Genomic DNA, 57671 nt, shown 5'->3' on the forward strand with positions numbered 1-57671 from the left:
ACCCCCAACCCAAACACTACACAAAAAACTAAAACACACAAAACAAACACTAAACTAACAACAACTTCGAAAGAAAAATAAACAATAAACATAACTTATTTTTCATTTTACCCTATTATATATATAATTTCAATATATATATAATATAATATATAATAACCCTTAAAACAGTTAGTTTTATTGTTTGTTATCAATATAAACTTGGTAATAAAAATAGTTTTTATAAGTTCAGCAGATATTTATAGTATTGTATGAAATATATAAGGTATTATGGATATTTGCTTTTATAGTTATCTTAATATTATTTATAGGTTTAAATTATGCTGATTAAATTTAAGATATGATAATACATAGATTAAAGTTTTTAATCTTCAATATATCTCTAGAACACTCTACCTTTAACTTATTTATGATTCTGTCCAAATTTAATAATCCAAATCAATAAATAAAAGAGAAGACTATATAATCTCCTCTTTTATTTAGATATAAATTCTAAATATACTACTTTATACTTCCAAAATTCTTAATAGGATATACCCTTATTTGAACTTTTCCTTTTATATCATTTTCATCAATATATGGCTCTTTCCACTCTCTTGAATCTCCAGAATTTGCCCTATTATCCCCTAAGAAAAAGTATTTACCTTCTGGAACTTTAAATTTTCCAAAGTATTTGTCTGGATATTTTACATAGTCTTCTTTAATCTCATCTCCATTAATATATAATTTTTCACCTTGAATATCTATCTCATCTCCTGGAACTCCTATAAGTCTTTTTACCATAACTTGATTCTTCTCATTATTTTTAAAGACTATAATATCTCCTCTTTTTAGATTTTCAAAATTATATATCTTAGTTACTAAGAATTTATCTCCTATATTTATAGTAGGTTCCATAGAACCTGTAGGAACATCTACTTTAAATATTAAGAATTTGTTTATCATTATAGCCAGTAAAACAGCCACAATTATAGGAGGTAACCACTCTCTTATAAATTTATTATCCATACTTCCCCTCTTTATACCCTTTAGTTAATTTTTTATATTACTTCATTCTTTATTATATCCTCATAGCTCTCTCTTTTACATATAACTCTTGCTTCTCCATCTTTAACCATAACAACTGCTGGTTTTGGTATTTTATTATAGTTGTTAGACATTGAATATCCATAAGCTCCTGTTGACATCATTGCTAATAAGTCACCACTTAAAACTGATGGTATCTTTATAGCATTTAATAATATATCTCCTGATTCACAACATTTCCCTGATATTGTTACCTTTTCTTTTGAATCATATATAACTCTATTTGCAACAATACATTCATATCTTGCTTTATAAAGCGCTGGTCTAATATTATCTGTCATACCTCCATCCACTGATACATACTTTCTTATTGATGGAATATTCTTTATTGATCCTATTGTATATAATGTAGTTCCTGCATTCCCTGCAATTGAACGTCCTGGTTCAATTACAAGTGTTGGAGCCTCTAAATTAATTTCCTTACATACTGCATCAACTTTATCTAATATAGCACCGCAATATTCATTTGTTTCTCTAGGCTTATCTTCCTTGCTATAGTAAATTCCAAATCCACCACCTAAATCTAACTCTCCAATTAAATATCCTGTTTCATCTTGTATTCTCTTAATTAAATTAAGCATTATTTCAGCAGCATCTTCATAGGGCGTTAGCTCAAATATCTGAGATCCTATATGACAATGTAACCCACATAGATTTACATTTTCTAGCTTTATTGCTCTCTTTATCGCACTTATTATATTATCTCCAACTGGCGCAAATCCAAACTTTGAATCTATTTGACCAGTTTTAATATACTCATGAGTATGTGCTTCTATCCCCGGAGTTATTCTAAGATAAATATTTTGTGATCTTCCATAATTCTTTGCCATCTGATTTAGTTGTTCTATTTCAAATAGATTATCAACTACGAATGTTCCCACTCCTAATTGTACACCCATTTCAATTTCTTCTAATGTTTTATTATTTCCATGAAATAATACTCTATCTAACGGAAAATTTGCTTTGTATGCAGTATAAAGTTCTCCCCCTGATACTACATCCAAACAAAGTCCTTCTTCTTCAATTAATTTACACATTGCAAGAGTTAAGAAAGCCTTACCTGCATATGCTACTTTATTTCCTCTTTCTTTACATTTAAAAGAAGTAATATACTTCTTACAATTATCTCTTAACAATTGTTCATCCATAACATATAGAGGTGTTCCAAACTCCTCTACTAATTTTGTTGTTTTTACGCCTCCAATTACCAATGTATTCTCTTCTGTTTTCATATTACCAAATAGTTTCATAATGATTCCTCCACTCTATTTAAGTAAAACAAAACGCCACAGATTAAACTGTGACGGGTAATAGCGTGTGGTTATAAGGTCTATTATTACGTATAAGAATATTACTTACTGCTAAGATGCAATAGGTGAAATAATCATTGTAACTTTTTAATCCTTGTAGCTCTCCACGACATGTGACAGTGATGCATATATTATATACATCCCCAGCATAATTATCTTTGCTAATAATTACACTTCGGCCAATCTTCCTTTCATCTTTTATCATAGTCTGCAAAACTCCTAAAGATTACTCTTAATCTTGGCACCTCTACCCTAGGTTTGTCTTCAATTTTATATTATATTTTATACAACTTGTACTAATTATGATACCATATTTTTATTAATTTACAATACTTTTTTTAAAACTTTTTCTAATTTTTTCTATAATTTTCTTTCTCTGTAAACGTCCATTAAATCCCCCATTATTTCTGCTGATGATGGTGGTGTATAACTTATTGCATTTGCTCCCGCTTCTATTGTCTCTTGAATACTTTCTTGTGTTGGTCCACCTGTTGCTATTATAGGTATTAATGGATATTCTTCTCTTATCTTTCTTATTATTTTCGGTGTATCTTTTCCACCTGATACATTTAATATAGTTGCACCCGCATTTAATCTTTCTTCTATATCTGTATCTTCTGAAACAACAGTTACAACTACCGGTATATCTATTGTCTTTCTTATTCTCTTCACTATGCTATTTGAAGTTGGAGCATTTACAACTATTCCTATTGCTCCTTTAAATTCTGCATCTAATGCTAAGTTTACAACCCTTCTACCTTGAGTTATTCCCCCACCAACTCCACAAAATACAGGAACATCCGCAGCTGTTATTATGGCTTCAGTGATTTTAGGCTGGGGGGTAAAAGGATATACTGCCATTATTGCGTCTGCATTTGTATTCTTTATCATTGCAACATCTGTGGAAAACATTATAGACTTAACTCTCTTCCCAAATATTTTTATTCCACTACACTTCCTTATAATTGCTGGTGCTTCAATTATATGATTTCTCAAAGTCCCTAAAATCTCAGGTACATACCTTTCATTATCCTTATTCATTATTATCCCTCCAAAATTATGTATTAACTTTACACTATATTATATATCCAACTTTCCTTTGTGGAAATATTATATAGTAATATTTTAATTATTTTTCTAGCTAATATGACTAGTTTTGTAATATAATATTTACAAATAATAGAATAAAACGAGGTGAAAAGACTGTGATTGGAAAGAAAAAACTCTTCTTACCATATAAAATTTTATTGGTTATTTATTTATTTTTTATAGTTACAGCCTTTATTATTAATTCACCCCATGAGATCTTTAATGGTTTGAAGAAAATTCTCTTAACCCCAGACATATTAATTACTGATTATGTAGAAATTGGTGGAATAGGCGCTACCTTAGTTAATGCAGCACTAACTAGTATAATAAGCATCTTTATATTAGTTCTTGTAGGTATAAAACCAAATGGTTCAACAATAATGGCTTTATGGCTTATGACTGGCTTTTCTTTCTTTGGAAAAAATATTTTAAACATATGGCCTGTTATGTTTGGTGTTTATCTTTTTGCAAGATATCAAAAACAACCACTACTTAATTACACATTAGTTATGCTATTATCCACAACCCTTGCACCAACAGTTAGTCAGCTTAGCTTTACTTCAGATAACCCAATCTTAGGATTATTTTTTGGTTCAATTATTGGTATTTTTATAGGATTTGTTTTAACTCCTATAGCAACACACTGTATATCTTCCCATGCTGGATATAATTTATACAATATAGGTTTTGCATGTGGACTACTGGCAACTCTATTAATGTCTTTATTTAGATCAATAGGCATTGACTTTAAGACTCAATTAATTTGGAATAAAGGTAATAATGAATTCTTTCTTGTATTTATGATAATAATATGCCTTTATTTAATTGGTATTGGCCTTTATTATGGAAGAAATACAAAAAATAATTTAAAAAGGATAAGTAAACAATCTGGTAAACTTGTGTCAGACTTTTACCTACTTTTTGGAGAGACCGCTTATATTAATATGGGAATAGTAGGTCTATTTGCTACATTCTATTTACTACTTATAGGTGGAGATCTAAATGGTCCAACCCTTGGAGGAATATTTACCATAATAGGTTTTGGATGCTTTGGTAAACATATAAGAAACATAATACCTGTTATGATTGGTGCAACTCTTGGAGGATTTATAAGTATCTATTCCATATCTGACCCTGGAATATTACTTGCAATACTTTTTAGTACCTGTTTAGCTCCTATAGGCGGTAAATTTGGCTGGAAGATTGGTATAATTTCAGGAATACTTCATGTAGCATTGGTTACAAATGTGGGGTACTTGCATGGTGGTCTAAATCTTTATAATAATGGTTTAGCCGGTGGATTTGTAGCTATGATTTTAATACCTATTATTACTACATTTAAAAGAGAGGTTCGTAAGGATGAAATTTAAAATTGAAAAAAATCTTAGGATAATAAATGAATTAATGTCCTTTTGCTATCACTTTTTAGCAGAAGACATAACTGTTAATGTAAAAAATATAGATAATACATCTAATATAACTATAGATGCTATTATTGATAATTTCCCTAAAGATGATTATGATAACTTAGTTCAAACATTGAACATCCCTCGTCAGCATGAAGTTGAACAGTATTACTGGCACCTTGGTGGCGAAAGTGAATTTGATTGTGAACTTTCTCTTGTAGGTATGATGGTTGATAGCGCAAATATTAATTATGAAAGTAATGTACTTCATATAGAACTTCAAAGAATAGAATCACATTAATATATTTCTATAACACTTATTTCAAAAAGAATAAAACACTATTGTAATATTACAATAGTGTTTTTTATCTATATATTTTATACACATATATCTTCCTATCTATTTAGGTTTTGTCATTTTAAGTGAAGCTCTTTCTCTGCTTGAATGTACAAGCTAATACAATAATAGAAAATATAGTATTTCCTATAAATGGTTGGCTATTATAATTGATAATACCATTTAAGCTTGCAAATAAAAATAATATTGAGTATATAACCATCATCCAGTATCCCCATATCTTCATCTTTAAATATCCATAAGCCATTATAACCGTAACTAATATAAGGGCTACTTTAAATATACTCTCTGGTATATATTGCATTCCAAACCTAATATTGAAATTGATTTCCTGTTTAACTCCAAATGTTAAAACCAAAATTATTGCTCCAAAGATATAAAAATATCCTATTAACTTTATAACTATTGATTTATTATCCTCCACCATTCTATCACGCCCCTTTTACCTAATTATACCATATAAGACATTTATAACATATTTCAATACACTCTTTACAAAAAAATAAGTAATACTATACTTATCTAAATTTATGAAACATAAATTTATAAATTAATATATAATACTACTTATCTTTTATCTCTAATAATTATTATTTTTCTCTAATGTCAATAATCTTCTTAACAACTTTTGTTCCTATTTTATCTTCTTGCATTTGTGCTAAAGCATCATCTATTTTAACCCAGCCAATCCCTTCAACTTCATCAGATTTTTTTATTTCACCTGATTTATATTCAGCCATAAAGGTTATCATTAAAAGTTCTTTACCTTCTACAAAATCAGATCCTAAATATTTTATATTTTTACTCTCTATTCCAGTCTCTTCAAGTACCTCTCTATAAACTGTATCCTCTGCATATTCATCCTGATCCACATATCCAGATATTAATACCTTAGAATTCTTATATATATAACTTTGTTTTAATAAAAGAATTTCATCACCTTTAACTACTCCAACAACAATACATGGTCTTGGAGTATCAAAATACAATGTATTATCAACTGGGCAATACGGAACTTCACCCTCATCCCAACAATTAAACATTTCTAATTCTCTTCCACACTTTGGACAAAATTTATATTTCATACACTTTCTCCCTCTTATAAAACATCAATTACCTCTATTATAAAGTACCCTCTTATCTTTTAGAAGTATGTTTTCTAAAAATTAACTTTAACCTCTTTATTTAAAGTTATACCTTCCTTATCTACAATGCACTCATATACAAATATATCAACACCATTATCACGTGCTTCTCTAAGTGCCTCACCAAACTTTTCATCTCTCTCATCATTAGGAACAAAATCCTTCATATTTTCCATTTGCAATAAAAATAATACTCCAGCACCTCTTCCACTCTTTTTTACATCAATAAGTTCTAATAAATGTTTTCTTCCTCTATCAGTGGGCGCATCTGGAAAGGCAGCGTGACCTTTATCCTCTAATGTTACACCTTTAACTTCTAAATAATATTCTTCACCTTCATCACTTGATAACTTAAAATCAAATCTACTGTTACCAAAGGTCTTTTCCTTAAGTATATTATTGTACTTAACTAGCTTTTTTATTTTCTTATTTTGAAGAGCTTCAAAAACCACTTTATTAGGTATTTGAGAATCTATACTTATAAGCATCTCTCCCTTGTAAACTGCAACTAAATCATAGGCTGTCTTTCTAGTTGGATTATCTTCTTTCCTTAAAAGCACAGTTGCATCATCTGTTAATATCTCTCTACATCTTCCAGTATTAGGAACATGAACCGTTATATCTTCTCCATTTAAATTTACCTTAGCGTTAAATCTATTTGGTCTACTTATAAATTTAGCTTCTAATATTTCTTTATTATATTTCATTATTAATCTCCTTTTATTTTGTGAATTTCCCAACTTGTCCACATTATCCACAGTTTTTATCCACAGCTTTGTTAGTAATGTTGAGTAATTTTAACACTATTCATTATCATTCTACAATAAATTGTAATTGATAATTGTTATTTCTACAATATACGTTATATTGTTACTTATATTTTATTTTATACATATATATTGTACAAACCTTATTTTTTTTAAATTTTAACATCAAAGAGAACTTATCCACAAAGTTATTAGACTTATCCACATTATTAACACAATCCCCCTTAAACCTCCTATCTTCAACGTTTTCTGACTGTGTATTAAACTTACATATTTTGGATTTGATTTTCCCATGTAATTATTTTCATAATTTTAAAATAGTAAATTTAGAACAGTTTATAGCATAAAAATCTATTTAATTAAGATACTAATCTTATAAGGTAAGGAGTGATAATTTTGAGTGATAAAAAAATAATGACCTTTAGAGATGAAAACAATAACAAAATTGATTATGAGATTTTAGAGCAAGTTTTAATATCTGGATCAGAATACGTTGCACTAGCTCCAGTTACGTCTCATGAAAAAATAGAATTATTTAAAATAAAATTTGATAAAGATTGGAATGAATCTCTAGAGGAAGTATCCTCTGAAAAAGAGATTAATATGTTTAAGCAAGTTTCAAAGCTAAAAATGTAATAATGCTACTCTATATAAATATCATCATATTCTATAAAAATTTACTTTTAGAATATGATGATATTTTATTTATATTATTATCTATTTTTACTAGAGCTATAATAAAATTTCATTAAAAATCTAATTCTTAAGAAATCTTATTATTTTCTTAAAATATAAATAAATTCTATTTCACTATATTGCATTGTATAGTACTGAATTGTATACTATAGACATGAAATATTTTACAGAAAGGTTCTGATGCCATGAATACTCAATTAAAAAAAGGTGTTTTAGAGTTATGTGTTCTTTCAGTATTATCTATTAAGGATTGTTATGGTTATGAGTTAATTAACGAAATTTCAAAACATATCTCAATTTCAGATGGCACGGTTTACCCCATTCTTCGGAGATTAACTAAGGAGGGATATTTCACCACATATCTTCAAGAATCTATGGAAGGCCCACCAAGAAAGTATTATAGACTTACAGCACTTGGCTATGATTATAAAGAAAATCTTGAACGTGAATGGTTAGCGTTCCAAAACGCAGTTAACAAAATTATTATGGGAGGTTATAAGTGTGAGTAAAAATGAATTTTTATCTATACTAGCTAACGGATTAAAAGATTTCCCTGAAAAAGAGCTTGCAGATATTATATTTGATTATCAAGAGCATTTTACAGTTGGATTATCAAATGGTAAAACAGAAGAAGAAATTATAGATGAACTAGGAAATCCTTATGAATTAGTTTATCAATATAGAAGTGCATACCTAGAAAAGGTTCAAACAACTGAAGATACTACTTCATCATATACTGAAAATGATACAAAGTTTTATGGTGATGTAAAATATGAAGCTATATCTGATGAAGAAGCTACTAAAGAGGTTGAAGAAGATTCTAAGGAAAAGACTTTTGAAGACACTGAAGATTATAAATATAATTTTTCTAAAGAAGAAACCGAAAATAAAAAAGATTCAAGGCCCTTTAAAAACTTTTCATTTAGTGCTAAAGGCTTAATTAAATTTATTTTAATAATAATAGCATTTATTTTTTTAGCACCACTAGCATTAGGTGCAGGAGCCTGTGCCATTGGATTATTTATTGCTTTTGTTGCTCTTCTTGGTGCATTAATCATTGGTGGACTAGCAATAAGTGTAAGCGGAATATTTGTGATGCTTAGCAAAATAGGGATAGTTGTTATTGGTGCTTCGAGTACCCCAGGGTTTATTATAGAATTTCCAAATAGCGTAATTATATTATTTATAATAGGATCACTTGCATTAACAGCTCTTTTAGCTATGCTTTCCTACTATCTTATAAAATGGGTATTATTTTCAATAATAAATTTATTCAAGAAATCAAATAAAGGAGGAGTTGAAAATGAAAAAACCACTAATTAAAAAGAAATTTAAAATAACATTATTAGTTCTCCTTCTTGTATGCATTTTTTCATATATAGGTGCATGTACTATACTATATAGTAGCAATTATAGATTATCTAATTATAAAGATGAAGTTACTAAATATTTTGGTGTTGATGATTCAATATTTGATTTTTCAACTTGGAATGAGCCACATACTTCAATAACTCAATCATATAACCAGAAATTAAATAAAAATATTAAAGATATTAGTATAAATTATAATAATGCAGCTATAGAAATTGAAAGTACAGATTCTAATGATATTGAAGTAAACTATTCATTAAGTGGACGTCAAAGCAAAGTAGAAGAATTTAAAGATTCTACTATAAAATTTAAAGAAACAGGTGACTCCTTAGAATTATCTTTACCTAATGAATCTAGCAATATCTATAATATAAGCATTACACTTTTACTTCCTAAAAGTTATACTGGAAATTTAAATATAAAATCTAATAATGGATATGTTAATCTTAGAGATTTGACTCTTTCTAGATTAAATTTAGATCTTAATTATGGAGATATTAATTTACAAACCATAAAAGCTAATGATGTTAATTTAAAAGCTTCAAATGGAAATGTACAATTAAATGATTCTAATATAAATAATTCTGATATATTCGCTAATTATGGTCATATTTATGTACAAGGTTTTATTGGAAACTCTAATATTAAATCTAATAATGGTAACATTGAAACCAATCTTTCTAAATTAGGTAAAAATACAAATATATCTACTAAATATGGAGAGATAACTTTTAATAACATTAAAAATCTTAATGATTATCAAATCTTAGCAAAAAGTAATATCAATGGTATTTATCATGAAGATAAATCTATTAATGATAAATCCTTCTCTTTAGGTAACGGAAAGAATATTGTAAATTTAAACAATAATAATGGCGATATTATTCTAAAATAAAAATTAAGAAACTAATTATATAAATTCTCCCCTTTATAGTAGAATATTAATATAATATTTTACCTTTAAAGGGGGATTATTTTTTATGAAAGAAAAATTTATAATACTATCTTTCGATGCAGTAGATACAAATGATTTTAAATATATAAAAACATTACCTAATTTTAAAAAGCTTATGGAACAATCTTCATATTCAGATATAGTAAAATCAGTATACCCTTCCCTTACTTATCCAGCACATGTATCAATTTCAACAGGTAAATATCCTATTAATCATGGAATTGTAAATAATATTAAGATTGAACCATTTAGAAAAAATCCTGACTGGTTTTGGGAACAAAAATATATAAACGGCCCAACAATTTATGATGTAGCTAAAGAGTCTGGACTTAGAACCTGTGCTCTACTTTGGCCAGTTACAGCCAAATCAAAGACTATTGATTTGAATTTACCTGAAGTTTTTGCAAATAGGCCTTGGCAAAATCAAATTTTAGTTTCAGCTCTAAATGGCACACTATCATTTCAGCTTAAGTTAAATAATTTATTTGGAAAATTAAGAGATGGACTTAATCAACCTAATTTAGACAACTTTACCTTCGAAAGCCTTATGTATGTACTTAAAAATGATCTTGCTGATTTTATATTAGTTCATCTTACAGATGTAGATACTCATAAGCATAACTTTGGTATTAAATCACCTAAAATTAAAGAAGCCTTAAATCGTCATGATGATAGACTTGGAAAAATAATTAAATTCTTAGAAGATAATAATATTTATGAAAATAGCACATTAATAGCACTTGGTGATCATAGTTTTAAGGATGCTGATTATGTAATTAAGCTAAATAAATTCTTCTTAGATAAAGGCTATATCAAAGTTAATAATAAAAATAAAATAACATCATGGGATATATATTGTAACTATTGTGATGGCTCAGCTTATATCTATATAAATAAGAATTCAAATATTTCTAGAGAAACTGTTTATGCACTTATTGATAATTTCTCTAAAAATAATAATAAGTGCATAAAAAATATATATTCAAATAAAGAGGCTGTATCCTTCGGCGCTGATAGAAACTGTGACTTTATGTTAGAAGCAAATGATGGCTACTACTTCATTAATTCTATTGATGGATATATAATTGAAGAAACCTCTGGAAACCACGATGTTGCAACTCATGGCTATTTCCCTGAAAGCCTAGATTATAGAACATTCTTTATGATAAAAGGGAAAAATATAAAAAAGAATAATTATATAGGTGATATGAGTTTAATAGATGAAGGAACTACTATTTTAAATATGTTAAATTCCTCAATTAAAGAATGTGATGGTAAAATACTAGATATATTTAAAATATAGAAACTATGATATCCTAGTCGTTTTTAAATTTGCTATGATTATTTTTAATAATATTTTTTAACTTGGAACTTTATTTAAAATCTATATATAAAAATATAAAAAACCTCTGTTTTTAAACAGGGGTCTTTTATCAAACTAAATATGCATATACATCTTATTCTTTTCTTTGCTGCTTAGAACTTTCATAATCCTTTATAAATTTCTCAATTCCCGCATCTGTTAATGGATGCCTTATCATATTCACTATAACATTATAAGGAATTGTTGCTATATCTGATCCAGCCATTGCCGCATCTAATACATGCATTGGATTTCTTACACTAGCTGCAATAATTTCAGTTTCAATTCCGTGTATAGTAAACATATCAGATATTTGCTCAATAACTTCTATCCCCGGATTTCCTATATCATCAAGCCTTCCAAGAAATGGACTTACAAAACTAGCTCCTGCTCTTGCTGCAAGTAATGCCTGAAGTGGTGAAAAGATTAATGTTACATTCGTTTTTATTTCTTCTTTTGAAAGAGTAGCTACAGCTTTAAGCCCTTCCTCACACATCGGAATCTTAATTACTATATTTTTATGGATTTTAGAAAGTTCTCTAGCCTCTTTAACCATCTCATCTCCATTTAAACTCATAACTTCAGCACTTATAGGTCCATCTACAATACTACAAACCTCTTCTATAACTTCATTTATATCTCTTCCTTCTTTAGCAATTAATGATGGATTTGTAGTCACCCCTGATAAAACTCCTAGCTTACTGGCCATTCTTATTTCTTCTACATTAGCAGTATCTATAAATATTTTCAAAAAAACTCACTCCTTTACAATTTCCCTAAAGCGTTTTTAAACTTCTCTTCCATAAAGCTTCTTGCATTTTTAATACCTTCTCTATAATCTCCTGTTCCTGTATACCAAAATTCAGTAACAAACCTTCTGACCCCCATATAATAAGAAGTTTTTATTATATCTTTGAAGTTAACATGACCTGTTCCAAATGGAATTTCTCTAAACTTTCCAGGCACTGTTTCCTTAAGGTGAATTGCCATTATATGCCCTTCCCCTTTTTTTAAATCTTCAATCACATTCTCATTATTAGTTAATGCTGCATTTGTTATATTCCCGCAATCTGGGTATACGCCAAGGTATGGTGAATTTATTTCCTCTACATAATTCATCGCTTTTCCTACTGTATTCATAAACTCGGTTTCCATAGTTTCAAAAGCTAATATAATACCTGATCTTGATGCCATTTCAGTTGCTTTTTTTAAATTTTCAAAGAAAATATTCCTTGTCTTTTCATTTCCGCTTTTATAATAAACATCATATCCAGCAAGCTGAATTATTCTAATTCCTAAATCATCAGCAAGCTCTATAGCCTTCTCCATTATTTCCATTGAACGCTTCCTTGTAGTTTCATCTTCGCTACCTAAAGGATACTTTCTATGTCCACTAAGACACATAGTCCTTATAGGAACACCAACTTCAAACATAAGATCTACCAGAACTTTTCTTTCTTCCTTTGTCATATCAAGCCTTTTAAGTTTTTCATCTGTTTCATCTATGCTTATTTCAATAAAGTCAAAATTATTTTCCCTTGCACATTCAAGCTTTTGTCTCCATGTAAGAGTATTTGGCATTGCTTTTTCATATAATCCAATAAAATAATCTTTCATAAAAATCTCTCCTTAAATTTAATCCTCAGAAAACCTTTTATATTCTTCTTACTATTTACTAAGCTCCATTTTGTCCATAGTAAGCATTAGGACCATGCTTTCTTGAGAAATGCTTATTTAATAAATCATCTGACATACTATTAACCTTTTGATTTGCTAAAATTTCTGTATTATATGCCATCATTGCGACTTCTTCTAAAACTACTGCATTATGGACTGCTTCATGTGCATCTTTTCCCCAAGTAAACGGTCCATGATTTTTAACAAGAACTGCTGGAATATACTTCGGATTTATATCTTTAAATCTTTCGACTATTACTGCTCCAGTATTGTATTCATAATTTCCTTCAATTTCTTCTCTTGTCATATCTCTTGTACATGGAATTTCATCTGCAAAATAATCTGCCTGAGTTGTTCCGTATGGTTTTATTCCTCTTCCTGCTTGAGCAAATATTGTTGCCCATCTTGAGTGAGTATGAACAACGCCTCCAATATTTTCAAACTCTTTATAAATCTTTATATGAGTATCTGTATCTGATGAAGGTTTATATTTTCCTTCTACAACCTTTCCATCTAAATCAACAACAACCATATCTTCAGGCTTCATAGTATCATACTCAACACCTGATGGCTTAATCACTACAAGTCCTTTTTCCCTATCTATTGCTGAAACATTTCCCCATGTAAAAGTTACTAAATTGTATTTTGGAAGAAGCATATTTGCCTCATAAACTTCTTTTTTTAAGTTTTCTAACATATAAAAAACCTCCCTAAAATAATCTCTTTTAATTAAGGTAGAAACCTTAAAATTTAGATTTCTACCTTTAATTTTAAAATAGCCTTTTTATCTTTTTACATATATATCTTTGATACTCTTTTAAAATCATTAATTACCGTTTTAGATTTTAATAATTGTCTTTTTACTATTTATTTATAAAATCAACTTAATCAGTTACGATATATAAAGCAGCTTGTCCAAGTTCTCTATTTGCTGATATTATAATATCCCTATCCGCTTCATTTATAACAGCTACATTACTTGGCCCAACGCCTGAATCAATAACTTCTGTTTTAAATTCTAAAATTTCTTTATCTATGCACTGTACATAAAATAAGTCTTTATCACATCTTCTATATCCACCAATTATTGTTGGAACTCCTCTAAGTTTTCCTCCCCATACAACATGTCCAAAATCCATTTCTTTTGGATATTCATAAATTATTTTGTATTCATCCCCATATTTTTTATTTATTCTAAAGTGCTTTCCATGAAACTCCTCTATAGTAACTAATTCATCTTCGCCATCACCATCAATATCAACAACAGCAACATCACTTGTTGGCCTATTCATTATTTGCTCAACTATCCATTCTTCTCCGTTATTTTGAGGTGGCGTAACCCTAAATATCCCTTCTTCTGATGTTACAAGTCCAACCATCTTTCCATCATGTTCTGATCTGCAATATCCATGATTTTTAGTTAATCCTTCTTTAATTACTTTAAGTTCTATATTTTCATTTAAGTCTTCTTTAATTTCTCCAACATATATTTTCCCAGGATCACTCCAGTCTTCTTTAAATTTTTTGCTATTACATAAAACTGCCCCCAAGAAGTATAGCTTTCCATTTGCCTCTAGTATGTCAAAGCGATGTAGATATGGAAGTTTAAACAAAGTCTTTATTTCCCAATTCCCGTCCACATATTTTCCCCATACTATTTCAGCATCCTCTGATTGGAATGTTGGGAAAAACCTTTGTACTGCAAGGAAATCTCCATTCTTTTCCGGTATAGGTATAATTGACATTGTTCCTCCAGGACCATCCCATACTGTTGATTGTTTAAAATCTTCACCCTCATACATAAAGCAAGGACCTTCTCCTTCTGTTGCTATAAGTATTTTTCTATCCCCATCTATAACTGTGCTACTAGTTGCATAACATCTATGTAAATCAGTTAAGAACTTCTTTTCTATCTTCATATAAAATGCCTCCCTAACTTCCAAAATTGAACATAGTACTTATCTCATAAAAAAATATTAAGAGATAAGTACTACTAAAATTTTAATCTTTATTTATTAACTATATTTTCTGTTATTTTTTCTTCAATTTCTTTTTCTGATAAAAGGTTTCTAAGTCCAATTACTATAGTTCCTGAACCTTTTGCTTTATCAAAGTTTCCTTTTAAAGCTTCTGAGCAAAATACTACATCATAACTTGATGCTTCTGTTTTTGCTGCTCCAATACTTGTATGATGAATTGATACTGGAATATTTAATTTTTTAAATACCTTTTCTATTTTCATTTTTATAATTTGGCTTGATCCCATTCCATTTCCACATGCTGCTATTACTTTTAACATAAATATCTCCTCCTAATTTAAATCAATTCTTTTTTATCTATATTTTTAACCTTTAATCTGCTTTTATATAGACTAAACTTTTATATTGTAAATCCTAAAAAGTTTAGCCCATATTAATTTATTACTAAAATGATTTGTAATCTACACTTTAGGCCATTTCCTTCTCTTTTTCTTCATCTTCTAAATAGCCTTCGTAATCTTCAACTATTTTAAAGTACCCTTTTTTATTTTTTCTGTATTGAAGTTGTGGTATTAAAAGCATTCCTATAATTGCTATTGCCACTCCAACATAAGCGAATTTACTCATTAAAACTCCAATTACTGGCCATAATGTGTCCCAGTCAAAGTTTCCATGCCATCCACCAAATTGTGCTAATCCAAAGTAGTAAGCTGCAAATGCACCACCAAGAACTTGTATAACTCCAGATGCAAAAGGTATTATCATTGCTGCTTTTAATCCACCTTTTCTATTTGCAAATACTGCAAATGTAGCATTATCAAAGAATAATGGTACGAATCCCGCAATTATAAGCACAGGGCTCTTAAATACTACAAGACCTATTATTGCTATAAATTGACCGATTGCTCCAAATAAGAAACCAATTGTTACTGCATTTGGATGTCCAAATCCGTATGTAGCTGCACAGTCTACAGCTGGTACTGAACCTGGAAGTATTTTATTTGAAATTCCTTGGAATGATTCTGTAAGTTCTGCAACGAACATTCTAACTCCAAGTTGTAATATACTTAAATAAACTGCAAAGTTAAGTGACTTTTCTAATATATAGAATATAAAGTTTGTATTTTGATCAAATCCCTTATCAATAGTGTGCATTAAGTCTGGTCCAAGTATTCCCATTATAATTCCAAAGAAAACTGTCATTAATATACCAGTTGCTACAACGTTATCACTAAATATTGATAAGAATCCTGGAAGTTCTAAATCTTCAATGCTCTTTTTATTATTTCCTACTTTACCTGCAATCTTATCTGTAATCCAGACTCCAAGCATTTGCTGGTGTCCAATTGCAAAACCGCCACCTTCTGTAAGTTCTTGACAAGGCTCAACAGTAAGATTTGAAAATACTGCCCAATAAGTTCCTAACAAAAGCCCTAGCATAGCTACTACTCCCATATTATTCAAATCAGGAAAACAGAAGAATACAAGCCATAAAGCGGTTGCTGATTGTTGTACCATTACATGACCTGTAATAAATACTGTACGTACTTTAGTAAACTTTCTAAGTAATACAAGAACTAAGTTAAATATAAATGCTATAAGTAAAACAACCATCATCATTGAGAACGACTTTCCAGCTTTACCTATTGCTTCTTGTGCTGCCGTTTGACCAAAATATGGATCTATAACAGCTGCTTGCAAGTTAAATCTATCTTTAAGCCCTGCAAGAATTGGACGGAAGTTACTAACAAGTCCACCTGCTGCAACATTTAAAATTAAGTAACCAACTGTTGCTTTTATAAACCCTGCTAATGCATCATAAAAAGGTCTTTTTAATAATAAATAACCAATAAGAACTATAAAACCAATAAAGAATGCAGGTTTTGTTAGAATGTTATTTTGGAAAAATTCCCAAATTGAAATTACATAATCCATAAGATTTATCCTCCCTTTTATCCCTTTATATTTCATCCACCTTTAACTTAATAATTTTATCCGTATCTTTATTTTTAAGATTTAAGATAATTTAAAAAGTTTATGTATCTTAAATCTCTATAGAACTTTAATATTTAGGCTGAACGCTAAAGTTCTATAGAAATTTTAAAACCTAAAATTAAATATTTACTATACTAATTCTTTTAAATCCTCAACTGATTTCGCTTTTAAAAGTTTCTCTACCATTTCTTCGTCTGATATAAGTTCTACCATTCTTGAAAGGTTTTGTAGATGGATATTGTTATCTGTTGATGCTAATACAAAGAATAATTGTGCATCATATTCATCACCATCTCCAAACCTCACCGGTGTATTCGTTTTCATAAGGCATATAGAAGTTTTATTGACTCCTTTGCCTTCTTGTGCATGTGGTATAGCAATCTTTGGTGCAATTACTATATAAGGTCCATGCTTTTTAATACTTTCTATTATTAAATCTGAATATTCTCTTTCGATAGCTTTTTCTTCTTCTAAGGGAGCGCATGCAGCTTTCACTGCATCCTCCCAATTATCAAAGCCTTCATGAAAAGAATATCTACCTTTTTCTATCAACTCTTTTAACATGTCTTTTGCCTCCCGCTGCTTTTATATTTTATAGGAATGAATTGTATGGTAAGTTTATATCTACTTCGAAACAATCATCAAATCCTCTTGGATAATGATACTCTCTCTTGTCCTTATCTTCTGGGAATGTGAACTTTCCTCCAACTTGCCATATAAATGGTTTAAATTTGTATTGTAACCTATGTTTTTTCATATCATATAATGCTAATATTTCATTAGTATCAGCTTGGAAGTTTGACCATATATCATGATGGAATGGTATAACAACTTCTGTGTTTAATGATTCCGCCATTCTTAAAATATCAACTGAAGTCATTTTATCTGTAATACCTCTTGGGTTTTCTCCGTATGATCCAAGTGCTACATCAATTTTAAAATCATTTCCATGTTTTGCATAGTAATTTGAGTAATGTGAATCTCCACTATGATATAGATTTCCGCCTGGAGTCTTTATGAAGTAGTTAACTGCTTTATAATCCATATCAACAGGCATCTTACCTCTTAAATCTCCTTCTGGTGGAGCTGTGATTAATGCTGTTCTATCAAATGATTCTAATGCATGTAATTCTATATCTTTAATTTTTACTACATCTCCTGGTTTAACAACTATACATCTTTCCTTTGGAACTCCCCAGCCAATCCACTTATCTACACAAGCTTGTGGTCCTATGAATGGAACTTCTTCTGAACAATTTTTAAGAACTGCTGCTGCAACATTTACATCTATATGATCGTTGTGATCATGTGTTGATATTACTGCATCTATTTCTTTTATTGCAAATGGGTCTAATACAAATGGTGCAACTCTTAAGTTAGGCTGTAACTTCTTTCCTCCACACATTCTTGCCATTTGATGCTCTGGATTTATGTATGGATTTTTTTTTGTTTTCTTTCCACTTCCACACCAAAAATCTATACATATATTAGCGTTCCCTTGTGATTTAAGCCATACCCCCGTACAACCAAGCCACCACATTTTAAATGTTCCAGGCTCTACTACCTCATTTTCTATTTCCTCATTTAACCAAGTTCCCCATTCTGGGAATGTATTTAAAATCCATGATTCTCTTGTTATTTCATTTACTGTACTCATAATATATACCTCCTACACCTTGTCCATCTTTTATGATTGTTTTGAACGTTTAAAGGTTCGTTCAATCATTTATTGACTTAATTATATACTGTAATTGTTTTCTTTACAAGTACTTTTTGATCGTTTTTTCTTAAAAATTTTTATTTTTATGTTCTTTCTGAACTATTTTATTGATTTATATACATTTTCAATATAAAATGAATATATATATATAATTTATGTTCATTTTAATTGTTCTTTTAAAAATTAATAACAAAAATCTACTCTCTATTCTTTGTTAATTTTTAGTTCATTATATATTTAGGTTAACTATTTAAAATTATTATAAAGAAACGAATTTTAAGATTATTATTTCTAATATTATTAATTTTTTTCACAAACAGCCTATAGGAAACTAATCAAATTTATATAATTTATTGCGTTATATAGAAGTTCTACTTAAAATTTAAAATAAAATATAATTAACTATATAAACTGTATTTTTTAATTTATAATAATTATTGGAAATAAGTAACAACAAATTAAATTCTATATGAGGCTCTAATAAGCAAATAGCTTTTAAGGAGGAAGATAACGTGAAAAATGCAAAAGGCCTTGTCTTTAAAAGACAACAAGCCATATTAAAATATTTAAAAGAAAATAAGTTTGCTAAGACAGAAGATTTAGCAAAACTTTTAAATACTTCTAATATAACTATAAGAAGAGATTTTCAAAATTTAGAAAATGAAGGCGTTATAAAAAGACGTTACGGAGGAGCTGAACTTATAGAGGGTGCTCTAAATGAAGATCCTTATTCTAATGAAGAAAATGATGCAAGACATAAAATCAAAGAATCAATTGCTAAAAAGGCAGCAGAATTTATAGAAGATGGAGATAGTATTTTTATAAATTCAAGTTCAACTGCCATAAAGATTTTAGATTATATACAAGATAAACGAGTTGTAGTAATAACAAACAACGGAAAAATTTTAGGTATGAATCTGTCTTCTAAAGTTGAAGTAATTCTTACAGGCGGAGAAGTTTACGGAAGAAAACAATCTATGGTTGGAGACATAGCAACACAAATTATTTCAAAAATAACAGCAACAAAATGCTTTATGGGAGTGAGTGGTATAACCTCTAATTCTGGAATAAGTACTTCTGTTCTTCAAGAAACTACCGTTAATATGAAAATGCTAGAAAATTGTAATGGTCCAACATTTATATTAGCTGATAGTTCAAAAATAGGAATACATCATAATTTTTCTAGCGGTGACATAGATAAAGTAAACTATGTTATTACAGATATAAACGCTAATAAAGAAGAAGTTAAAAAATTAGAAGAAAAAGGAGTAGAAATTATTTTTTCAGAAGATAATTAAATCTAAAATCATGCTTCTTTTTTAATTTTACATGTATAACAATGTTTTTTATTAAAAATAAACATTACTATACTATACTTTAACTTTTATTATATTTTGTATAAAATTAAATACAACTAGAATCTTATTTTGGTAATATGAAAAAACTCCGTAAGGAGTTTTTTCTTTATCTAATCATCTATATAATTATTGATTTTAAACCTTAATCTTAATTCATCTTTTTCTTTTTTTGTAAGCTCCATATACTTATCTGCCCATAACTCTTCTTTTACTTTTCTATATTCCATATATGAACAGTCTATTTCAGATTTAGTAATATATTCTCCATGCCAATATTCTAGTGAAAATTTACACCAAAACTTTATAAATAGTTCCTTTTTATTGTGTATTAATAGTCCTACTTTAAAACATTTTCTCTTTTTCAAATACTCATAAAATTCAATAACATTTGTTGCTACTATTTTTTCAAAAATAAAATCATCTCTAAATACAGCCTTTGACGATTTTGAGAACCCACTTATCTTTTTAAAGTCAACATTTTTTTGGAAAAGATATTCTTTTGAATAGTTATAAAGATAAATCGTATATAAATCTAATCTCATAAGATTCTCCTAATATAATTCCTTTGTATAATCTATTAATACATAATTCTAATTAGAATAACACTATTGTTATTTGCTCCTTATTAAATCTAATTATTGAATATGACTATTTCTACGAACTTTATATAGTTATGTATATTTTCTTTAATTCTACTTAAACTATATTTGTATCAAACGGAGGTGTATTAATATGGCAGACGAAACAACAGGTAGATTACCTAAAAATATTAATAAGAATATCCCTACTCCTAAAGATGATGCAAAGGAAATTACAGGAGTTATTAAATATGGTAGTAGAATTGTAGGTTATGAAATTCAAAACGGTCATCAAGTGGATAAAGCAGCAGCAATTGAGATGGCTAAGAACGGTGAACTCAAAGGAGTTGCTATTAGTGTATCAGCTAAGGGTGACGAATACTTAAGAAGCCTACCTGATGATAATGAGTCAAATAACTTAAGTAATTTACCAACTATAACAATTAAATAGTAATATAAATTTAACTACACCAAAAAGAAGGAGATTATTTATAATCTCCTTCTTCCTCTATATATTGCTATTTTATAAAACCACTTTCTATCATATTTTACATACTAATTTTTATTATACAAAATATATTATCTGCCTAAACATATATCATTAAAAGTTCACTTATCTACTGGTAATAAAATACTAATTCTAACTGCTTTCCTTTATAATATTATAAACTTTAAAACTTTAAATTTGTACAAATTTTAAATTTTTATATAAAAAGCCTCTTTTTTGATTAATTTACACACTTTATTAAAATTTATTTAGTATACTCATAATGAAATAATTAATACATTATAGAAAGAAGGCTATAATATGAGTTTTGAAGAAGAAATCAAAGAAAATATAAAAGAGGAAGGTTTTACTGATTGTTATGAATCAGAATATCCTAATGAAGATTCTAATTCATCTTTAGATAAAATAACTGATTCTGATTTCACTAAATTTGTTGGATTAAAAAACACAGAGCATTACTTTAATCAATGGAAAAATAATGAGAATAAAAATACCTTTTCTTCATGGAATTGGGCATCATTCTTTTTAGGTGGATACTGGCTATTATATAGAAAACTATACGCTTGGTTTGTAGGTGTAACAATAGTTGATTTTCTTGCAGTTGCAATCCTTGATAATTTTAGTCCACTTTTAGCTGGATTAATTCCACTAATTATTATGATACTTTTAGGCATATTTGGTAACTGTATTTATATAAGACATTCTAAAAAGAAAATATTATCTTTAAAGAAATTCTTTGATAAATATGGTGATACTGATGAAGCTTTAAAAGCTAATGGTGGTACTACTTTAGTTGCACCTTTAGTTTTATTAGCATCAGCAGGAGTTATTGCAATAATAGTAGGTACACTTTTAACTACTTTAATATCATCTATGGCTTATAGTTTCCCATTCTAATCTATTAGAATAACATAACATTAATAAAAAAGATAAATGATATAAGAACATATCATTTATCTTTTTATTTATCTATAATTTATCTTTGTTAATTCTGGTATATGTCCTGTATCTTCTACTTTTTTATTATTATAAGTAAATGCTACACCATCTACCCATTTCCCTTTATATTTTCTTTGAAGAAAACTCTCAGTAAGTGATGTAGTTGTTATATATCCTCCTGATGATCCTTGAAAATATTTTTCAGACCATTTCTTATTTCCGCTGTCTTTAAGATTTATATATGCAATTGATTTTCCACTAACCTTTTTTATTTCCTTAACCTCTATTGTAAATGATTTAAAATTCTTTTTTGATAAAGTGCTTGCTATAGCACTTAAATTTTCTTTTATATCATCAGACTTTGTTTTAACATTTCCAATTGTTATAGTTTTATCATTTGAAACATCTACTGAATATAACGTAAATGTCTTTTCTTTTATATTAGTATCTTTATTTTGATCATTCTTCTTAGCTTCCTGATCTTTTTTTGCCTTTTCTTCAGCTTCTTTCTTTTTCTTCTCTTCTGCCTCTTTCTTAGCTTTTTCTTCCTTGGCTTTCTCTTCTGCAAGCTTTAATTCTTCTTCTTTCTTTGCTTCTTCTTCAGCCTTCTCTTTTTCTAATAATTCATTTTTAGATAGGACTTCTTGATTGCTATCATTCTTACTTTCCTTATCAGTACATCCAACCATACCAAGTACTGATACCCCAAGTATAAAAGCAATAAATATTTTTTTCATTTATTTCTCCCTTTCCACATAATATTTACTATCAATTAATTATATGGAAATAAATAGAACTATTCAACTACTTATATAGAATATGTTTAAACTTTAATACCATATCTTTATTATCATATTATACCTATAACAATATATTCTAATTTATCATATCATTTACTCCCTATTTTTGGCTCTTTATAAAATAATCTATCATTTCATCTAAACATCTTTGTGATTCAGGTAAACTTTGGTCTAACTGATATATATGCCATAGCTTTTTATGGCTTTTATCAAAGGCAACCATCCTATATGGTATTTTGTTTTCTATAAGAGCCTTTTCAATATCAATACTCTCACAATGTACCGGATCACTTTCTACAGTTGTCATAAATGTTTTTGGAAAATCCTTCGTCATATTTTTAGCTACTGATAATTCGTTTCCTATTTCTGAATCATCAATACTTTCTGTATTTAGAAGCATTTCAGCAAATTGTCTCATTATAGGTACTTTCATATAATGCACTTCCATATCATAGCAAGATCTAAAATCGCTTAATCCACATAGCACTCCTATTGCACGTAATTTATCTTTAAAAGAGATTGTTATATTATATTTTTCTTTATACCTGTCTCTCATCTCTTTATTTGTACATAAGGCGCCAAGTAATCCTGCAATATGACCTCCTGCTGAATCCCCTATAATAAAAATATTATTTCTATCTCCTCCATATGTCTTTGCGTGTTTATACACCCATTCAGCACCCTTTATACAATCTTTAATTGGTTCTGGGTGAGGCTTGTTTGATGTTAATTCATAATTTATATTAAAAACAACAAACCCTTTTCCTGAAAGTAAACTACAAAAATTTCTATATATACGCTTATCTCCAACAGCCCATCCACCACCATGATAATAAATTATAATAGGTAGTGACTTTCCTATAAATCTTGGCTTATGTATATCTAACTTACAAATATCCTTTTCTTTATCATATGGAATATCTAATCTAGATATTATATTAATCGGAACTTTGCATCTCTTATCTTTATGAGATACCAATATATCATTTATTACTCTAAAAGCTCTAAAATGAATGCTCTTTGAACATTTCTTATTTACATCCATCTCTTTAACCTCCCTCTTAAAATTATTATGTTTTAAATATGAATGAGTTATTCGATAAAATACATATTTAAAACGTTCAAAAGAGACTAACCATATTATATTTTATAGAAAACTTCTATTAAAATATTTATGATTAATCTCTCTTAAATTTATATAAATAGATTTTATTCTCTAATAATATTATCTCTTACATAAATCTACTTGTCTTTTAAATTTATATAAATAAATTTGATGTAGACTCTTCCGCTTCTCCTAAGTAGTAACCTACGCCACCAAGTTTTACACCATCTATTAACTCTTCTTCTTTTATTCCCATTACATCCATAGACATTGTGCAAGCAACTACTTCAACACCACTATCCATTGCAGCTTCTATAAGTTCTTCTAAAGATTGAACATTTTTATTCTTCATTATTCCTCTTATCATTTTAGGACCAATACCAGCCATATTCATTTTAGATAAACTTAACTTTTTACTTCCTCTTGGCATCATTTTACCAAATACTTTTTCAATTAAATTCTTATCTGAATTAATCTTCTCATCTTTTCTTAATATATTAAGTCCCCAGAAGGTAAAGAACATTGTAACTTTTTTACCCATTGCAGCTGCACCATTTGCTATTATAAATGATGCTATAGCTTTATCTAAATCTCCACTAAATACAACTAATGTCTGCCCATTCTTTTCTTCTAATGTTAAATTATTATTTTTACTATCAACTGCAATTTCTTTATTTCCTTCAATACCCTTTATAATAGATGCCTTAACTATTCCCTTATCTTTTTCTACACTTACTAAAGTATTTTTTGTCCTTTTCGTAAAGGCTTCTATATCTTTAAAGAATCCTGGATCTGAAGCTCTAACATTTAGCATTTCTCCATCTTCCATCATATCCATCATCATCTTAACTTGCATTAATGGTCCTGGACAGCATAATCCTTCCGCATCTAATTCTCTAACTTTTCTTTTTCTATTATCTTCTATTGCTATTTCCTGCTGTTGCCTGGCACAGCCTCTATCTAAGCCATTTTCATTTCCACCTTTATCACTATCATCAAAAGTTATTTCTTTTGCTTTATATCCAAAAGTTTTATATGCTTTATATCCGCCAGATAGATTTTTAGTCTTAAAGCCATGACCTTTAAGTATTCTCTCACCAATCCAACCTCTTACTCCAACAGCACAATAAACCCATATTTCTTTATTTCTATCCAATTCATTTAATCTACTTCTTAAATTATTTAAAGGAATATGAACAGCACCTTCAATCATTCCACCTTCAACTTCAATTGGATCTCTTAAATCGACTAATATTGCTTTATCTTTATCAAAATCCTTAAGATCTTCTACAAAGAATAAATTAGTTAATCTTTTCTCTTCATTGTCTGCAATAAATCCTGCCATGTTTGCTGGTGATTTAGCTGATAAGAAAGGTGGTGCATATGCAAGCTCAAGCTCTCTTAAATCTTCCATTGTTCCCTTAAGCTTTATAACAGTAGCTATTACATCGATAAATTTATCAACACCATCTACTCCAACGCATTGAGCTCCTAGTACTTTTCCTTCTACATCATATAAAACTTTTATTGATAGTTGCTTAGCACCTGGATAATAACCAGCATGAGTCATTGGATATAGATAAACTTTTTTATAATTAACTCCTAAATTATTAAGAGTTCTTTCATTATTTCCTGTTGATGCTGCTACTAAATCAAATACTTTTATTATTGATGTTCCAAGAGTTCCTTTATACTCTGATTTTATTCCTGAAATATTATCTGCTATTATTCTACCTTGTCTATTTGCAGGACCAGCAAGAGGAATATACGCAACCTTTCCATTTATAAAATCTGAAACTGCAACTGCATCTCCAGCAGCATATATATTTTCTATATTAGTTCTCATATTTTTATTAACTATTATATGACCTCTTTCACCAAGTTCTATTCCTGATTTCTTTATGAAATCAGTATCTGGTATAACTCCAATTGCAGAGATTACTATATCTGCTGTTACATTTTTTCCACTATTTAATTTAACACTTATAGTATCATTATTTTCTTCAAATGCCTCTACTCTATCATTTAGAATAATTGATACTCCATTATCATTCATTTCCATCTCTAATAATTCTGACATCTCTGAATCAAAGGGAGCTAAGATATGTGGTGCAGCTTCAATTAAGTTTACGTTAATTCCTCTATGTTTTAGATTTTCAGCTACTTCAATTCCTATAAAACCTCCACCTATTACTATCGCATTTTTAACATGTCCACTATCAACAGCATCCTTTATTAAATCCATATCATTTATAGTTCTAAGAATATGAATCTTTTCACTATCACTTCCTGGTAATTTTGGTGTAATTGGTTTTGCACCAGGAGCCAACACCAAATAGTCATACTCTTCTTCATATAAACCATCATTTTTTGATCTAACTTTTATTCTCTTATTTTCTGTATCAATTCCAGTAACTTCACTATTAACTCTTACATCTATCTCAAATCTATCTCTCATTTTTTCTGGACTTTGAAGTATTAGCTTTCCTCTATCTTTGATCACTTCTCCAATATGATAAGGTAATCCACAATTTGCAAATGATATGTAATCTCCCTTTTCAAAAATTATTATCTCTGCCTCTTCATCTAACCTTCTAAGTCTTGCAGCAGTAGATGCTCCACCTGCAACTCCTCCAACAATTAAAACTTTCTTTTTCATAACCTATATCCTCCCTCTAAAAAACTTACTAACCATTATTCACCTAATAAGGTTTTTATAATTTCCTCTACTCTTTTATCTTTTATTTTATAATTTATTTCTAATCCGTTTCTTTCGCCTTCAATGATTCCAACACTTCTAAGCTTTTGTAGATGTTGTGATATAGTTGACTGTGGCATTCCTAAACAGTCTTGCATAAAGCTTACATTACAACTATCCTTTTGCATTAATCCTCTTACAATGCAAAGTCTAACTGGATGTGCTAAAACCTTTAAAAATTCAGCCTGTGATTCTAATTCTTTATAATTATTTTGCATTTATGATATCTCCTTAAACTTCATATTAATCACTATATCGTAATATTACGATATAGTGATTAATATGTCAATATAAAATTATATCAAAATAAAAATATTTAAAATTTCGATATAATTTTATATTATTAGTTATGATATTATTTGATCTGGATTTAATCCTCCTAATATAGCTTGTAATACCTCTTTATCATTTTGTATTTTCCACTTTCCATCTTCTTTTTTAAGTATCACTGTTAAATCTGTAGTAATTAATGAATTAGTCTGATTTTCTAATGCAGTTATAAAGGCTTTATCAAAATCACTTCCTACTGCATCACCATCTACGGATTCATTATTTAACGTTGCTTCATTAATTCTAAGTGACTGAACATTTTTCATATACTCATTATAAATCTGTGATCCATTTAGGGCAGTTACCTCCACTTTGACCTTCGCTTCCTTATCTTTTTCTTCTGAATCTAATATTTTATAATTTAATTTACTACTCCAATATTTAAGGGCTTCTATTCTGCTCTTATCATAATCTTCAAATTGCTTTATTGATTTTTGAAGAAGTCCACCATCTTCTACATATTCATTGGCTTTACTTAAATCCATATTTTGATACGCACTAAAAAAATCTTTAACACTATCTTTTACTTCTGTTTTTCCTCCACAACTAACTAAAAATACTGACATAAATATAGCTACTAAAACTAATACTATCTTTTTCATATTTAGTCTCCCCCACTTTTCTCTAGAACTTTAATTTTTCTGGATCAAATCCACCATAAAGTGCATTTGTGAAACTTTGATTTCCTATTATATACCATTTACCATCTTTATTTTCTAATTCAATATTAACTGTATTTGTTACAATTTCATTATTTTTGCTTTTTATTGAATCGATTAATGCTTTATCATAAGCTTCCATATAATTTTTCTTATCTTGTGGATCCTTTGCAGATATGTATTTCTCTTTTAAACTAAGTAAGCTCTCCATATAATCACTGTATATTTTTTGACCATTAAGTGTTGATATATTTACCATTGCCTCCGCACTTTCGTTAGTTACTTCCATTGACTTTATTTCATAACCAGTCTTTTCAACCCAATATCTTATTGCATCCTTCTCTCCATTTGTAAAATCTTTATATGCTGTAAAGTCTATATTTTTATCAACAAGCAAATATTTTTTTGCATTATCAAAGTTACATTTTTTAAATTCTGCAAAAAATGAGTTTATTGTATTTTCGGGAGCAACTTTTTTGGTCTGTTCATTTACCTTATTGTTAGTAGTATTATTTCCACACCCAATTAATCCAAATGTAATTCCTAATGCTAATATAAGTGCAATCAATTTTTTCATAAAAATCCCCTCCTATTAAACATACTATAATTATACCAACTATTATTAGTATGATTATTTACTTGCTTATTTATTAACACTAATTTTACTTTGATAAAAAAAGAATGTTAGTAAGATTCTCAATTATCTTACTAACATTCTCCTTAATTATATTCCACTTACTTTAAGAAAGCCCTTTCCTTGAACTTCATCAATTTGTCCAATTGTAAAAAATGCTTCTGGATCAATAGTATCTATAAATTCTTTAACTTTCTCAAGTTCCTTCTTATCTAAAACTGAATATATTATTTGTTTATTTTCTTTGCTATATGCTCCTGCCCCTGCAAGAGAAGTACATCCTCTTTTTAATTCATCCATTATAAAGCTTGCTATTTCTTCATTCTTATCACTTATTATTGTAATTTGTTTCTTTTGATTCATAACCGCAATTATTTTATCTATAAGCGGTCCATTTAATATTACTGATAAAAGTGCATAAAATCCTTTATCTGCTCCAAATGTTATAGCACCTAATAATGTTACTAGAAAGTCAACACATAATAGAGATATACCTATATTAAAACTTGTATACTTATTTAGTATTTTAGCTAAAATATCTGTTCCTCCAGTTGATGCATTTATATTAAAAACTATTGCAAGTCCTATTGCTGTTATAATTGTTCCAAAAACTGTAGCAAGCATTAAATCACTTGTTAAAGCCTGTGGATGTATAAATTCATCCATAAACCATAATATAAATGATAGACCAAAGCTAGCATATATAGTTTTAAAACCGAAATCACCGCCAACTACTATGAAAGCTATCACAAATAAAAATAAATTCATTACGAAGGTTATACCTCCAACAGTCAATGCTGGGAAATAATGCGTTATTACAACTGAAAGTCCTGTGACCCCTCCTGCTGCTAAATTATTAGGTGCAAAAAAATATTCAATCGCTACTGCAATTAAAAGAACACCTAAGGTTATAATTCCATATTCTTTTATATTCTGCTTCAAAATCAATCTCTCCTAATGTACATTACTATTTTGTCTTTTGTCTAAATACAATATTTAGAATAACAGAATTTTTTTATTTCTCATAGTATTTTTTAAAAAATATAATTATTTTTTAATGTTTAATTTATTAATTTTTTCCTTATAAAAATACATATTCTAATACCTTATATATTAAATTTCCTATTTACATGAATTTTTATAAATCAAATTTTATATTTCTTATTGACTAAATAATAAAAAATAGGCTAAATTTAACCTATTTTTTATATCTATCCCTCTAAATTATCTATAAGTGCATCTATATGCTTAATCGCTTTATACTCTGCATCAATTTTTGTGTCCCTCTCAAACCCTGTTTCATCAACAAGTAATTCTTTAAACTTTTTAATCCCCAAAACTTTCATTATATCTTCTACATATTCAACACCTTGACTTACTTTTCCCCTTAAAAGCCAAGGTACTGGACCTCCTGATGATTGAACATAAATCATTTTTCTTTCTTTATCATCCAATGTTCCTTTTACTTTACCATTGCTTATAATCATAGTCTTATTAACTTGTACTATACAATCTATATATTCTTTTAGTGGTGCTGGAAATGATAAACTCCACATTGGTGCTCCAATTACATAAATATCAGCTGATATAAATTGATCACATAACTGATTAATTCTATCTACTTCTTTTTTATCTTGTTCAGGTAATTTATCATACTCTTCCTTATCCACAACACAATTTCTTTGCTTAAAATACCTATATTCTAATCTTGGAATATGTTCATCATATAAATTCAATTCTTCTAACATGCAATCTGGATGTACCTCTAACAGTTTATTTACAACCTTCCTAGATACCCTTCTACTTGATGATTCAGACTCTGGCTTGGAATTTACAATTATGTATAATAACTTCATAAAAAAACACCTCTTTTAATACTTTTTACTTAGTATTGTTTATTTAAGAGATGTTTATTCTAATAGCCCTTCCATATTAGCTATTACTTTAGTTTTAATTTCTTCTATATTTATATTTTTACCTGGGCATAATGTCTGATTACAATCCCTATGACCCACTATGTCTTCCATATTATATTTTATAATTAAACTTGATCCTAATTTAACTAAACTATCTATTTGTTTTTTAGGTGGTGTTTCTTTTTCATAATTTCCTTCTAAACATACCCCTATACTTTTACTATTTTCATTAATAGCGTGAGCACCTTGCATCTTTTCATCTCTTCCTTTATATATTGTCCCATCTTTTTTTATATAATAGTGATATCCTATCCCACCAAATCCTTTATCAAGATGCCACTTATGTATTGCTTCTGGAGATGCCTCCTTAGTAGCAGCATGATGCACAACTAATCTTTTAGGTACATTATACTCCGTTAGCTCTCCAGACCATTTATAATCTATTTCTTTAATATCTATATCTTTATTTAATGTATCCAATTTATCTACTAACAATTTATTATTAACTTTTATATTATCGCTACTCTTGGCGAGAAATAAAGAATATTTTTCAACTGAAATATTACTATATACAACATAACTTCCAATGCTTATTAAAACTATTAATAATATAAGCATAAAAGTTCTTCTTCTTCTTCTCATCATAAGCTTCTCATAATTATTTCTCTTCTTATAAAATTTCTCTATGTCTTTAAGTTTATTATAGCTTGTCTTAGTCATAAGTCCGCCTCCTTAAAAATTTCAAAATTCCTTATTAATCTTATTCTAATAATGATTTAATGCAAATTACTGTAAAATTTGCAACTTATATTATGTATGCATTTTACCATATTTTGTAAAAAGATGCAAACTTTTTTGTTTTGTTTTTCTTTCCTATATATAGTAAAATACTTTAAAGGAGTGGTGAAAGTTTGAATACTATCTTTATAACTTATATTTTAATAGTCAATATATTAGGCTATTTTCTTATGTTTTTAGACAAACAAAAAGCTAAAAAGCATAAATGGAGAATACCTGAAAATACATTAATGCTTGTTGCAATTATTGGAGGTAGTATTGGAAGTATCATTGGTATGCAGACATTTAGACATAAAACAAAGCATATTAAATTTAAATTTGGTATTCCAATAATCTTGATACTTCAAGTTATATTATTCTTCCTATTTTTTAAATAAATAGGAAGAACTTTTAATCTATTCTTTAAAATAACAAGTAAGTATAAATAATTAAAATGAGTTTAATAGCTATAATCATTTATAGCTTTGTATAATACAAAATATACTAAGATTTAAAATCAGTCTAATATTAATGTAATAAAAAGAGGTTAAAGTACATTTTTATACTTTAACCTCTTTTTATTACATATTTACATCTATGTCTTCTACTAATATATCTTTTTCTTGTGGTCCTGCATATTCATCAATAAAATACAATGGTCTACTCTTAACTTCTGTAAATATTCTTCCAAGGTATTCTCCAATAATACCTAAGAATATAAGTTGTATACCACCCATCATAAGCATTACACAAATAAGACTTGAATATCCTGGTACATCAGTTCCTAAAATTAATGTTCTTATAATTATGTATATCATATAAATAAAAGCTAAAAATGCAATTATAACCCCTACTATGGTTGCAAGTCTAAGTGGTGCTGTTGTAAAGGATGTAATTCCTTCAATAGCTAAGTCTATAAGTTTTAAATAGTTCCATTTTGTCTCTCCAGCTACTCTTGGATCTCTATCAAACTCTATAGCCTTCTTTTTAAATCCAATTAAACTAAACATTCCTTTAGTATATCTTTGTTTCTCTGGAAATTCTCTTAATGCCTCTATGGCTCTTCTACTTAGAAGTCTAAAATCTCCTGTATCAGTTTGAATTGGAACTTTTGATACAGATTGAAGTATTTGATAAAACTTTTTTGAAGTAAATTTTTTAAGCCACGTTTCACCTTTTCTACTTCTTCTTTTAGCATAAACATCATCATATCCCTCTTCATAATATTTAAGCATATCTACTATTAATTCTGGTGGATCTTGAAGATCTGCATCAATAATAGCTACAACATCGCCTGTTACGTAATCAAAGGCAGCACCCATTGCAACTTCTTTACCAAAGTTTCTTGAAAGGTTAACATAACACACTCTAGAATCTGTCCTCCTGTACCCCTTTACAATTTCTAAAGAACTATCTTTACTTCCATCATTGATAAATAAAAATTCTAATTCATAATTAGGTATTTTCTTACCAAGGCCAACAAGTCTTTCGTACAAATATGGAAGTGATTCTTCTTCATTATACATTGGTATTATTATAGATAACTTTTCCATTTTTTATCTCCTTTTCTAAAAATACAAAAAATATTTATGTAATCATAAATACCTAAATTTAACTTTAATGCTATTTAGTTTCCTAATATAAAATTATATGCTACTTATAAATACATGTATCAATATATTAATATTAATTAGATACATGCTTAAATTCACTTCTTATATTCTTTAAATTTCCATATACAGTTATATTATCATAAATTTCAAATACATAATCTGGTGTTGGAAACTTTACAAACACATCACCCTTATCAATATTAAGAACTTCTATCTCTAAATCCTTTAATCCGCTATCAATTATACTCTTTCCTATTAATTTAGACTCTTTAGGTAAGTATATCTCATATATTCCATATCCTCGTGTATTTGTTATTAAAGTTAAATGTTTCTCATTTAATTTTTCCCATATTTTTGATTTTAAAACCTTACTTTCAATTTTTGATTCTATTTTTTCAAGTAATGATGACTTATGTACTACGAATACTACTATTACAAATGATATTGCCACCGCAAAAAAGCCTATACTTGCTACTTTATCAGAAAGCATTCTTACAAAGAATGATATAAATGTTGCAGTGCTTACATAACTAATTACCATCAGCCAACTTGCAAGCCTTCTTCTCACTGGGTTTTGTACAATCATTTCACTTTCTTTTGTTGTAAAGCCTGTACTTGTTAATAATGATATAACTTGAAATCTAGCCTTCCTTATAGGCATTCCTGTTAATCTGAAAAGAATTGAAAAGAAATCTATAACTAAAAGAAAAATAGTCATAAATAATGTAAATGTTAATATTAAGACCATACTCTATTTGCCTCCACTTATATTTGTTGATTTTATTATATAATATGTCTATTTTTTTTATGTGAACTGCTTGTAAATTAAGGGCTCCAAGTGTTTAAATTAAATTAAAAAAGCCTCCTCATTGTTTAAAATGAGAAGGCTATAATTACATAAGTGGTGCAAATACTCTAAGTATTGCAGTTAATATTCTATCATATAATTTAATATGTCTACAATCCTCAAGTGTTATCCTAGTACAAATATCTATCATCTTTATGTAATCATCTTTTATTTGCATTACAGATTTAGTTTTATATAACCACACTCCACATTCAAAGTGAAGATAAAGGCTTCTATAATCAAAGTTTATTGTTCCAACAGTTCCAACTATATCATCTGATACAACTGTTTTTGAATGTATGAATCCTGGGGTATATTCATATATTTTAACTCCAGCTTTAATAAGCTGTGGATAATAAGCTCTAGTAACTATATGTGCATACCATTTATCTTCAATATGAGGAGTTATGATTCTTACATCAACACCACTTTTAGCAGCTAAAGTAAGTGCTGTTACAAGCTCATTATCAATTATTAAATAAGGAGTACTTATATAAACATAATCTTTTGCCTTATTTATAATATTTAAATATACATTTTCTCCAACTATTTCATCATCTAATGGACTGTCTGCGTACGGCTGTACATAGCCATCACTTTTTATATCTAATTTCTGATCATCTAATACCCTAAATTCATCATAATTTATTTTTTCTCCACTATTGAAACTCCATACTTGAAGAAACATTACAGTAAGATTCCAAACAGCCTCACCTTTTATCATTATAGATGCATCTTTCCAATGTCCGAATCTAACTATTTCATTTATATATTCATCAGCTAAATTTGTCCCTCCTGTAAATCCAGTATGCCCGTCAATAACAGTTATCTTTCTATGGTCCCTATTATTTAATATTATAGATAAAAATGGTACAAAAGGATTAAATACTTGACACTTAATACCTCTCTTTTTAATCTGCTCATTATATTTATATGGAAGAGTTGTAAGGCAGCCCATATCATCATATATCATTCTGACATCTACGCCCGCTTTAGCTTTCTCTTCTAAAATGTCTAAAATCGTATCCCACATTTTTCCTTCATGTACTATAAAATACTCCATGAATATGTATCTATTTGCTTTTTTTAATTCTTTTATTAGACAATCAAAAAACTCTTCTCCTGGTGAAAGATATTCTGTTGTTGTATTTTTATAAACTGGTGACATAGCGTATTTACTAGTATACTTAGCTTGATTTGCTACAGACTTATCTATATTTTCTAATTCATTTATTATACCTTCATCTTGAATGAGGGCATCCTTAGACTCATTATATACTTTCTCTACCTTTCTTTTAAATTTATTATTCATCTTTTTTCCGCCAAAGATTAAATAAAATAACCCTCCGAAGATAGGAAATAACAATACCGGTATTGTCCATGCTAATTTATATGATGGATTATCTGTTCTACTTACAATATAAATAACTACTAATACACTTATTATGAAAAAGAAAACATATAAATAAACAAAAGATTCAGTAAGCTTCCATATTCCAAATAATAGAACCACTAATTGAAAAAATATTAAAAATCCAACTATAGCCAGCCTACTGAATAAAAAATCAAATATTTTTCTCATCTATTCCTCCTTAAAACATATTTATATATATTTTAATACAACTTGTTTTGTATATTCAACTTTATATTTTTATAACTAATCTTTTTAGAAATTTTAAGATTACCGAAAGATTTATTTATTAATCTATAATTAAATAATAAAAAAGATTTAGGTATAAATACCCAAATCTAACTTAACTAATATTCCTCACGAATATCTTCTAATGCCGTTGTAGTTCTCATTTTCTTATCTATAGATTCCTCATAGCTCTCTTTAATGACTTCAGCATAAATAAGCTCTATTAAAAATACCTGTACAAGCTTTGATAGGATTGATCCCGTCTCAAATATAGTTTCCATACTTACATAACTTATATTGATATCTGAAATATCCTTTAATGTATTTTCACGACTTTCCGTTAATGATATTATATTAGCTTTATTCTCTTTAGCAAGCTTAACAGCTTCTATAATCTCTTTAGTCTCTCCGGAATGAGATATTGCAAAAATTAAATCTCCCCTACCTACAATTGCAGAGAGCATCCTCATTGTATGTGAATCTGATATAGATACAGTATTCATTCCTATTCTCATAAACTTATAATTAGCTTCCATAGAAACTATTCCTGAATTTCCAATTCCAAAAAAGTATATTTTTTTTGCATTTAAAAACATCTCTCTTGCTTTTATAACTTCGCCAAAATCTAAATTCTTTAATGTTTCTTCAATAACTTTTACATGACTCTCAAATAATTTATTTGCAGTTTCTTTAACGGGTTCATCTAATTTCACCACTGCATTAATAACATTTTTTCCACTTTCCCTTGATAGCTTTTTAGCTAAAGTTACTTTAAATTCTGGAAAACCTGAAAACCCTAACTTCTTAGAAAACCTAGTTATAGTTGCTTCTCCTAAAGATACCTCTTCTGCAATTTCTGTTATTGATTTATATATGCATTCAGAAGCATTATTGTTTATATATTCAATAAGAATCTTATCACTTTTGCTTTCTCTAAACTCCTCTTTTGCAATCTGCTTTATAATATCCATAATAACACATCCAATTTCTTAATATATTAGTCTCTTTTGTTTATAAAATTATATAATGCCCCTATCATACCTGCTCTATTTCCTAGCTTTGCAAACTCTATCTTTGTGCTTTCAAAGAAAGCTTTTGGTAACTTTGCCTTTAATGAACTATTTATTTTAGGTTCTAAAAATTCTCTTTGTTCCATTATGCCCCCACCTAAAATTATAACCTCTGGATTTAAAAAGTAAACAACACTAGAAATAAGCTCAGTTAGATTATCTACTAACTTATTTATTTCTTCATAGCATATGGAATCTCCTTTTTTACCTTCTTCAAATACAATTCTTCCATTAATATCGCTAACTTTAATATTTTTACGTTTTGCAACATTTTCGACTAATATCTTTGTTGATGCAATTTCTTGAATTGGTTTTCCATTTACATTTATATATCCAACTTCTCCAGCACTTTTTGAAGCACCTCTTACTATATCATTATTAAGAATAATTGCACCACCAATTCCTGTTCCAATAGTCATACAAAATATTGATTTATATCCTTTTCCAGAACCTAAAAAAGCTTCTCCTAGCGCAGCAGAATTAACATCATTTTCAACCTCACACTTTAATAAAAATTTTTCTTCTATAAATCCTTTTATATCCGTTCCTATATAACCTGGAATAGTCTTACCAGCATGAATAATAGTTCCACTCTCATCATCTACAACACCTGCTGTTGAGACTCCTACACCTTCAACCTGGTATTTATTTATAAGGTTACAAACTATATTATCTATATCTCCTAATATATCATTTCCATCTTCATATACTGATGTTTTTCTACTACCATCAAATAATACATTTCCTTCTTCATTTAAAACTCCATATTTTATATTTGTTCCACCTATATCTATGCAAATATATTTTCTCATAATCTACTCCCTTAATTTTAGTAATTAATTATTTCTTTTAGTTTAAAATATATCCCTTTTGCATCATTAAGATTAATTTCATCAGGTGTTTCTATAGTTTTTTCTTCTTTGCAATAATTGTATATAGCTTTTTCTATATCTTTTCCTAATTCATTCAGTGCATTTTGATTGTAGTGTACTTCATCTATAAGCATTTTTCTTTCTTTAAATGTAGGGCCTTTTTTACTACAGAGAATTAAATTAGAACTTTCTCTGCAAGCCTCTTCTTGAGCTACCATTATTACTTCCATTCTTAAAGGATTCGTTCCATCCCAATATCCAGTTTGAGATACAAATGTTTTCTCTATTCCAATTTTATTTAATTTATCTCCAAGGTCTATTAATGCATTTTTATAATAAATAGGGTCTGTGCCATACTTACCATCACTTTCTCCTTGTATCCATATTGCATAAGCTTTATCTACCTCGTATATCTTATCTAACTTTGATACTGCATTTTCATATTTATAAATAGCATCATCTAAATAATTATATCTATCATGTCCCCAATTTTTTATCATAGACCCATCAACAGCTGATTGAATAAAACATAATTTCTTTCCAGTATCCTCTTTCCATGATTTTGAAAAACTTTGAGCTATAGTTCCATTTCCTCTTGATAACTCTAAAAATTTTCTCATTGGTATTATGTCATCTGTATCTAAATACTCAAATGCTCCTCTTGGTAATATTGAGTACTCTACATTCCCACAGCCAATTGCATTACTTTGTCCGATTAGCAAAAATACATCTATTTTTTCTTTATTAATACTCATAATACTCCTCCTAACTCTGCAAACAACCCCTATGTGAAAAATAAATCCACATAGGGGAACAAGTTTACAACTTAACTTTAAAAATTGCCTTTTTAACCTTCTCTGATCCATTCACCTTTAATGCAGTCATATGAGCATCTTCTGGGTATAATACCGCAAAATCATCTGTACCAAGTATTAATGATTGTTTAGCTTCTCCCTCTAGTGATACAAAATCATCCTTTTTAACATATTCTTTAAAGTTTAAATCTTTTATAAAGTTATAATCTATTTTTTCATTACCTGTAAATATAACATGTACGTCTATATAATCTCTATGAGCTTCCCAGAATCTTTCCGAAACTTCTTTAGTATCATACTCAACTATATTTACAAATAAATCATCTCCATCAATTTCATATGAGCCAGGAGCATAATTTACTAAATCCTTCTCTTTTGAGAATTCTAGTGCCTTCTTTACCTTATCCTCTAACCCCTTAAAATTCTTTAAATACTCTAAATTTCCGTAGATCATATATATCTCTCCTTCACTTTAAGAATATTAAGCTAAGTCCTTTGCTTTTGCTTCACTTGGTTGAGTTAAGTAACTTACTATAACTCCAACAATAACTGATGAGCTTATTGAAATTACTGAATAAGACCACGCTGTTACATCAAATCCACCATATTTAAGAACTACAACTATAATAGCTGAAACTATAAATCCAGCATAAGCACCTTGTTTAGTTGCCTTTTTAAAGAATACTCCAAGTACAAATATTCCAGCTAATACTCCAAGAACTAATCCCATAAACCCATTAAACCATTCATAAGCTGAAGTTATTCCGCCACTAGCAAGCACTATTGAAACTCCTATTGATACAATACCAACACCTAAAGAAATGTATTGAGCAATTCTTGTTTTTTGCTTATCTGATAAATTTTTAGATATATATTGTTGAATATCTAAAGTCCAGCTTGTTGCAACTGAGTTTAATCCAGTTGAAAGTGTTGATTGTGCTGCTGCATAAATAGCCGCAAGTAAAATCCCTGTAATTCCTACTGGTAATTGATATGCTATAAATGAAGCGAATATTTGGTCTTGTTGTGCAGTTTGTAATAACGCAGGATTTTGATTGTAAAATACAAATAATCCTGTACCTATTAAATAGAATACTGTTGCAAGTGTTAATGATAGTACTAAGTTTCCATAAGTCATCTTCTTAAGCTGTTTCATATCCGTAGTTGTTGTAAATCTTTGAACTATATCTTGACTTGATACGTATGATGAGAATGTATTAAGTCCAGCACCAACAACTATTATGAAAACACTTGATTGTAATATATTAGGATTAAATATTGCATCCCCTTCTCCTAAGAATTTTCCACCTTCTCCTAAAGAAGACATTATAGATCCAAAACCACCATCAATTGTTGAAACTAAGAAGAATAGTGAGAATATAACCCCAACAATTAATACAGCACCTTGTATAAAGTCTGTCCATAAAACTGATTTAAGTCCGCCTGTATATGAGTAAACTATTGCTATAACTCCCATTACAATTATAAGAACGTTTACACTAATTCCAGTTAAATCTGCAAGTACCATTGATGGAAGATACATAATGATAGACATTCTTCCAATTTGGTAAATTATAAACATTATAGCACCAAGTATTCTAAGTCCTTTGTCTTTATATCTTATTTCTAAATAATGATATGCAGTATCTATATCATATTTACTATAGATAGGTAAGAAATATTTTATAGTTATAGGTACTGCTATTAACATACCTAATTGTGCAAACCATAAAATCCATGTTCCTTTATATGAATTTCCTGCTAATGCTAAAAATGAAATTGGACTTAAAAGCGTTGCAAATATTGAAACTGAAGTAACCCACCATGGGATTTTTCCATCTCCTTTAAAGAATTCTTTTCCCTTCATTTCTTTCTTTGAGAAAGCAAGTCCCGCAAAAAGAACTGCTGCTAAATAGACAACTAACACTCCAAAATCTATCGTAGTAAACCCTTGCATTTTATTACACCTACCCCTTTATTTAATTTTTAAGCGAAATATTTATTATATATTTCTTTAGTTTTAATCTTCATTTCTTCTGTTGGTTCTTTCATAGGTTGTCTGCAATATCCTGCATCTACACCTGCTTCTTGAAGAAGTCCTTTTAATGTTTGATATAACCCATTTCCTAAAAGATCAGTTATAAAATCATTAGTTAAGTGCTGAATTTCTCTTGCTTTATCTATTTGGTTATCTTTTGTTAAATTAAATATTTCTTTAGCTCTCTTTCCATTCATGTTAAATGTTGATCCAATTGCTCCATCAACTCCAAGAACTGTAGCTGGTAACATCATTTCATCAAAACCTGCATATATAAGCTTATCTGGGAATGTTTTTCTCATTCTCTCTAATAAATAGAAATCTGCTGCTGTAAATTTAACACCTATTATCTTCTCATTTTCAAATAGCTCTGCAAATTGTTCTAATGACATATTAACTCCAGTTAAGAATGGAATTGAATAAATGATCATCTTATTATCCACTGAATTTATTATTGTTTCGTAATAATGCTTTATTTCATTAAAATCAAACTTATAGTAGAATGGTGTAACTGCTGATAATGAATCATATCCAAGCTCCGTTGCAAACTTTGCAAGTTCTACTGCTTCTTTTAAGTTTACTGACCCTACTTGAGCTATTAATTTAACTTGTCCTTTTGCTTCATCCATTGCAATTTCAAATATTCTTTTCTTTTCATCAGTTGAAAGCATAAAGTTTTCACCAGTACTTCCACCAACATAAAGACCATCTACACCACATACATCAATATTATGTCTTACTATTTCCCTTAAACCTTTTTCATTAATATTTCCTTCTTTATCAAATGAAACTAATAATGCTGAATAAATTCCTTTCATTTCTTTTCCTCCTAAAAATATAAATCTTAATATATAAATTTTAAATAATAAACTTTGAATTTTTAATTTTAATAGATATTATCTTAGATTTTTTTCATTGGTAGGTTAATTGTAATCGAAATTTTTTATGTCAGATTTATGAAAATTTAATTTTAATGTTAACATTTATTTACTTTTATACTTTTATTATACACATTTAAACCTTTACTTCAATAATTATTTTCAAATTTGCGAAAATAATTTTTATTTTTGAAAATATTTTTTATATTAAGTAAAAATATTCTATATTATAGTAAAAATATTCTATATTATAGTAAAGATATTCTATATATATAAAAAGATAGTAAAAGATACTTATCCTTTTACTATCTAAATTTTCATTTTGCTTAGTATTTTTATTTATTATTTTCCAAATATTCTCATACTTTGTATTAAAGCACCTTGATATTTTGGTGCTACATATCTATTTTTTGGTTTAACATCCTCTACAGCTTTTATATATTTTTCTATAATCGAATCATAACTTGAGGCTTCCATTAAATTAAATGCTTTCTCTTCACTGGCTTTAATTTCTTTAACTTTATCTTTAAAGTATGACTCTTCTCTCATCCAATCATACTTTTTTTCTATATTCCTTTGATTAAAACCAGTTGCATATGCTCCTGGCTCTATAAGTACTATATCTATATTACAATCTTTAAGAACTTTCATTTCTTCTCTAAATGAGTCCACAATGCCCTCTAGTGCAAATTTAGTAGCTGTATATGGTGATAAAAATGGAAATGATACTCTTCCAAATAATGATGATATAAATATAACTCTTCCTTCCCTTTTTGGAATAACTTTACATAAGAATAATTGTGTCAATTCTATTGTAGAAAATACATTTGTCTCAAAAGTTTTTCTATATCTATCTATATCAATTTCGCATACTGCTCCTGAATCTCCTATAGCCGCATTATTTATTAAAATATCTAAATCATATTCTAATATTTTTTTTTGGTCTTCATCTAATAATATATCTAATTTAAACGCTTTCAAATTAACATCCAATCCATTTTCAATAGCATATTTGTTTATACATTTTGCTTCATCTTCATAATGTGTTGTTGCAAGAACAAAATGTCCTCTCTTAGCAAGTTCTATAGACGCCTCTTTCCCAAGTCCTGTCCCGGCTCCTGTAATTAATATTCTTTTACTCATTAAATCACCTTGAATTCATAAAATTATTTATTATTATTCTTTCATTTATAAAAAATAATAATCATCTTTATCCTTTAAATAATTAATAATAAATATATTTATGCTATAAAAAAGCTAACCTTTAGCTTCCTATAGCTTCAGGTTAGCTCCTTATTAATTAATATAAATTATTTAAAACTAGTATTCTCTCCTATTGGAAAAATTATATTTACCTTAGTGCCTTTATCCTTTTCTGATTTTAAGGTTAATCCTAGACCTAACTTATCACATAGCTTTTGACATAGATACAATCCAATTCCAGTTGATTTACCAAATATCCTTCCGTTTTCTCCTGTAAATCCTTTTAAGAATACCTTCGAAAGTTCTGCATCTGGTATGCCTACACCACTATCCTCTATAGTTAATATAATTTTATTTTTATAAGCTTCTGAGTAAATTTTAATCATTCCACCACTATTAGTATATTTTAATGCATTTCCTACAATCTGATTTATTATAAATTCTACCCATTTAATATCACTAAGAACTAATTCATTTATTTCTCCCATATCTACAGCAATTCTTTTGCCTATAAAATCTCTTGAGTTCCTTTTTACTACATTCATAACAGCTTTCTTTAATGGGAATTCTCTTATTATATAGTCTTCATTAGCATCATCACTTTTAGAATAATATAAAACCTGTTCAACCATCTCATCAACCTTTTTAAGTTCTTTATTTATACTATTAGTTACTTCATTTTTATTATTTTCAATAATAAGCTTTGTTGATGCAATAGGTGTCTTTATTTCATGAACCCACATCTCTATATAGTCTCTATATTCTTTTTGAGCATACTTATAAGAATTTATATGCTCATACATATCTTTATTAGATTCTCTTAATGCATCATGAATTATTTTCCCCTCAAGAAATTCTGGACTTTTTACTATTTCTGTTAGTAAAAATTTTTTATCAAGTTTCTCTGATATTTCACTTATTTCATTAAAAAATTTCCGCTTCCTTAAAAATTCTATTACTATGTAAGATATAAGTGGCGCAAACCATAAGGTAAATACTATAGTAATTACTGCACCACCTATTTTTATTAAAATCATAAATAACGTAAACAAAAGGAATAAGCCTAAGTTTACTATTAAAAATACACTTTTATCTTTAATATAATCTACAAATCTCATGGCATTATATATCCAAGTCCTCTTCTAGTTTCTATTGCATTTTCTATACCTAGTTCTTGAAGCTTCTTTCTTATTCTAGTTACATTAACTGAAAGAGTATTATCATCAACATAGTAATCTGAATTCCATAAATATTCCATCAAGTCTTCCCTACTTACTATCTCACCTTTTCTCTCTATTAAATAAGAAAGAATTCTCATTTCATTTTTAGTTATCTCTAAGGATTTTCCATCACATATAACTACTCCCTTTGATAAATCTAATTCAAAATTTTTATATGTAAGTTTACTTGTACTTTCTTTATTTCCGTAAGTTCTTCTAAGTAATGCCTCTATACGTGCTAATAGAATCTGAGTATTATATGGCTTAATTACAAAGTCATCTGCACCAATATTCATACTCATAAGTTCATCCATATCACTATCTCTACTAGTCACAATTATTATAGGTACACTAGATTTTTTTCTAATTTCTCTACAAATATGATAACCATCAAAATAAGGCAAATTTATATCTAGCATTATTAAATCTGGTTTTGACTTCACTATCTCTTCAATTATATTTTCAAAATCTGTAGGTGCTTTAATATTATATCCATATTTAGAAAGAAGCTTTGTTAATTCTTCTCTTATAATTTCACTATCTTCAACAATAGTAATATTAAACATAATACCCCTCCTCTTTATCTTCTTATTTTATATTATATACCATATTATCATTTATATATAACATAAAATAAGCTTAGGCTATGATGAGGCTAAGCTTATTTAGAATCGAGTTTTTTTTCTAACTATATTTTTAAATTAAGATTTCTTAACTATATTCTTGTATCCAATATAAGTAGCTATGAAATAAGCTCCATATATTATAATTATTCCACCCATTGTTAGAAGAGCTGCTTCTACTATACTACTCTTTCCAAACACTGATATAAAATCATTTGCTACGCTAATACCAACTACTGAATGAACTATTGCTAAAACTAGTGGTAGCATAAAGTATGCTAATGTTTGAATAAATATTGATTTATTGATCATACTATTTGGTGCTCCAATTCTTCTTAAAGAATTATATCTCTCCGCACTATCACTTGCTTCTGATAATTGTTGAAGTGCTAATATAGCTGCACTTGATATTAGGAATATAACGCCTATATATAAAGCAATATATAAAATCATTGTAGTCATAGAATCCATTGATTCTTGTATTAATATTCTTGTACCCATCATTAAGTATCCATCATCTACATTTGGATTTTTCATATAACTAGTAGCAAAATCAGAGTAATATTTTTCTGATGCTTCTTTATTATCTTTTCCATAATTAATATCTAAAATATATTCATTGGCATTTAATCCTTTTACAAAATTATCAGGAACTATTAGATTAAATATTACCTGTGATGCCACATTAGTTGAATTTGTTTTAGTTATTATTTCTTTATTTGCTATAACATATTCTTTTCCGTCTAATTTAATTTTATTATTACTTTTTATTAAACCTTCTACTGCAGACTTTAAAATATCCAAACTAGATTGAACTAAAACTTCATTATCATTAAGTTTCATTGCGCTCTGTCCGCTTAATTTTCTAAGCTTATTAAAGTCTGATAGAGTCATTACAGATACCGGAGTATTACTTAAGTTATTTGCTAAATTTGAATTTGTATACTTGTCTAATATATCACTAATTGGGTCATTTGTATTGTATGTTGTTACATACTCATAATTGTCCCCATTTTGTATCTTAAAATTACGTTTCTCTAAGATTTGTTCTAAGTTTAACTTTGAATTTTTATCCGCATATACACTTACTGATGCATCATATGGAGCTAATGAATCTACATTATTTTTTTTAAAACTAACTCCAACTGAAAGCATACTTATAGTTAAAAATAACATTAAGCATATAACTGTCATTGATATAAAATTAGTGTTTATTTTACTATTCATTTGCCTTAAAGTAAATATGTTTAGCTTTTTTAAATATAAGTTCTTATTTTTTTGTATTACTATTATTAAGAAGCTTGTAAGTCCATAGAAAAATAATCCTGTTCCAATTATGCCTAGTACAATTGATAATTTAAATTCCATAGTCCTAAAGTCTAGTCCAACTTTTTTAACTAAGTAATATGCAACGCCTAATGAAACTAATGATACAATAAAAATTATCCCTGATATTATAGGATTTTTTATTTTTATTTCTTGATTTTTCTTATGTGCATTTAATAAATCTATTAACTTATACCTTGAAATAGTAAATGTATTAAATATCATTACAAGAACAAATATAATTCCAAAGTATATTATTGTTTTAATCATAGCTTCTGATGAAAATACGAATTTATAATTAGATAATCCTATTGAGAATAGCTTAGCTGTTATTACCGATAATCCTTGTGAAGCTATTACACCAACAATTAAACCTGCAATAAGTGAAAATATCCCAATAATTAATTCTTCACAAACTAATAATTTTGATATCTTACCTTTCCCCATCCCAAGGGACATATATAGTCCAAGCTCTTTTTTTCTTCTTTTTATCAAGAAGTTATTTGCATATATAATAAGTCCACCTAATATAAATGAAACAAATACTGATATATAAGATATTACTTGTGATATTGCCTGTATAGATTCTTTTTTACTTGAATTAATCTCCATCATTGCACTTTGTGATCCTATAGAGTTAAAAGCATAGAATATACATACAGCAAATGTTAAAGTTAAAAAGTATATTGTATAGTCTTTAAAACTCTTCTTAACATTACTAAGTGCTAATTTAGTTTGATTCATTTGCTTCACCTCCAAGAAGCGTAACAACTTCAATTATTCTATCAAAGAATTCTTTTCTAGACATTTTACCCTTTATTAATTCGTTGAATATCTTACCATCTTTTATAAATAGGATTCTTTCGGCATAACTTGCAGTGAATGGATCATGAGTAACCATAAGTATTGTAGCTTGTAAATCTTTATTCATGCTTTCAAAACTTTCTAAAAGTTGTCTAGCCGACTTTGAATCTAATGCACCTGTTGGTTCATCTGCTAGAATTATTGAAGGGTCAGTTACTATTGCTCTTGCAGATGCAACTCTTTGCTTTTGTCCACCTGATACTTGGTATGGGTACTTATTTAAAAGTTCATCTATTCCTAGTCTTTTAGATATATCTTTAACTAAAGTATCTATTTCTTTTGCTTTTCTATTTTGAATCGTAAGTGCTAGTGCTATATTTTCATAAATAGTTAAAGTATCTAGAAGATTATAGTCTTGGAATATAAACCCTAACTCATCTCTTCTAAACTTCTCTAAACTTTTCCCTTTAAGCTTTGTTATATCTTTTCCTTTTAATAATATCTTTCCTGTTGTTACATTATCTATTGTTGAAATACAATTTAAAAGTGTGGATTTACCACTTCCTGACGCTCCCATTATTCCAACAAATTCACCTTTTTCAACATCAAAGCTTATTCCATCTATAGCTTTTGTTACATTATCTTTATTTCCATAATATTTTTCTATATTTTTAACTTCTAATATATTACTCATTTTATTTCCTCCTAATTCTCGTAAACTATGATTTCATTTTACAGTTTAATTTCCAATATTCATATTGAATTATATTTCAACAATCTTTCAATTTTGTAAGATAAAATATAGGATATTGTAATTTTGAATTTATACAACCCTATAAAACAATATTATTGAGCATATTTTGTTCAACTAGTTAAAATTTACTCTATCTTACAATATTCATTAATATATAGCGAGTATTTTACTTGTAAACTTTTAGAAAATAAGTTATTTAATTTATCATTTTATATATTTACATATGTATAATTTTACTATACATATATAAACATATCTTTAATGAGGTGATAATAATGCAAAAGACAAAAATGATTGTTACTCTAGGTTCATCTAGTAATAATAAAGATACTATACGAGAACTTATTAAGAATGGAATGAACGTAGCTAGAATAAACTTCTTTCATAGCTCATATGAGGAAATAAAATCTCTAGTTAGAATTTTAAATGAATTAGATAATGAACTAGGCACAACAACAGCAATACTTGGAGATATAAGAGATTCTAAGATAAGAACTAATAAATTCTTATCTAAAACTGTAAAACTTAATGCTAATGATTACTTCTCATTTCTTTGTGGCAGTGAAATCTTAGGTGATAATACTAGATGTTCAATAAGCAGCTCCTATCTTCATGAAAATTTAAATATAGGAGATAAATTATATATAGATAATGGACTTATTTCTTTTGAAGTTGTAGAAATCTTAGGAAGAGAAATAAAATGTTTAATAACAGATGGTGGCGTAATATCAGAAAATAAACAAATAAATATACCTAAGTTTAAGAACCCTTCAATAATAACAGAATTGATGGAAAAGGATATTGAATTTGCTTGTAAGATTGGAATGAACTTTATATCATGTTCTGCTGTTAGAACAGGCGCTGATTGTTTAAAATATCGTGATATGGTTATTGGATATGGTGGACCAAATACAAAGCTTATTTGCGAAATCGAAAATAGTGATGCTGTAGATAATATAGATTATATTTTAAATTCATGTTATGGAATTATAATATCAAGAGGTGAACTTGGAATAGATATTCCTGTGGAGAAAATTCCATTCATCCAAAAGGACTTAATAAAAAGGTGTAATAAATTAAATAAAATAGTCATTGTATCCACCCAAGTTTTAAGTTCAATGGATACTTTTCCAAGACCTACAAGAGCAGAATCTAGTGATGTTTTCAATGCCGTGTTAGATGGTACTACTGCGTTAATGCTTACACGTACTACAGCTATCGGTAACTATCCATTAGATACATTAAAAACATTAAAAAGGCTTCTAAAAGATAGTGAAAAACACTTAGATTATAAGAAATATTTCAAAATATTTTCTAATGATATAATACTAGATTATGACAGCTTAATGGCATCTTCAGTTGCTGAGGTATCAAATAAATTTCCAACAAAAGCTATAATAGTTGGAACTTCTAATGGTGTGCTTCCAAGAAGTATATCTAAATATAGGCCTGATGCACCAATTATAGCTATTACAGATAACCAAGATGTAGCAAAGAGCCTTTCTCTTAACTTTGGGGTAACTCCTTTTATTTATGATAAGTTTGATAGCCCTGAAGAATTCATGGAAGAAGCAAGAAACATAGCTTTAAATAATGGTCTTGCTAAGAAATATGATACTATATTAGTTCTTACAGCTAATAAGACTTTTTCTTGGAAAAATGATAATTTTAAGATTGTAAATCTCTAACTTATAGATAAAGATAATTATAATAAACAAAAAGAATCCTAAATTTAGGATTCTTTTTGTTTATTATGCTTTAAATATTTCAGTAAACTTAGTCCATATATCTTCATTATTTCTTTTTAAATTTACTATTTTGAATTCATTACTATCTACAAATGTTTGAAGTGTATTACCTGTAGCTAAAATAGTATTATCATTTTTTCTTCTAACGACATACTCTATTCTAACCTTTACTGGCGTTAACTCACTAATAGAAGATTCAACAACTAAGTCATCATCATACTTAGCAGCTTCTATGTATTTACAATGAGTTTCTATAAGAGGCATCATAATCCCCTTATCTTCTAAATCTTTATAAGAAATCCCTGATTCTCTTATTAAATCCTCTCTTGCTACTTCAAAATATATATAATAATTAGCATGATGGACTACTGCCATTGCATCTGTCTCTGCGTATCTAACTTTAATATCAGTAAAACTCATTCATTATACCTCTTTTCTTAAATGTACTAGATTATGCTTTATTTTAACATAAAATTGACCACTTAAACTTATAATATTATTAATATCTATATAGAGTCCTTAGATATAATTTCTCCATCTTTTAATAATACTATGTGAGTTCCATATTCAGCTGACTCTTTTGAATGAGTAACGTTAACTATAGACATTCCTCTTTCTCTATTTATTCTTTGAAATAATTTCATTATTTCTGTTCCAGTCTTTGAATCTAAATTTCCTATCGGTTCATCTGCTAGAATTATTTCTGGCTTGTTTATTAGTGCTCTCGCTATAGCAACCCTTTGTTGCTGACCTCCTGATAATTCCCTTGGAGTAACTTTTCTCTTGTGTGAAAGTTCTATTATATCTAGTATTTCTTCTAAATCCTTTTTATGGTCTTTTAATCTTCCACCATCTAATGTTATTGGTAATAATATATTATCCTCAACAGAAAGATTCTGAACTAAATTATAAAACTGAAATACAAAGCCTAGCTCTCTTCTTCTAAGCTTACTCATATCTTTATCATTAAGTTTATGGATATTTTTATCATTTAGAAGAACTTCTCCTTTAGTTGGAGCATCTAGTCCTCCAATTAAGTATAGTAAAGTACTCTTACCACAACCTGATGGTCCCATTATAGATACAAACTCGCCCTTTTTTATATCTAAAGACACATCTTTTAATATATCCACTTTTTCATTACCTACTTTAAAACTTTTCCACAAATTTTTAACCTCAATTATATTATCCATATCATCCAAACCCTCTTTTTACTCATATTTTATTTCATCAACAACTGATATTTTAGATGCCTTCAATACGGGTGCAAGTGATGCAACTAACATAAGAACTATTCCAAATATAGTTAGCCCTATTAGCCTTTTTTCTGGAATACTTATCTTTAAATATGCATCTAAAGCTAATGATACCTCAGGTATAAATCTACACACTAAAATCCCAGTAAATACTCCTAAAATACTTCCGAATATTCCAATTGTTGCACCTTCTATAAATATCATTCTGCTCCTTTGTCCCTTACTCATTCCAATTGAAGTTAGTACTGCAAGTTCTTTTCTCCTTTGCATGAAGCTTACCATTAAATTATTTACTATCCCTAAAGCTCCAATAATTAATGCCATTATGGAAAAGCTTTCTAATGAACTCATGAGTCCTGCATTATTTGCAAGTTCACTCTCTTTCATCTCTTCTTTTGTTTTTATAGCTACTCCATATTCATCCAAATCATTATTTAAGTCATTTTTAAGTTCATTTTCTGATATATCTTTCCCCTTAACTAAAATGCTACTTGGAATATTTCTATTAAAATCTTCCTTAAAATTCTTTTCACTTATTAAACAGTTTCTCTTATTTGCACTTATTGGTGATGATAAGAAACCTGCTATTTCATATTCGTGTAATTTATCATCAATATTTAATTCTATCTTATCACCAGTTTTTAACTTATATTTTTTCTTATATATATCAGCTAATATAATTTTCTTTCCACTATCTAGTTTATCTAATATCTTCTTATTATTTTCTGATGAGTCATTAAGTATTTCCTCACCTCCAAAATACTCTGAGTATTTTGAAGTATTAATTCCTTGAAGTACTCCTATATTCATATCCTTATCTTTTATCTTTACATTATGTTCTACATAACTATTTGAATAATCATCTATATCTTTACCTTTTAGATCCTTTAAATTTGCAAGAACCTCATCATAATTAAGCTTTGTAATATTTGAAATAGATACCTCATAATTTTCTCCATCATATGAGTTTGTAATTAAGTTTTTTACACTATATGAAGCTACATATATAGCAGTAACAGCCGCAAGTGCAGAACATATTAAAACACCATTATTTATTAAGCTTTTTGATGTGGCCATATTTTCTAAGGCTAGAACCCCAATATTTCCAAATATTAATCTATAAATCCCCCTTAATACTTTTGATAAAATTTTAAATATAAGTGGAATCATCATAACAGAACCAATTAATACAAAAAATGCGCAAGCCATACTAAGTATAAAATTACCTGTATCTTCAAACTTGCTTATATATATGAATGGAGCTATTATTAAAACAATTCCTATTATCCAAAATGATGGGTGTATCTTTCCTCCACTTGAATATTCTCCAAGTATAATTTCTTTTACTGAAAATCTTGATACTCCAAGTATAGGTATTATAGAACTTATTAAACAAAGTATAATAGCAATTATATATGCTATTATTAGATTTTTAATGTCAAAATTTACTGTTGTACTTACTCCATAATCTTTAAACTGATTGGAGCCATCACTTAGAAGATATAGCATTGGAAATCCAAGTCCTGTTCCAACTATACAACCAACTATTCCATAAAATAAACTTTCTAAAAGTATGAGTCCGTCTGTCTCCTTTTTAGTAGCACCAATACTTCTAAAAGTCCCTATTACTGCCATTCTTTCAATTATTATAACTTTAAAAGATGAATATATGATAAATGCTGCCATTAACACCACAATTGCAAGCATTATATAAAATGGTACAGTAAATTGACTAACCATACTATCTAAATCCTCTTTATTTAAAGTTTCTTTTATTGAATAATCTTTTAAGTCTGTTTTCTTTAAAGTCTCAACACTTTTATCTGACTTAACTAATGCTGATGTTATTTCTTCTTTTTTCCCTAAAAGCTTTGATAATCCATTATTGCTCATTATTATCGTCATTTCTCCAGGCTTCTCTGTAAAAAAGCCTGATGGAACTGCAACATCAGAAACTTTAAGAGTTATATTCTTTCCTTCACTTTTTATCTTAAAAGAGTCTCCTACTTTTAAATCTAAATCTTTAGAGACCTGCTCTGAGATTATTACTTCATTTCCATTCAATTCCTTAATCTTATCTTCTTTTCCATCTTTAAATACTATCGGATTTATTTTTTGAAGATTTTCTATATTTTCTCCAGCTATTATCTCTGCTCTTAATGATTTATCTCCCTCTTTAAATAATCCACTTCCATTGAATATATATGCTTTCTCTTCGCCCTCTAAATTTTTATTTAAAATATCTTTATCTAAAAATGGATTATTTGAACTCTCCTTTTGAGCTATTATAATATTTGCATCTCCAAATTCAGCCTTATTTTTCTCTGTAACCATATTTTTAAAGTTATCAGATGTACCAAAAGATGCAAAGGTCATCGCAGTTGTAATTCCTACCGCTAAAATTATAAGTAAGCTCCTAAGCTTCTTTTCCCACATATTTTTAAATAAATACGTGAATAATATTCTCATTAGTTCTCACCCCTCATGTACTAAATTTTAATTTTTTACCATTGTCTTTATTATAACATCATATAAATGAAGAATAATTAATACATTTGTTTTTTTATATATAAATTTCTATTATGTTAATAGTTGTTTAATTTTAAGTGCTTATTAACTACTCCATAAATTAAAATATTATAATTTATCTATAGAATTTTATGGGAGTGATTTAATTATGAAAAGAGATAATAATTTAATTGATGTATATATAGAGTATGATAAAGATGCTACAGTTCCTAAGTATGAAACTTCACTAGCTGCAGGTGCTGATCTTTTCGCTGCTACTGATATGGTTATACTACCATTTGAAAGAGTTGCTATTCCTCTAAATATTAAATTTGCTATTCCAGATGATATGGAAATTCAAATAAGAGCTAGAAGTGGACTTTCACTTAGAACAGATCTTAAAATTTCTAACTCTATAGGTACAATTGACGCAGATTCTATAGATAATATTTCAGTTATACTTGAAAATGAATATAATATATCAAGTTTGCCTTATCAAATAGCAAATGATCCATCAATACTTACTGATCTAAAAGAAAACTATACACAAATTAAACTTAAGGATTACTTAATTTCTAAAGGAGAAAGTGTATTTGCCTTTGAGGAATATGATAAATCTTTTAGGAAACTACTAAAGAACTATATTTATATAGATAAAAATGGTAATCCTTATGGAAGTATCTATATAAAAAAAGGAAATAGAATTGCACAAATGGTTTTAGCTCATTATTATAAAGCTAATTTTATTAAAACGGATGATGTAAGTAAGATAAAAAAAGGTGTAAATAGAGGTGGTGGCTTTGGTCACACTGGTTTCTAATCATAAATCATTTTATTGGTAAGCACTTGTTACTTTTAGAAACTATATAATAAAATTAAGAGTCTAATATCTATATTCAACGCTTTCTATTTTTCACTAAAATTTTTATTGGAATCTTGTGTCAATTAAAAATCATTACATTACATGACATAATTTAAATATAAAAAAATCTAATAAAAAAAGAGCATCTGGCTTAATTAAGATATACTTAAGTAGGCAAGATGTTCTTTTTTTATTTATATAAATTTTTTGATTAAGCTAATTTATTTGTTTAACTTTTCATTCTCTTTAACTTTGTTTGCCATTTTTTCTTGTTCTTTTCTTACTTCAGCTAGTTTTTCTTCACCAGTTTTTCTAACTACCTCATCATATCTCTTTTGTCCCATAATTCTCATCCCCTTTATAATAACCTGTCCAAATCTTGTCTTAATATTAACATCTATTTCCTAAAGGGTAAACCAACATATTCTTTATATTCATTCAAATTTATACAAATTAATTCATTTTAATTAAATGAAAAGAAATAATATATACCTTACTCCTATTTTCTATAATATTCTTTTATTTATTAGTAATTTTTATATCTTTAACACATCGTTTAATTTAGTTACAATTTAAATAATTATTGCTTTATTTATAATTTATTACATTAAAATATCCTAGCCAAGAGCTGTTATAAACTTCTCAAAACTAGGATATTCTTATATTTATTGTATTAAGGATTGTCAATTAATACTTCTAATCCATAATGATCAGAAATTATCTTCTTATTTATATCATTAAATATAACCTTACTTTCTAAAATATTCATTGATTTATTAGTAAATATTATATCTACTCTTACTTCATCTGTATTATCATCCCATCCATCTATCTTTCCTTTAACAGTTACTCCTGAATCTCTAAATTTAGCTAAATCATACGTATCTACTAATCCCTTGCTTTTAATAAAGTCATACCCTTCATCTCTTATTAAAGCATTGTTATTAAAATCACCCATTAAAATTGAACTATCCTTGCCTTCTTTAATCCTATTATATAATTCATTTACTTGATTCTTAAAATCTTCATCTTCATCATTCCACCAACCTAGATGACATGAATAAAAATCTATATTTTTATTGTTAAGTCTTATTACCGCCTTAACTATTTTTCTTGACTTCCAAAAATCTATACACTTATTTTTAGTTATATAAAAACTTTCACTTTTAAGAATCTCATGTCTTGTTAAAATTGCTAACCCCTCTTCGTACTTTCCATATCCAATATGTGAAAAATCCCATACTAAATTATAATTATCTCCTCCAAGTTTATTTATCTCCTCTATTAGAATCATAGCATAGTTATCTTCTCGTATATTATCGTATACTATATTTGAATCTATGCTTTGATTCACTTCTTGAAGTGCTATAACATCATATTTTTTATTCTTTATTACTTTAGCTAAATATTTTATTTTTTCATTTTGGTTCTCTTCTTGCCATGAGTGGCAATTTAATGTAAGTAATTTCATATTTTATTTAAACTCCTAAAATATCTTGTACATTAGATTTTAATATATCTGCTTTAGGTCCATATATAGCTTGTACCCCTTTATCTTTTAAAATAAGTCCTATTGCACCATTTGATTTCCATGACTTTTCATCACCAACTAAACTTATATCTTTTACTGTAACACGAAGACGAGTCATGCAAGCATCCACATCTACTATATTATCTTTTCCACCAAGTAATGCAATTGCTTCCCTTGCAATATCATCATTTACTGCACCTGAATTACTATTACTACTATCTTTTTCACCTTCTGAATCTTCACTGTCAATATAATTTCCTGCACGTCCTGGAGTAGCTATATTAAATTTCTTTATTAATACACTCATTATTCCAAAGTTTGCAAAGAAGAATACTACGGCTACTATTATGAAATTTATTAAATCCCCAACTATCCCTGCATTGATCATAAGTGGAACACGAGTTATTAGTTCTATAAACCCAAAAGCATGAACTCTTAAATTTAGTATATCAGCTAATGCAAATCCTATACCTGTTAGAACTGCATAAACTCCATAAAGAATTGGTGATACAAACATAAACATAAACTCTAAAGGCTCTGTTACCCCTGTTAAAAATACTGCTATTGCAGCAGAGAAAAATACTGTCTTATATTTTTTCTTCTTATCCGGATCAACATTTCTATACATTGCAAATGCTACCCCTATTAGTGAAGCACTTGATAATATTACTTGTCCAGCCTTAAAACGTGCTGGTGTAATACTCGTTAAAAGATTATTATAAGCTGTCATATCCCCAGCTTGTTTAAAATTATTTAAATCAGTTATCCATGCAAGCCATAATGGATCTTGTCCTGCAACTATAGATCCAGCAGTAGGTCCAGTTAACATATGATATACACCGCCAAGTTCTGTATAATTTATAGGAACCGTTAACATATGATGTAATCCAAATGGTAATAGTAAACGTTCTAACATCCCATATAAAAATGGTGCAATTACTGGTGCTGTATCTTTTGATGTTGCAAGCCATTGTCCAAATGAATTTAATCCATATTGTATAAATGGCCATACAAAAGCTAATATTAATGCAGTAACTATTGAACCTGCTATAACTGCAAAAGGAACAAAACGTTTACCGTTAAAGAACGCTAAAGAGTTAGGTAATTTGTTGTAATTATAATACTTATTATATAAAACTGCCCCTAAGAAACCTGAAATAATACCAATAAATACTCCCATATTTAGAGCTGGTGCTCCAAGTACTGATATAAAATAATCTTTAGCTAATAATTGCTGTCCTGTAAATGACTGTACCATATCAGTTGATGTCTTAGCTAACATCTCTGTTGTAACTCCAAAGATTACTCCTGTTATTCTATTAGTTAATATGAAAGCTAGCGCCCCTGCAAATGCTCCCCCTGCACGTTCCTTAGCCCATGAACCACCAATAGCCACTGCAAATAATAAATTCATGTTATTGATTATTGCCCAACCTATATCCTCCATGACTTTTGCGCAAGTTTTTATGAAATCTACATCTACATATATTCCTATAACTTTACCTATTGAAATCATAAGTCCAGCTGCAGGCATAACCGCAACCACTACTAGCAATGCCTTACCAAACTTTTGCCAAAAATCAAATGAACCTAATTTAAATTTCTTCATCCCCTTATACCTCCTAAAATTACTTAAATATATTTATATACCCTACATTCATAAGGTCTTAATGTAAACTCTGTTAATTTATTATGTTTTTCAACATTATAATTGTTTAAAACTAAATTTTTATATTTCAGACCATATTTTTCATAATTATATTTGCTTTCATATTTAGATAAATTGCCTATAATAATATACTTCTCATTTCCAAGACTTCTTGTATATGCAAAAATTTTCTCATCATCTTCTAATATCAAATCATAAGTACCATATATTAAGGTATCACTAGATTTTCTAAGTTTTATAAGTCTTTTATAGAAAGATAAAATAGAATCCTCATCCTTTTCCTCATCACTTACATTTATATATTTGTAATTTTCATTAACCTTAATCCATGGCGTTCCATCAGTAAATCCCGCATTTTTACTTGAATCCCATTGCATTGGCGTACGTGAATTATCTCTTGAAGTTGCAAAGACCTCATTCATTGCTTCACATTCTGAAATACCATTCTCAATCTTCTCATTATAAGTATTTATACATTTTACATCCTTGTAATCATCTATACTATCAAATTGTACATTAGTCATTCCTATTTCCTGTCCTTGATAAATAAATGGTGTTCCTTGTTGAAGGAAATATGTTGCTGCAAAAGATGTTGCACATTCTCTTAAATACTCTTTATCATTTCCCCAAGTTGAAACAACCCTTGGGATGTCATGATTCTCTATAAATAATGCATTCCATCCCTTACCTTCTAATCCTTTTTGCCATCTCGTTAATACATCTTTATATGCTTTAACATTAAATTCTCTATCACCCTCATAGTCCCAAAGATGTAAATGTTCAAACTGGAATACCATATTAAATTTTCCTTTATCTTCTGATACCCAATCTTCTGCTTCTTTTGCACTTACACCATTTGCTTCACCAACAGTCATTATATTGTATTTTGAAAAAGTCTCTTCTTTTAATTCTTGTAAATATTCATGTATTCCATCTACATTCATGTGCTTATCAAAAGATGTTACGTACTTTAACCCCTTCGGGTTGTCCATATCTTCAAAGCCTTCCTCTTTTTTTTATGTGACTTATTGCATCAACTCTAAATCCATCAATACCTTTATCAAGCCACCAATTTATCATTTTGTAGACTTCTTTTCTCATATCTTCATTTTCCCA

At 28.2% G+C, this 57671-nt stretch carries 57 protein-coding genes, 1 pseudogene and 1 riboswitch (1 of these 59 running past the window's edge); of the genes and pseudogenes, 13 read left to right on the forward strand and 45 right to left on the reverse strand.

All coding sequences use genetic code 11. From position 1 onward, the window contains the following. Positions 1 to 501 precede the first annotated feature (501 nt). From lepB to JOC62_RS03720, 3 genes are all read right to left on the reverse strand, one after another. Complete coding sequence (lepB, locus tag JOC62_RS03710) at positions 502 to 1008, reverse strand: signal peptidase I (protein WP_204593838.1); 507 nt, start codon at positions 1006 to 1008, stop codon at positions 502 to 504. Positions 1009 to 1040: 32 nt separating this feature from the next. Continuing rightward, positions 1041 to 2336, reverse strand: coding sequence for a diaminopimelate decarboxylase (lysA, locus tag JOC62_RS03715; RefSeq protein ID WP_204593840.1), 1296 nt, complete (start codon positions 2334 to 2336; stop codon positions 1041 to 1043). Positions 2337 to 2485: 149 nt separating this feature from the next. Continuing rightward, positions 2486 to 2654, reverse strand: a riboswitch (Lysine riboswitch). 102 nt (positions 2655 to 2756) lie between these two features. Beyond that, positions 2757 to 3437, reverse strand: a complete 681-nt coding sequence (locus tag JOC62_RS03720) for a beta/alpha barrel domain-containing protein (RefSeq protein WP_204593842.1) — start codon at positions 3435 to 3437, stop codon at positions 2757 to 2759. Between the two features lie 164 nt (positions 3438 to 3601). Here JOC62_RS03720 and JOC62_RS03725 point away from each other — a divergent pair, with 164 nt between their 5' ends. Both JOC62_RS03725 and JOC62_RS03730 read left to right on the forward strand, forming a co-directional pair. Continuing rightward, complete coding sequence (locus JOC62_RS03725) at positions 3602 to 4855, forward strand: DUF1576 domain-containing protein (RefSeq protein WP_204593844.1); 1254 nt, start codon at positions 3602 to 3604, stop codon at positions 4853 to 4855. Next, positions 4845 to 5192 carry a hypothetical protein gene (locus tag JOC62_RS03730; RefSeq protein ID WP_204593846.1) on the forward strand — a complete coding sequence of 116 codons (348 nt, stop codon included), beginning with the start codon at positions 4845 to 4847 and terminating at the stop codon, positions 5190 to 5192. The genes JOC62_RS03725 and JOC62_RS03730 overlap by 11 nt, the downstream gene beginning before the upstream one ends. Before the next feature lie 118 nt (positions 5193 to 5310). Here JOC62_RS03730 and JOC62_RS03735 read toward each other — a convergent pair whose 3' ends face one another. The 3 genes from JOC62_RS03735 to sfsA all read right to left on the reverse strand — a co-directional run bounded on the left by JOC62_RS03735 (position 5311) and on the right by sfsA (position 7101). Next, positions 5311 to 5676, reverse strand: coding sequence for a hypothetical protein (locus JOC62_RS03735; RefSeq protein WP_204593848.1), 366 nt, complete (start codon positions 5674 to 5676; stop codon positions 5311 to 5313). A gap of 163 nt (positions 5677 to 5839) precedes the next feature. Next, complete coding sequence (locus JOC62_RS03740) at positions 5840 to 6334, reverse strand: NAD(+) diphosphatase (protein ID WP_204593850.1); 495 nt, start codon at positions 6332 to 6334, stop codon at positions 5840 to 5842. Positions 6335 to 6408: 74 nt separating this feature from the next. Continuing rightward, positions 6409 to 7101 carry a DNA/RNA nuclease SfsA gene (gene sfsA / locus JOC62_RS03745; RefSeq protein ID WP_204593852.1) on the reverse strand — a complete coding sequence of 231 codons (693 nt, stop codon included), beginning with the start codon at positions 7099 to 7101 and terminating at the stop codon, positions 6409 to 6411. Positions 7102 to 7557: 456 nt separating this feature from the next. On the opposite strand from sfsA, the gene JOC62_RS03750 reads away from it, so the two are divergent. The 5 genes from JOC62_RS03750 (at position 7558) to JOC62_RS03770 (ending at position 11486) form a co-directional block, all read left to right on the forward strand. After that, a complete protein-coding gene (locus tag JOC62_RS03750) occupies positions 7558 to 7797 on the forward strand; it encodes a DUF1292 domain-containing protein (RefSeq protein ID WP_204593854.1) in 240 nt (79 codons plus the stop codon). A gap of 245 nt (positions 7798 to 8042) precedes the next feature. Beyond that, entirely contained in the window at positions 8043 to 8366 is a 324-nt protein-coding gene (locus tag JOC62_RS03755) for a PadR family transcriptional regulator (protein WP_204593856.1), read from the forward strand. Beyond that, positions 8359 to 9180 (forward strand): HAAS signaling domain-containing protein, encoded by an 822-nt coding sequence (locus JOC62_RS03760; RefSeq protein ID WP_204593858.1) that lies wholly within the window; start codon positions 8359 to 8361, stop codon positions 9178 to 9180. Before JOC62_RS03755 ends, JOC62_RS03760 begins: the two co-directional genes overlap by 8 nt. Continuing rightward, entirely contained in the window at positions 9161 to 10123 is a 963-nt protein-coding gene (locus JOC62_RS03765) for a DUF4097 family beta strand repeat-containing protein (RefSeq protein ID WP_204593860.1), read from the forward strand. Before JOC62_RS03760 ends, JOC62_RS03765 begins: the two co-directional genes overlap by 20 nt. Positions 10124 to 10208: 85 nt before the next feature. After that, the gene (locus JOC62_RS03770) at positions 10209 to 11486 is read left to right on the forward strand and encodes an alkaline phosphatase family protein (RefSeq protein ID WP_204593862.1); all 1278 of its coding nucleotides are present in this window, start codon (positions 10209 to 10211) and stop codon (positions 11484 to 11486) included. A gap of 154 nt (positions 11487 to 11640) precedes the next feature. Here JOC62_RS03770 and fsa read toward each other — a convergent pair whose 3' ends face one another. From fsa to ulaG, 8 genes are all read right to left on the reverse strand, one after another. Next, positions 11641 to 12297, reverse strand: a complete 657-nt coding sequence (gene fsa / locus JOC62_RS03775; RefSeq protein WP_204593864.1) for a fructose-6-phosphate aldolase — start codon at positions 12295 to 12297, stop codon at positions 11641 to 11643. A 14-nt stretch (positions 12298 to 12311) separates the two neighbouring features. Beyond that, positions 12312 to 13163, reverse strand: coding sequence for an L-ribulose-5-phosphate 3-epimerase (locus JOC62_RS03780; RefSeq protein WP_204593865.1), 852 nt, complete (start codon positions 13161 to 13163; stop codon positions 12312 to 12314). Between the two features lie 58 nt (positions 13164 to 13221). Further along, on the reverse strand, positions 13222 to 13920 hold the full coding sequence (araD, locus tag JOC62_RS03785) for an L-ribulose-5-phosphate 4-epimerase (protein WP_204593866.1): 699 nt from the start codon (positions 13918 to 13920) through the stop codon (positions 13222 to 13224). A 187-nt stretch (positions 13921 to 14107) separates the two neighbouring features. Further along, entirely contained in the window at positions 14108 to 15142 is a 1035-nt protein-coding gene (locus tag JOC62_RS03790; RefSeq protein ID WP_204593867.1) for a hypothetical protein, read from the reverse strand. 89 nt (positions 15143 to 15231) lie between these two features. Further along, positions 15232 to 15522, reverse strand: a complete 291-nt coding sequence (locus JOC62_RS03795) for a PTS sugar transporter subunit IIB (RefSeq protein WP_204593868.1) — start codon at positions 15520 to 15522, stop codon at positions 15232 to 15234. A 148-nt stretch (positions 15523 to 15670) separates the two neighbouring features. Beyond that, a complete protein-coding gene (locus JOC62_RS03800; RefSeq protein WP_204593869.1) occupies positions 15671 to 17137 on the reverse strand; it encodes a PTS ascorbate transporter subunit IIC in 1467 nt (488 codons plus the stop codon). Between the two features lie 189 nt (positions 17138 to 17326). Next, a complete protein-coding gene (locus tag JOC62_RS03805) occupies positions 17327 to 17761 on the reverse strand; it encodes a PTS sugar transporter subunit IIA (RefSeq protein ID WP_204593870.1) in 435 nt (144 codons plus the stop codon). Between the two features lie 28 nt (positions 17762 to 17789). Continuing rightward, a complete protein-coding gene (gene ulaG / locus JOC62_RS03810; RefSeq protein ID WP_204593871.1) occupies positions 17790 to 18854 on the reverse strand; it encodes an L-ascorbate 6-phosphate lactonase in 1065 nt (354 codons plus the stop codon). 575 nt (positions 18855 to 19429) lie between these two features. On the opposite strand from ulaG, the gene JOC62_RS03815 reads away from it, so the two are divergent. After that, on the forward strand, positions 19430 to 20215 hold the full coding sequence (locus JOC62_RS03815) for a DeoR/GlpR family DNA-binding transcription regulator (RefSeq protein ID WP_204593873.1): 786 nt from the start codon (positions 19430 to 19432) through the stop codon (positions 20213 to 20215). A gap of 170 nt (positions 20216 to 20385) precedes the next feature. Here JOC62_RS03815 and JOC62_RS03820 read toward each other — a convergent pair whose 3' ends face one another. Continuing rightward, positions 20386 to 20817, reverse strand: coding sequence for a hypothetical protein (locus JOC62_RS03820; RefSeq protein ID WP_204593875.1), 432 nt, complete (start codon positions 20815 to 20817; stop codon positions 20386 to 20388). Between the two features lie 190 nt (positions 20818 to 21007). On the opposite strand from JOC62_RS03820, the gene JOC62_RS03825 reads away from it, so the two are divergent. Together JOC62_RS03825 and JOC62_RS03830 are read left to right on the forward strand one after the other, a co-directional pair. Beyond that, on the forward strand, positions 21008 to 21304 hold the full coding sequence (locus JOC62_RS03825; protein WP_204593877.1) for a DUF3892 domain-containing protein: 297 nt from the start codon (positions 21008 to 21010) through the stop codon (positions 21302 to 21304). A gap of 357 nt (positions 21305 to 21661) precedes the next feature. After that, a complete protein-coding gene (locus JOC62_RS03830; RefSeq protein ID WP_204593879.1) occupies positions 21662 to 22258 on the forward strand; it encodes a DUF2628 domain-containing protein in 597 nt (198 codons plus the stop codon). 68 nt (positions 22259 to 22326) lie between these two features. On the opposite strand, the gene JOC62_RS03835 is transcribed toward JOC62_RS03830, so the two are convergent. The 9 genes from JOC62_RS03835 to JOC62_RS03875 form a co-directional block, all read right to left on the reverse strand. Then, positions 22327 to 23037: a hypothetical protein gene (locus JOC62_RS03835; RefSeq protein WP_204593881.1), complete on the reverse strand. Its 711-nt coding sequence runs from the start codon at positions 23035 to 23037 to the stop codon at positions 22327 to 22329. Between the two features lie 163 nt (positions 23038 to 23200). Next, positions 23201 to 24145, reverse strand: coding sequence for an alpha/beta hydrolase (locus tag JOC62_RS03840; protein ID WP_204593883.1), 945 nt, complete (start codon positions 24143 to 24145; stop codon positions 23201 to 23203). A gap of 214 nt (positions 24146 to 24359) precedes the next feature. Then, positions 24360 to 26864, reverse strand: coding sequence for a DsrE/DsrF/DrsH-like family protein (locus JOC62_RS03845; RefSeq protein WP_204593885.1), 2505 nt, complete (start codon positions 26862 to 26864; stop codon positions 24360 to 24362). A 35-nt stretch (positions 26865 to 26899) separates the two neighbouring features. Beyond that, positions 26900 to 27181, reverse strand: a complete 282-nt coding sequence (locus JOC62_RS03850; RefSeq protein ID WP_204593887.1) for an ArsR/SmtB family transcription factor — start codon at positions 27179 to 27181, stop codon at positions 26900 to 26902. 129 nt (positions 27182 to 27310) lie between these two features. Beyond that, positions 27311 to 27895 (reverse strand): DUF4878 domain-containing protein, encoded by a 585-nt coding sequence (locus JOC62_RS03855; protein ID WP_204593889.1) that lies wholly within the window; start codon positions 27893 to 27895, stop codon positions 27311 to 27313. A gap of 22 nt (positions 27896 to 27917) precedes the next feature. After that, entirely contained in the window at positions 27918 to 28529 is a 612-nt protein-coding gene (locus tag JOC62_RS03860; protein ID WP_204593891.1) for an LptM family lipoprotein, read from the reverse strand. 147 nt (positions 28530 to 28676) lie between these two features. Then, complete coding sequence (locus JOC62_RS03865) at positions 28677 to 29528, reverse strand: YitT family protein (protein WP_204593893.1); 852 nt, start codon at positions 29526 to 29528, stop codon at positions 28677 to 28679. 269 nt (positions 29529 to 29797) lie between these two features. Next, positions 29798 to 30442 carry an NAD(P)H-dependent oxidoreductase gene (locus JOC62_RS03870; RefSeq protein WP_204593895.1) on the reverse strand — a complete coding sequence of 215 codons (645 nt, stop codon included), beginning with the start codon at positions 30440 to 30442 and terminating at the stop codon, positions 29798 to 29800. Between the two features lie 54 nt (positions 30443 to 30496). Continuing rightward, positions 30497 to 31222 carry a peptidoglycan recognition protein family protein gene (locus tag JOC62_RS03875; protein WP_204593897.1) on the reverse strand — a complete coding sequence of 242 codons (726 nt, stop codon included), beginning with the start codon at positions 31220 to 31222 and terminating at the stop codon, positions 30497 to 30499. Positions 31223 to 31413: 191 nt separating this feature from the next. Here JOC62_RS03875 and JOC62_RS03880 point away from each other — a divergent pair, with 191 nt between their 5' ends. Beyond that, on the forward strand, positions 31414 to 31677 hold the full coding sequence (locus JOC62_RS03880; RefSeq protein WP_207758143.1) for a DUF1294 domain-containing protein: 264 nt from the start codon (positions 31414 to 31416) through the stop codon (positions 31675 to 31677). A 183-nt stretch (positions 31678 to 31860) separates the two neighbouring features. On the opposite strand, the gene JOC62_RS03885 is transcribed toward JOC62_RS03880, so the two are convergent. From JOC62_RS03885 to JOC62_RS03950, 14 genes are all read right to left on the reverse strand, one after another. Beyond that, on the reverse strand, positions 31861 to 32832 hold the full coding sequence (locus tag JOC62_RS03885) for a glycosyltransferase family 2 protein (protein WP_204593899.1): 972 nt from the start codon (positions 32830 to 32832) through the stop codon (positions 31861 to 31863). 133 nt (positions 32833 to 32965) lie between these two features. Then, positions 32966 to 33640 (reverse strand): TrkA C-terminal domain-containing protein, encoded by a 675-nt coding sequence (locus JOC62_RS03890; RefSeq protein ID WP_204593901.1) that lies wholly within the window; start codon positions 33638 to 33640, stop codon positions 32966 to 32968. 145 nt (positions 33641 to 33785) lie between these two features. Beyond that, positions 33786 to 35321, reverse strand: coding sequence for a cardiolipin synthase (cls, locus tag JOC62_RS03895; protein WP_204593903.1), 1536 nt, complete (start codon positions 35319 to 35321; stop codon positions 33786 to 33788). Positions 35322 to 35497: 176 nt separating this feature from the next. Next, positions 35498 to 36349 (reverse strand): MurR/RpiR family transcriptional regulator, encoded by an 852-nt coding sequence (locus JOC62_RS03900; RefSeq protein ID WP_204593905.1) that lies wholly within the window; start codon positions 36347 to 36349, stop codon positions 35498 to 35500. A 26-nt stretch (positions 36350 to 36375) separates the two neighbouring features. After that, entirely contained in the window at positions 36376 to 37260 is an 885-nt protein-coding gene (locus JOC62_RS03905) for an ROK family protein (RefSeq protein ID WP_204593907.1), read from the reverse strand. Positions 37261 to 37277: 17 nt separating this feature from the next. Continuing rightward, the gene (locus tag JOC62_RS03910; protein WP_204593909.1) at positions 37278 to 38075 is read right to left on the reverse strand and encodes a sialate O-acetylesterase; all 798 of its coding nucleotides are present in this window, start codon (positions 38073 to 38075) and stop codon (positions 37278 to 37280) included. A gap of 64 nt (positions 38076 to 38139) precedes the next feature. Continuing rightward, positions 38140 to 38589 carry a NanQ anomerase/TabA/YiaL family protein gene (locus JOC62_RS03915; RefSeq protein ID WP_204593910.1) on the reverse strand — a complete coding sequence of 150 codons (450 nt, stop codon included), beginning with the start codon at positions 38587 to 38589 and terminating at the stop codon, positions 38140 to 38142. A gap of 27 nt (positions 38590 to 38616) precedes the next feature. Next, the gene (locus JOC62_RS03920; RefSeq protein WP_204593912.1) at positions 38617 to 40092 is read right to left on the reverse strand and encodes a sodium:solute symporter family protein; all 1476 of its coding nucleotides are present in this window, start codon (positions 40090 to 40092) and stop codon (positions 38617 to 38619) included. A gap of 29 nt (positions 40093 to 40121) precedes the next feature. Next, positions 40122 to 40991: an N-acetylneuraminate lyase gene (locus tag JOC62_RS03925; RefSeq protein WP_204593914.1), complete on the reverse strand. Its 870-nt coding sequence runs from the start codon at positions 40989 to 40991 to the stop codon at positions 40122 to 40124. A gap of 402 nt (positions 40992 to 41393) precedes the next feature. Next, positions 41394 to 42194: an SDR family NAD(P)-dependent oxidoreductase gene (locus tag JOC62_RS03930; RefSeq protein ID WP_204593916.1), complete on the reverse strand. Its 801-nt coding sequence runs from the start codon at positions 42192 to 42194 to the stop codon at positions 41394 to 41396. A 167-nt stretch (positions 42195 to 42361) separates the two neighbouring features. After that, entirely contained in the window at positions 42362 to 43372 is a 1011-nt protein-coding gene (locus JOC62_RS03935) for a sensor histidine kinase (protein ID WP_204593918.1), read from the reverse strand. Beyond that, the gene (locus JOC62_RS03940) at positions 43369 to 44040 is read right to left on the reverse strand and encodes a response regulator transcription factor (RefSeq protein ID WP_204593920.1); all 672 of its coding nucleotides are present in this window, start codon (positions 44038 to 44040) and stop codon (positions 43369 to 43371) included. Before JOC62_RS03940 ends, JOC62_RS03935 begins: the two co-directional genes overlap by 4 nt. A 135-nt stretch (positions 44041 to 44175) precedes the next feature. Continuing rightward, the gene (locus JOC62_RS03945) at positions 44176 to 46167 is read right to left on the reverse strand and encodes an FtsX-like permease family protein (protein ID WP_204593922.1); all 1992 of its coding nucleotides are present in this window, start codon (positions 46165 to 46167) and stop codon (positions 44176 to 44178) included. Next, on the reverse strand, positions 46154 to 46921 hold the full coding sequence (locus tag JOC62_RS03950) for an ABC transporter ATP-binding protein (RefSeq protein ID WP_204593924.1): 768 nt from the start codon (positions 46919 to 46921) through the stop codon (positions 46154 to 46156). The genes JOC62_RS03945 and JOC62_RS03950 overlap by 14 nt, the downstream gene beginning before the upstream one ends. 335 nt (positions 46922 to 47256) lie before the next feature. On the opposite strand from JOC62_RS03950, the gene pyk reads away from it, so the two are divergent. Continuing rightward, positions 47257 to 48669 carry a pyruvate kinase gene (gene pyk / locus JOC62_RS03955; protein WP_204593926.1) on the forward strand — a complete coding sequence of 471 codons (1413 nt, stop codon included), beginning with the start codon at positions 47257 to 47259 and terminating at the stop codon, positions 48667 to 48669. A 63-nt stretch (positions 48670 to 48732) separates the two neighbouring features. On the opposite strand, the gene JOC62_RS03960 is transcribed toward pyk, so the two are convergent. The 3 genes from JOC62_RS03960 to JOC62_RS03970 all read right to left on the reverse strand — a co-directional run bounded on the left by JOC62_RS03960 (position 48733) and on the right by JOC62_RS03970 (position 52454). Continuing rightward, positions 48733 to 49149, reverse strand: coding sequence for an acyl-CoA thioesterase (locus JOC62_RS03960; protein ID WP_204593928.1), 417 nt, complete (start codon positions 49147 to 49149; stop codon positions 48733 to 48735). A gap of 86 nt (positions 49150 to 49235) precedes the next feature. Continuing rightward, positions 49236 to 49922: an ABC transporter ATP-binding protein gene (locus JOC62_RS03965; RefSeq protein WP_204593930.1), complete on the reverse strand. Its 687-nt coding sequence runs from the start codon at positions 49920 to 49922 to the stop codon at positions 49236 to 49238. Between the two features lie 18 nt (positions 49923 to 49940). After that, positions 49941 to 52454, reverse strand: a complete 2514-nt coding sequence (locus JOC62_RS03970) for an ABC transporter permease (protein WP_204593932.1) — start codon at positions 52452 to 52454, stop codon at positions 49941 to 49943. A 208-nt stretch (positions 52455 to 52662) separates the two neighbouring features. On the opposite strand from JOC62_RS03970, the gene JOC62_RS03975 reads away from it, so the two are divergent. Then, complete coding sequence (locus tag JOC62_RS03975) at positions 52663 to 53313, forward strand: dUTP diphosphatase (protein WP_204593933.1); 651 nt, start codon at positions 52663 to 52665, stop codon at positions 53311 to 53313. Between the two features lie 263 nt (positions 53314 to 53576). Here the strand turns inward: JOC62_RS03975 and JOC62_RS19275 are convergent, their stop codons facing one another. The 4 genes and pseudogenes from JOC62_RS19275 to JOC62_RS19280 all read right to left on the reverse strand — a co-directional run. Then, entirely contained in the window at positions 53577 to 53699 is a 123-nt protein-coding gene (locus JOC62_RS19275; RefSeq protein WP_279381498.1) for a hypothetical protein, read from the reverse strand. A gap of 329 nt (positions 53700 to 54028) precedes the next feature. Beyond that, a complete protein-coding gene (locus JOC62_RS03980) occupies positions 54029 to 54826 on the reverse strand; it encodes an endonuclease/exonuclease/phosphatase family protein (protein ID WP_204593935.1) in 798 nt (265 codons plus the stop codon). Between the two features lie 7 nt (positions 54827 to 54833). Next, the gene (locus tag JOC62_RS03985) at positions 54834 to 56495 is read right to left on the reverse strand and encodes a PTS transporter subunit IIBC (protein WP_204593937.1); all 1662 of its coding nucleotides are present in this window, start codon (positions 56493 to 56495) and stop codon (positions 54834 to 54836) included. 23 nt (positions 56496 to 56518) lie between these two features. Next, a pseudogene (locus JOC62_RS19280) lies at positions 56519 to 57671 on the reverse strand (glycoside hydrolase family 13 protein); it runs 513 nt beyond the window's last position.

Origin of the sequence: Clostridium sardiniense (assembly GCF_016907995.1) — a bacterium.
Lineage (GTDB): Bacteria > Bacillota > Clostridia > Clostridiales > Clostridiaceae > Clostridium > Clostridium sardiniense.

Bases quoted from the DNA above. Each gene is read 5' to 3' on its own strand.
- lepB (WP_204593838.1), bottom strand. From the start codon at position 1,008: ATGGATAATAAATTTATAAGAGAGTGGTTACCTCCTATAATTGTGGCT.
- lysA (WP_204593840.1), bottom strand. From the start codon at position 2,336: ATGAAACTATTTGGTAATATGAAAACAGAAGAGAATACATTGGTAATT.
- JOC62_RS03720 (WP_204593842.1), bottom strand. From the start codon at position 3,437: ATGAATAAGGATAATGAAAGGTATGTACCTGAGATTTTAGGGACTTTG.
- JOC62_RS03730 (WP_204593846.1), top strand. From the start codon at position 4,845: ATGAAATTTAAAATTGAAAAAAATCTTAGGATAATAAATGAATTAATG.
- JOC62_RS03735 (WP_204593848.1), bottom strand. From the start codon at position 5,676: ATGGTGGAGGATAATAAATCAATAGTTATAAAGTTAATAGGATATTTT.
- JOC62_RS03740 (WP_204593850.1), bottom strand. From the start codon at position 6,334: ATGAAATATAAATTTTGTCCAAAGTGTGGAAGAGAATTAGAAATGTTT.
- sfsA (WP_204593852.1), bottom strand. From the start codon at position 7,101: ATGAAATATAATAAAGAAATATTAGAAGCTAAATTTATAAGTAGACCA.
- JOC62_RS03755 (WP_204593856.1), top strand. From the start codon at position 8,043: ATGAATACTCAATTAAAAAAAGGTGTTTTAGAGTTATGTGTTCTTTCA.
- JOC62_RS03765 (WP_204593860.1), top strand. From the start codon at position 9,161: ATGAAAAAACCACTAATTAAAAAGAAATTTAAAATAACATTATTAGTT.
- JOC62_RS03770 (WP_204593862.1), top strand. From the start codon at position 10,209: ATGAAAGAAAAATTTATAATACTATCTTTCGATGCAGTAGATACAAAT.
- JOC62_RS03780 (WP_204593865.1), bottom strand. From the start codon at position 13,163: ATGAAAGATTATTTTATTGGATTATATGAAAAAGCAATGCCAAATACT.
- araD (WP_204593866.1), bottom strand. From the start codon at position 13,920: ATGTTAGAAAACTTAAAAAAAGAAGTTTATGAGGCAAATATGCTTCTT.
- JOC62_RS03790 (WP_204593867.1), bottom strand. From the start codon at position 15,142: ATGAAGATAGAAAAGAAGTTCTTAACTGATTTACATAGATGTTATGCA.
- JOC62_RS03795 (WP_204593868.1), bottom strand. From the start codon at position 15,522: ATGTTAAAAGTAATAGCAGCATGTGGAAATGGAATGGGATCAAGCCAA.
- JOC62_RS03800 (WP_204593869.1), bottom strand. From the start codon at position 17,137: ATGGATTATGTAATTTCAATTTGGGAATTTTTCCAAAATAACATTCTA.
- JOC62_RS03805 (WP_204593870.1), bottom strand. From the start codon at position 17,761: ATGTTAAAAGAGTTGATAGAAAAAGGTAGATATTCTTTTCATGAAGGC.
- ulaG (WP_204593871.1), bottom strand. From the start codon at position 18,854: ATGAGTACAGTAAATGAAATAACAAGAGAATCATGGATTTTAAATACA.
- JOC62_RS03820 (WP_204593875.1), bottom strand. From the start codon at position 20,817: ATGAGATTAGATTTATATACGATTTATCTTTATAACTATTCAAAAGAA.
- JOC62_RS03825 (WP_204593877.1), top strand. From the start codon at position 21,008: ATGGCAGACGAAACAACAGGTAGATTACCTAAAAATATTAATAAGAAT.
- JOC62_RS03830 (WP_204593879.1), top strand. From the start codon at position 21,662: ATGAGTTTTGAAGAAGAAATCAAAGAAAATATAAAAGAGGAAGGTTTT.
- JOC62_RS03835 (WP_204593881.1), bottom strand. From the start codon at position 23,037: ATGAAAAAAATATTTATTGCTTTTATACTTGGGGTATCAGTACTTGGT.
- JOC62_RS03840 (WP_204593883.1), bottom strand. From the start codon at position 24,145: ATGGATGTAAATAAGAAATGTTCAAAGAGCATTCATTTTAGAGCTTTT.
- JOC62_RS03845 (WP_204593885.1), bottom strand. From the start codon at position 26,864: ATGAAAAAGAAAGTTTTAATTGTTGGAGGAGTTGCAGGTGGAGCATCT.
- JOC62_RS03850 (WP_204593887.1), bottom strand. From the start codon at position 27,181: ATGCAAAATAATTATAAAGAATTAGAATCACAGGCTGAATTTTTAAAG.
- JOC62_RS03855 (WP_204593889.1), bottom strand. From the start codon at position 27,895: ATGAAAAAGATAGTATTAGTTTTAGTAGCTATATTTATGTCAGTATTT.
- JOC62_RS03860 (WP_204593891.1), bottom strand. From the start codon at position 28,529: ATGAAAAAATTGATTGCACTTATATTAGCATTAGGAATTACATTTGGA.
- JOC62_RS03870 (WP_204593895.1), bottom strand. From the start codon at position 30,442: ATGAAGTTATTATACATAATTGTAAATTCCAAGCCAGAGTCTGAATCA.
- JOC62_RS03875 (WP_204593897.1), bottom strand. From the start codon at position 31,222: ATGACTAAGACAAGCTATAATAAACTTAAAGACATAGAGAAATTTTAT.
- JOC62_RS03885 (WP_204593899.1), bottom strand. From the start codon at position 32,832: ATGGAAAAGTTATCTATAATAATACCAATGTATAATGAAGAAGAATCA.
- JOC62_RS03890 (WP_204593901.1), bottom strand. From the start codon at position 33,640: ATGGTCTTAATATTAACATTTACATTATTTATGACTATTTTTCTTTTA.
- cls (WP_204593903.1), bottom strand. From the start codon at position 35,321: ATGAGAAAAATATTTGATTTTTTATTCAGTAGGCTGGCTATAGTTGGA.
- JOC62_RS03900 (WP_204593905.1), bottom strand. From the start codon at position 36,349: ATGGATATTATAAAGCAGATTGCAAAAGAGGAGTTTAGAGAAAGCAAA.
- JOC62_RS03905 (WP_204593907.1), bottom strand. From the start codon at position 37,260: ATGAGAAAATATATTTGCATAGATATAGGTGGAACAAATATAAAATAT.
- JOC62_RS03910 (WP_204593909.1), bottom strand. From the start codon at position 38,075: ATGAGTATTAATAAAGAAAAAATAGATGTATTTTTGCTAATCGGACAA.
- JOC62_RS03915 (WP_204593910.1), bottom strand. From the start codon at position 38,589: ATGATCTACGGAAATTTAGAGTATTTAAAGAATTTTAAGGGGTTAGAG.
- JOC62_RS03920 (WP_204593912.1), bottom strand. From the start codon at position 40,092: ATGCAAGGGTTTACTACGATAGATTTTGGAGTGTTAGTTGTCTATTTA.
- JOC62_RS03925 (WP_204593914.1), bottom strand. From the start codon at position 40,991: ATGAAAGGAATTTATTCAGCATTATTAGTTTCATTTGATAAAGAAGGA.
- JOC62_RS03930 (WP_204593916.1), bottom strand. From the start codon at position 42,194: ATGAGTAAAAGAATATTAATTACAGGAGCCGGGACAGGACTTGGGAAA.
- JOC62_RS03935 (WP_204593918.1), bottom strand. From the start codon at position 43,372: ATGAGATTTGTAGATTATATTAAAGATAAAAGTGTATTTTTAATAGTA.
- JOC62_RS03940 (WP_204593920.1), bottom strand. From the start codon at position 44,040: ATGTTTAATATTACTATTGTTGAAGATAGTGAAATTATAAGAGAAGAA.
- JOC62_RS03945 (WP_204593922.1), bottom strand. From the start codon at position 46,167: ATGAATCAAACTAAATTAGCACTTAGTAATGTTAAGAAGAGTTTTAAA.
- JOC62_RS03950 (WP_204593924.1), bottom strand. From the start codon at position 46,921: ATGAGTAATATATTAGAAGTTAAAAATATAGAAAAATATTATGGAAAT.
- pyk (WP_204593926.1), top strand. From the start codon at position 47,257: ATGCAAAAGACAAAAATGATTGTTACTCTAGGTTCATCTAGTAATAAT.
- JOC62_RS03960 (WP_204593928.1), bottom strand. From the start codon at position 49,149: ATGAGTTTTACTGATATTAAAGTTAGATACGCAGAGACAGATGCAATG.
- JOC62_RS03965 (WP_204593930.1), bottom strand. From the start codon at position 49,922: ATGGATAATATAATTGAGGTTAAAAATTTGTGGAAAAGTTTTAAAGTA.
- JOC62_RS03970 (WP_204593932.1), bottom strand. From the start codon at position 52,454: ATGAGAATATTATTCACGTATTTATTTAAAAATATGTGGGAAAAGAAG.
- JOC62_RS03975 (WP_204593933.1), top strand. From the start codon at position 52,663: ATGAAAAGAGATAATAATTTAATTGATGTATATATAGAGTATGATAAA.
- JOC62_RS19275 (WP_279381498.1), bottom strand. From the start codon at position 53,699: ATGGGACAAAAGAGATATGATGAGGTAGTTAGAAAAACTGGTGAAGAA.
- JOC62_RS03980 (WP_204593935.1), bottom strand. From the start codon at position 54,826: ATGAAATTACTTACATTAAATTGCCACTCATGGCAAGAAGAGAACCAA.
- JOC62_RS03985 (WP_204593937.1), bottom strand. From the start codon at position 56,495: ATGAAGAAATTTAAATTAGGTTCATTTGATTTTTGGCAAAAGTTTGGT.